Annotated in this window: 55 protein-coding genes, 1 tRNA gene and 2 pseudogenes (1 of these 58 cut by a window edge); 28 read left to right on the top strand and 30 right to left on the bottom strand. The window is 63.1% G+C overall.

Going from position 1 to position 54886, the window contains the following annotated elements; translation table 11 throughout:
- Positions 1 to 104 carry the 3' end of an FdtA/QdtA family cupin domain-containing protein gene (locus GKC28_RS10470; RefSeq protein WP_174146845.1) on the top strand. Its footprint begins 307 nt before the window's first position, so the window shows 104 of its 411 coding nt (coding positions 308-411); the start codon falls outside the window, past its left edge; its stop codon occupies positions 102 to 104.
- A 7-nt stretch (positions 105 to 111) separates the two neighbouring features.
- Here the strand turns inward: GKC28_RS10470 and GKC28_RS10465 are convergent, their stop codons facing one another.
- The 7 genes from GKC28_RS10465 to GKC28_RS10435 all read right to left on the bottom strand — a co-directional run bounded on the left by GKC28_RS10465 (position 112) and on the right by GKC28_RS10435 (position 5906).
- Complete coding sequence (locus GKC28_RS10465; protein ID WP_174146844.1) at positions 112 to 1065, bottom strand: glycosyltransferase family A protein; 954 nt, start codon at positions 1063 to 1065, stop codon at positions 112 to 114.
- A 29-nt stretch (positions 1066 to 1094) separates the two neighbouring features.
- Complete coding sequence (locus GKC28_RS10460; RefSeq protein WP_174146843.1) at positions 1095 to 2192, bottom strand: DegT/DnrJ/EryC1/StrS aminotransferase family protein; 1098 nt, start codon at positions 2190 to 2192, stop codon at positions 1095 to 1097.
- 32 nt (positions 2193 to 2224) lie between these two features.
- A complete protein-coding gene (locus GKC28_RS10455) occupies positions 2225 to 3172 on the bottom strand; it encodes a GNAT family N-acetyltransferase (protein WP_174146842.1) in 948 nt (315 codons plus the stop codon).
- Entirely contained in the window at positions 3169 to 4098 is a 930-nt protein-coding gene (locus GKC28_RS10450; RefSeq protein ID WP_174146841.1) for a hypothetical protein, read from the bottom strand. The genes GKC28_RS10455 and GKC28_RS10450 overlap by 4 nt, the downstream gene beginning before the upstream one ends.
- Positions 4095 to 4760, bottom strand: a complete 666-nt coding sequence (locus GKC28_RS10445) for an acetyltransferase (protein ID WP_254604202.1) — start codon at positions 4758 to 4760, stop codon at positions 4095 to 4097. Before GKC28_RS10445 ends, GKC28_RS10450 begins: the two co-directional genes overlap by 4 nt.
- A gap of 146 nt (positions 4761 to 4906) precedes the next feature.
- Positions 4907 to 5200, bottom strand: coding sequence for an AzlD domain-containing protein (locus GKC28_RS10440; protein WP_174146839.1), 294 nt, complete (start codon positions 5198 to 5200; stop codon positions 4907 to 4909).
- Complete coding sequence (locus GKC28_RS10435) at positions 5193 to 5906, bottom strand: AzlC family ABC transporter permease (RefSeq protein WP_174146838.1); 714 nt, start codon at positions 5904 to 5906, stop codon at positions 5193 to 5195. Before GKC28_RS10435 ends, GKC28_RS10440 begins: the two co-directional genes overlap by 8 nt.
- 105 nt (positions 5907 to 6011) lie before the next feature.
- Here GKC28_RS10435 and GKC28_RS10430 point away from each other — a divergent pair, with 105 nt between their 5' ends.
- Positions 6012 to 6566 carry a helix-turn-helix domain-containing protein gene (locus tag GKC28_RS10430; protein ID WP_254604201.1) on the top strand — a complete coding sequence of 185 codons (555 nt, stop codon included), beginning with the start codon at positions 6012 to 6014 and terminating at the stop codon, positions 6564 to 6566.
- Between the two features lie 9 nt (positions 6567 to 6575).
- On the opposite strand, the gene GKC28_RS10425 is transcribed toward GKC28_RS10430, so the two are convergent.
- A complete protein-coding gene (locus GKC28_RS10425; protein ID WP_174146837.1) occupies positions 6576 to 7229 on the bottom strand; it encodes an RluA family pseudouridine synthase in 654 nt (217 codons plus the stop codon).
- Between the two features lie 137 nt (positions 7230 to 7366).
- On the opposite strand from GKC28_RS10425, the gene truB reads away from it, so the two are divergent.
- Entirely contained in the window at positions 7367 to 8293 is a 927-nt protein-coding gene (gene truB, locus GKC28_RS10420; protein ID WP_174146836.1) for a tRNA pseudouridine(55) synthase TruB, read from the top strand.
- 48 nt (positions 8294 to 8341) lie between these two features.
- Here truB and GKC28_RS10415 read toward each other — a convergent pair whose 3' ends face one another.
- Both GKC28_RS10415 and GKC28_RS26715 read right to left on the bottom strand, forming a co-directional pair.
- A complete protein-coding gene (locus GKC28_RS10415; protein ID WP_368041110.1) occupies positions 8342 to 9025 on the bottom strand; it encodes a hypothetical protein in 684 nt (227 codons plus the stop codon).
- 24 nt (positions 9026 to 9049) lie between these two features.
- Positions 9050 to 9631 carry a hypothetical protein gene (locus tag GKC28_RS26715; RefSeq protein WP_174146835.1) on the bottom strand — a complete coding sequence of 194 codons (582 nt, stop codon included), beginning with the start codon at positions 9629 to 9631 and terminating at the stop codon, positions 9050 to 9052.
- Between the two features lie 125 nt (positions 9632 to 9756).
- Here GKC28_RS26715 and GKC28_RS10405 point away from each other — a divergent pair, with 125 nt between their 5' ends.
- From GKC28_RS10405 to rpsO, 3 genes are all read left to right on the top strand, one after another.
- Positions 9757 to 10278: a DUF1643 domain-containing protein gene (locus tag GKC28_RS10405; RefSeq protein WP_174146834.1), complete on the top strand. Its 522-nt coding sequence runs from the start codon at positions 9757 to 9759 to the stop codon at positions 10276 to 10278.
- A gap of 113 nt (positions 10279 to 10391) precedes the next feature.
- Complete coding sequence (locus GKC28_RS10400; RefSeq protein ID WP_254604200.1) at positions 10392 to 11354, top strand: calcium-binding protein; 963 nt, start codon at positions 10392 to 10394, stop codon at positions 11352 to 11354.
- A gap of 164 nt (positions 11355 to 11518) precedes the next feature.
- Positions 11519 to 11788 (top strand): 30S ribosomal protein S15, encoded by a 270-nt coding sequence (rpsO, locus tag GKC28_RS10395; protein ID WP_019295116.1) that lies wholly within the window; start codon positions 11519 to 11521, stop codon positions 11786 to 11788.
- A 263-nt stretch (positions 11789 to 12051) separates the two neighbouring features.
- Here the strand turns inward: rpsO and GKC28_RS10390 are convergent, their stop codons facing one another.
- Entirely contained in the window at positions 12052 to 14388 is a 2337-nt protein-coding gene (locus GKC28_RS10390) for an aldehyde dehydrogenase family protein (protein ID WP_174146832.1), read from the bottom strand.
- A gap of 11 nt (positions 14389 to 14399) precedes the next feature.
- A complete protein-coding gene (gene deoC, locus GKC28_RS10385; RefSeq protein ID WP_174146831.1) occupies positions 14400 to 15389 on the bottom strand; it encodes a deoxyribose-phosphate aldolase in 990 nt (329 codons plus the stop codon).
- Positions 15390 to 15634: 245 nt separating this feature from the next.
- Here deoC and mutL point away from each other — a divergent pair, with 245 nt between their 5' ends.
- The 5 genes and pseudogenes from mutL (at position 15635) to GKC28_RS10360 (ending at position 21268) form a co-directional block, all read left to right on the top strand.
- On the top strand, positions 15635 to 17581 hold the full coding sequence (mutL, locus tag GKC28_RS10380; RefSeq protein ID WP_174146830.1) for a DNA mismatch repair endonuclease MutL: 1947 nt from the start codon (positions 15635 to 15637) through the stop codon (positions 17579 to 17581).
- A gap of 31 nt (positions 17582 to 17612) precedes the next feature.
- Positions 17613 to 18995: a DNA recombination protein RmuC gene (rmuC, locus tag GKC28_RS10375; RefSeq protein WP_174146829.1), complete on the top strand. Its 1383-nt coding sequence runs from the start codon at positions 17613 to 17615 to the stop codon at positions 18993 to 18995.
- Positions 18996 to 20300 (top strand): adenylate/guanylate cyclase domain-containing protein, encoded by a 1305-nt coding sequence (locus GKC28_RS10370; protein ID WP_174146828.1) that lies wholly within the window; start codon positions 18996 to 18998, stop codon positions 20298 to 20300.
- A 133-nt stretch (positions 20301 to 20433) separates the two neighbouring features.
- A pseudogene (gene tnpA, locus GKC28_RS10365) lies at positions 20434 to 20849 on the top strand (IS200/IS605 family transposase).
- Between the two features lie 95 nt (positions 20850 to 20944).
- Positions 20945 to 21268, top strand: a complete 324-nt coding sequence (locus GKC28_RS10360; protein ID WP_174146827.1) for a DUF3775 domain-containing protein — start codon at positions 20945 to 20947, stop codon at positions 21266 to 21268.
- 70 nt (positions 21269 to 21338) lie between these two features.
- Here the strand turns inward: GKC28_RS10360 and GKC28_RS10355 are convergent, their stop codons facing one another.
- The 5 genes from GKC28_RS10355 to GKC28_RS10335 are packed head-to-tail and all read right to left on the bottom strand — an operon-like array spanning position 21339 to position 25091.
- On the bottom strand, positions 21339 to 22481 hold the full coding sequence (locus GKC28_RS10355) for a saccharopine dehydrogenase family protein (protein WP_174146826.1): 1143 nt from the start codon (positions 22479 to 22481) through the stop codon (positions 21339 to 21341).
- Positions 22478 to 22744: a SemiSWEET family sugar transporter gene (locus tag GKC28_RS10350; RefSeq protein WP_174146825.1), complete on the bottom strand. Its 267-nt coding sequence runs from the start codon at positions 22742 to 22744 to the stop codon at positions 22478 to 22480. The genes GKC28_RS10355 and GKC28_RS10350 overlap by 4 nt, the downstream gene beginning before the upstream one ends.
- Positions 22741 to 23793, bottom strand: a complete 1053-nt coding sequence (locus tag GKC28_RS10345; protein WP_174146824.1) for a saccharopine dehydrogenase — start codon at positions 23791 to 23793, stop codon at positions 22741 to 22743. The genes GKC28_RS10350 and GKC28_RS10345 overlap by 4 nt, the downstream gene beginning before the upstream one ends.
- Positions 23794 to 23804: 11 nt before the next feature.
- Positions 23805 to 24419 carry a glutathione S-transferase family protein gene (locus GKC28_RS10340; RefSeq protein ID WP_174146823.1) on the bottom strand — a complete coding sequence of 205 codons (615 nt, stop codon included), beginning with the start codon at positions 24417 to 24419 and terminating at the stop codon, positions 23805 to 23807.
- 21 nt (positions 24420 to 24440) lie between these two features.
- Positions 24441 to 25091 carry a histidine phosphatase family protein gene (locus GKC28_RS10335; RefSeq protein WP_174146822.1) on the bottom strand — a complete coding sequence of 217 codons (651 nt, stop codon included), beginning with the start codon at positions 25089 to 25091 and terminating at the stop codon, positions 24441 to 24443.
- A 143-nt stretch (positions 25092 to 25234) separates the two neighbouring features.
- On the opposite strand from GKC28_RS10335, the pseudogene GKC28_RS10330 reads away from it, so the two are divergent.
- Positions 25235 to 26433: pseudogene (locus GKC28_RS10330) on the top strand (hydantoinase/carbamoylase family amidase).
- Between the two features lie 73 nt (positions 26434 to 26506).
- Here GKC28_RS10330 and GKC28_RS10325 read toward each other — a convergent pair.
- The 4 genes from GKC28_RS10325 to GKC28_RS10310 all read right to left on the bottom strand — a co-directional run bounded on the left by GKC28_RS10325 (position 26507) and on the right by GKC28_RS10310 (position 29844).
- Positions 26507 to 26734: a WGR domain-containing protein gene (locus tag GKC28_RS10325; RefSeq protein WP_174146821.1), complete on the bottom strand. Its 228-nt coding sequence runs from the start codon at positions 26732 to 26734 to the stop codon at positions 26507 to 26509.
- 41 nt (positions 26735 to 26775) lie between these two features.
- Entirely contained in the window at positions 26776 to 27174 is a 399-nt protein-coding gene (locus GKC28_RS10320; protein WP_174146820.1) for an MAPEG family protein, read from the bottom strand.
- A 67-nt stretch (positions 27175 to 27241) separates the two neighbouring features.
- Positions 27242 to 27946 carry a response regulator transcription factor gene (locus GKC28_RS10315; protein ID WP_174146819.1) on the bottom strand — a complete coding sequence of 235 codons (705 nt, stop codon included), beginning with the start codon at positions 27944 to 27946 and terminating at the stop codon, positions 27242 to 27244.
- Positions 27943 to 29844 carry a PAS-domain containing protein gene (locus GKC28_RS10310; RefSeq protein WP_174146818.1) on the bottom strand — a complete coding sequence of 634 codons (1902 nt, stop codon included), beginning with the start codon at positions 29842 to 29844 and terminating at the stop codon, positions 27943 to 27945. Before GKC28_RS10310 ends, GKC28_RS10315 begins: the two co-directional genes overlap by 4 nt.
- Positions 29845 to 30301: 457 nt before the next feature.
- Between GKC28_RS10310 and GKC28_RS10305 the strand changes: the two genes are divergently transcribed.
- Positions 30302 to 32266, top strand: coding sequence for an AMP-binding protein (locus GKC28_RS10305; RefSeq protein WP_174146937.1), 1965 nt, complete (start codon positions 30302 to 30304; stop codon positions 32264 to 32266).
- A 53-nt stretch (positions 32267 to 32319) separates the two neighbouring features.
- Here the strand turns inward: GKC28_RS10305 and GKC28_RS10300 are convergent, their stop codons facing one another.
- Positions 32320 to 32505: a hypothetical protein gene (locus GKC28_RS10300; RefSeq protein ID WP_174146817.1), complete on the bottom strand. Its 186-nt coding sequence runs from the start codon at positions 32503 to 32505 to the stop codon at positions 32320 to 32322.
- An 88-nt stretch (positions 32506 to 32593) separates the two neighbouring features.
- Between GKC28_RS10300 and GKC28_RS10295 the strand changes: the two genes are divergently transcribed.
- Together GKC28_RS10295 and GKC28_RS10290 are read left to right on the top strand one after the other, a co-directional pair.
- Positions 32594 to 33412: an ABC transporter ATP-binding protein gene (locus GKC28_RS10295; protein WP_174146816.1), complete on the top strand. Its 819-nt coding sequence runs from the start codon at positions 32594 to 32596 to the stop codon at positions 33410 to 33412.
- A gap of 102 nt (positions 33413 to 33514) precedes the next feature.
- Positions 33515 to 34501 (top strand): branched-chain amino acid ABC transporter permease, encoded by a 987-nt coding sequence (locus tag GKC28_RS10290; protein ID WP_174146815.1) that lies wholly within the window; start codon positions 33515 to 33517, stop codon positions 34499 to 34501.
- Positions 34502 to 34528: 27 nt separating this feature from the next.
- Here GKC28_RS10290 and GKC28_RS10285 read toward each other — a convergent pair whose 3' ends face one another.
- Positions 34529 to 34861 (bottom strand): SHOCT domain-containing protein, encoded by a 333-nt coding sequence (locus GKC28_RS10285; RefSeq protein WP_174146814.1) that lies wholly within the window; start codon positions 34859 to 34861, stop codon positions 34529 to 34531.
- A 102-nt stretch (positions 34862 to 34963) separates the two neighbouring features.
- Between GKC28_RS10285 and GKC28_RS10280 the strand changes: the two genes are divergently transcribed.
- From GKC28_RS10280 to GKC28_RS10255, 6 genes are all read left to right on the top strand, one after another.
- Complete coding sequence (locus GKC28_RS10280) at positions 34964 to 35227, top strand: hypothetical protein (RefSeq protein WP_174146813.1); 264 nt, start codon at positions 34964 to 34966, stop codon at positions 35225 to 35227.
- Between the two features lie 74 nt (positions 35228 to 35301).
- Entirely contained in the window at positions 35302 to 36378 is a 1077-nt protein-coding gene (locus tag GKC28_RS10275; RefSeq protein WP_174146812.1) for a branched-chain amino acid ABC transporter permease, read from the top strand.
- 94 nt (positions 36379 to 36472) lie between these two features.
- On the top strand, positions 36473 to 37756 hold the full coding sequence (locus GKC28_RS10270) for an ABC transporter substrate-binding protein (protein ID WP_174146811.1): 1284 nt from the start codon (positions 36473 to 36475) through the stop codon (positions 37754 to 37756).
- A gap of 118 nt (positions 37757 to 37874) precedes the next feature.
- On the top strand, positions 37875 to 38723 hold the full coding sequence (locus GKC28_RS10265; protein WP_174146810.1) for an ABC transporter ATP-binding protein: 849 nt from the start codon (positions 37875 to 37877) through the stop codon (positions 38721 to 38723).
- Positions 38724 to 38740: 17 nt separating this feature from the next.
- The gene (locus GKC28_RS10260; RefSeq protein WP_174146809.1) at positions 38741 to 39958 is read left to right on the top strand and encodes a phenylacetate--CoA ligase family protein; all 1218 of its coding nucleotides are present in this window, start codon (positions 38741 to 38743) and stop codon (positions 39956 to 39958) included.
- Between the two features lie 160 nt (positions 39959 to 40118).
- Positions 40119 to 41798 carry an iron ABC transporter permease gene (locus tag GKC28_RS10255; protein WP_174146808.1) on the top strand — a complete coding sequence of 560 codons (1680 nt, stop codon included), beginning with the start codon at positions 40119 to 40121 and terminating at the stop codon, positions 41796 to 41798.
- A gap of 21 nt (positions 41799 to 41819) precedes the next feature.
- Here the strand turns inward: GKC28_RS10255 and GKC28_RS10250 are convergent, their stop codons facing one another.
- From GKC28_RS10250 to GKC28_RS10235, 4 genes are all read right to left on the bottom strand, one after another.
- Positions 41820 to 42680 (bottom strand): GTP-binding protein, encoded by an 861-nt coding sequence (locus tag GKC28_RS10250; protein WP_174146807.1) that lies wholly within the window; start codon positions 42678 to 42680, stop codon positions 41820 to 41822.
- Positions 42681 to 42906: 226 nt separating this feature from the next.
- Entirely contained in the window at positions 42907 to 43923 is a 1017-nt protein-coding gene (locus GKC28_RS10245) for a Fe(3+) ABC transporter substrate-binding protein (RefSeq protein WP_174146806.1), read from the bottom strand.
- A gap of 361 nt (positions 43924 to 44284) precedes the next feature.
- Positions 44285 to 44410 (bottom strand): type B 50S ribosomal protein L36, encoded by a 126-nt coding sequence (gene ykgO, locus GKC28_RS10240; RefSeq protein ID WP_005648635.1) that lies wholly within the window; start codon positions 44408 to 44410, stop codon positions 44285 to 44287.
- A gap of 79 nt (positions 44411 to 44489) precedes the next feature.
- A tRNA-Val gene (locus GKC28_RS10235) sits at positions 44490 to 44564 on the bottom strand.
- A 163-nt stretch (positions 44565 to 44727) separates the two neighbouring features.
- Between GKC28_RS10235 and GKC28_RS10230 the strand changes: the two genes are divergently transcribed.
- A complete protein-coding gene (locus tag GKC28_RS10230; protein WP_174146805.1) occupies positions 44728 to 45588 on the top strand; it encodes an N-formylglutamate amidohydrolase in 861 nt (286 codons plus the stop codon).
- Between the two features lie 15 nt (positions 45589 to 45603).
- Here the strand turns inward: GKC28_RS10230 and GKC28_RS10225 are convergent, their stop codons facing one another.
- On the bottom strand, positions 45604 to 46857 hold the full coding sequence (locus GKC28_RS10225; RefSeq protein ID WP_174146804.1) for a DNA polymerase IV: 1254 nt from the start codon (positions 46855 to 46857) through the stop codon (positions 45604 to 45606).
- Positions 46858 to 46946: 89 nt separating this feature from the next.
- Here GKC28_RS10225 and GKC28_RS10220 point away from each other — a divergent pair, with 89 nt between their 5' ends.
- The gene (locus GKC28_RS10220; protein WP_174146803.1) at positions 46947 to 47369 is read left to right on the top strand and encodes an NUDIX hydrolase; all 423 of its coding nucleotides are present in this window, start codon (positions 46947 to 46949) and stop codon (positions 47367 to 47369) included.
- Positions 47370 to 47763: 394 nt separating this feature from the next.
- Here GKC28_RS10220 and pyrF read toward each other — a convergent pair whose 3' ends face one another.
- Positions 47764 to 48480 carry an orotidine-5'-phosphate decarboxylase gene (gene pyrF / locus GKC28_RS10215; protein WP_174146802.1) on the bottom strand — a complete coding sequence of 239 codons (717 nt, stop codon included), beginning with the start codon at positions 48478 to 48480 and terminating at the stop codon, positions 47764 to 47766.
- Between the two features lie 339 nt (positions 48481 to 48819).
- Here pyrF and clpB point away from each other — a divergent pair, with 339 nt between their 5' ends.
- Entirely contained in the window at positions 48820 to 51438 is a 2619-nt protein-coding gene (gene clpB / locus GKC28_RS10210; protein ID WP_174146801.1) for an ATP-dependent chaperone ClpB, read from the top strand.
- 143 nt (positions 51439 to 51581) lie between these two features.
- A complete protein-coding gene (locus GKC28_RS10205) occupies positions 51582 to 52223 on the top strand; it encodes a TVP38/TMEM64 family protein (protein ID WP_174146800.1) in 642 nt (213 codons plus the stop codon).
- Between the two features lie 33 nt (positions 52224 to 52256).
- On the opposite strand, the gene GKC28_RS10200 is transcribed toward GKC28_RS10205, so the two are convergent.
- On the bottom strand, positions 52257 to 52826 hold the full coding sequence (locus tag GKC28_RS10200; RefSeq protein WP_174146799.1) for a hypothetical protein: 570 nt from the start codon (positions 52824 to 52826) through the stop codon (positions 52257 to 52259).
- Between the two features lie 196 nt (positions 52827 to 53022).
- Here GKC28_RS10200 and msrP point away from each other — a divergent pair, with 196 nt between their 5' ends.
- From msrP to GKC28_RS10185, 3 genes are read left to right on the top strand one after another with little or no spacing between them, the layout of a single operon-like run.
- Positions 53023 to 53928 carry a protein-methionine-sulfoxide reductase catalytic subunit MsrP gene (gene msrP, locus GKC28_RS10195; RefSeq protein WP_174146798.1) on the top strand — a complete coding sequence of 302 codons (906 nt, stop codon included), beginning with the start codon at positions 53023 to 53025 and terminating at the stop codon, positions 53926 to 53928.
- Between the two features lie 13 nt (positions 53929 to 53941).
- Positions 53942 to 54565: a protein-methionine-sulfoxide reductase heme-binding subunit MsrQ gene (msrQ, locus tag GKC28_RS10190; protein ID WP_174146797.1), complete on the top strand. Its 624-nt coding sequence runs from the start codon at positions 53942 to 53944 to the stop codon at positions 54563 to 54565.
- A 58-nt stretch (positions 54566 to 54623) separates the two neighbouring features.
- On the top strand, positions 54624 to 54854 hold the full coding sequence (locus GKC28_RS10185) for a hypothetical protein (protein ID WP_217434038.1): 231 nt from the start codon (positions 54624 to 54626) through the stop codon (positions 54852 to 54854).
- The last annotated feature ends 32 nt before the right edge of the window (positions 54855 to 54886 follow it).

Raw genomic sequence — 54886 nt, 5'->3', positions numbered from 1 at the left:
TTTCGTCCGGGTCCGTTTGCATGGTGATGGCCTCGGACACCTACAAGGAAAGCGATTACATTCGCGACCGCGGAGAGTTCCTGCAGGCTGTAGGCGCAGCCTGAAACTGCGTTACAGCCCGATCAGCCTTCTGACGGCTGCCTTGGCCCGACGCCGCTTGTATTTCCATGTTTTGCGGTGGTCAGAAATGATGCCATCAAGCAGCGGGCTGTAATTCTGCGCGGTCTGGATCACTTGATAATTGCCGGTTTTCAGTGATTGCCCGACAAAATGGTAGATCCATTTGCGCGCAAGATCAGGTAGAGGCCGGTCCGGGAAATAACGGGCATGCCAGTCCGTCACGGTCTTGATCTGATTCCAGGTATTCAGATGAATATTCGAGCTGTGCTTGCGGTATGCCATACCGGGTTCGTGAACCAGGCTGAACTTTAGCTCTGGATGGGCAACCATGTACTTTAGCATTTTGGTCCGCAGAATGAGATCGTCCCCAGAAATATCGGGGTCCATACCGCCCACGGCGCGGACCATTTTGGTCTGAACAACTGCGCCTTGCATATAGATCGTGCCCAGCTGCTCGTATTCGATTTCCAACAGCTCACTGGCAGACGCGAAGCTTTTGCTGAACAGCGGTGACGCGAAATGCTCGGTGACTGTGCGGCCCGCTCCATCAATTTCCTTGTTGCAGGTATTGGCAACAAGCACTGTGCCGGGAGCCTCCTGAATGATTTTCATTTTGCCCGATATGCAGCCGGGAAGCAGAATGTCATCCAGCGAAAATAGTGAAAGATAGCTGCCGGTCGCCGCTTGGATGGCGCGGTTGACATTCAGCGGAATGTTCCCGGTGTTTTCCTGCTCGATCAGTTTGTACGGGAATGGCGAGTTTTCCAGCGCAGCCTTGAGCTCTGCCACGTTGCCATCAGTTGATCCGTCATCAATGATAACTATTTCAATGTACGGGTAGTCCTGAGAAAAAATGGACTCTAGCGATGTCCTGCAATACCGGCTGTGATTGTACGTCGTGCAGACGATCGAGCAAACCGGCCCTTTTGTGTCGGCATGTGTCATGAGTGCTGTATGCGATTTCTTTTTGGATTTCAGGTTGCACGCCGCAGGGCGTCAATGACTTGGCTGGCTTGCTGCTCAGTCAGATGCGGGCCCATAGGCAGGCTCAGAACCTCCTTTGCCAGTTGTTCGGCAACAGGAAAATCGCCTTCGGAATAGCTTAGGGCCGCATAGGCGCCCTGCAGGTGCGGCGGCAGCGGGTAGTGAATCAGGCTCTGTACACCCTTAGCGGTCAAACGGGTGGCCAAAGCATCGCGCTCCTTGCTGCGCACCACGAACAGGTGCCAGACCGGGTCCGCCCATTGCGGCACCTCCGGCAGCACAAGATCCAGCCCTTGCAGCCCTTCCAGATACCGGCGGGCAATAGTGCGGCGGCGCTCGTTCCAACCTGCCAGGTGACGAAGCTTGACACGCAGCACCGCTGCCTGAACCGGGTCCAGACGGCTGTTCGTGCCTGCAACTTCGTGCATGTACTTCTTTTCCGACCCGTAGTTGGACAGGAGGCGCACCCGTTTCGCCAGATCGGGGTTCCTGGTGGTAACCGCGCCGCCATCCCCAAGAGCGCCAAGGTTCTTGCCCGGGTAGAAACTCCAGCAGGTCAGATCGCCGAAACCTCCGATCACCTCGCTGCGGTATCCTGCGCCATGTGCTTGGGCAGCGTCTTCGATAATGAAGATACCGTTTTCACGGGCCAGCTGCAGCAGCGGGTTCAGATCTGCGGGCTGCCCATACAGGTGGACTGGAATAATCGCCCGCGTTTTGCTGGTCATGACCTTCATGCAACTTTCGGCCGAGATCGTGTGGAGTGCAATTTCCGGTTCGACCGGCACAATTGTTGCACCAACCTGTGAGACCGCAAGCCAGGTGGCGATGTAGGTATTGCTGGGGACAATGACTTCGTCGCCGGCTCCAATGCCCAAGGCGCGCAGCGAAAGAACAAGCGCGTCCAGTCCATTGCCGACACCAATGGCATGGGTAACATTGCAGAACTTGGCGAAGTCGTCTTCAAAGGCTTCAACTTCCGGCCCCTGGATATACCAGCCGCTGTCCATGACTCTGGCGACGGCTTTGTCGATCTCCGGCTTCAGCTCGCGGTACGCCGCACCCACGTCCAGAAATGGAATGGTCATTGGCTGCTCCTAAAATTTCTGTTGCGGACGGCTCATTCCACGTCCCATTCATATTGTTCAAAGACCACGCTGCGGGCACCGAACATTTCTTTCTGCCGGGACAGGCCGCTGTTCAGCTCCCTGCCGTCGCCGGTGGTGGAAATTCCGAAGCTGAACCAGCGGTGTCCGCCATAACCGGACTGCGCAAGATGCCCGATGATCAGGTCCAGCGCGCCATTCTGCCTCCCGTCATCTGTTGCCGCCATGTACTGCGCGTGCAGAACCGGCCCGCAAGAAAAGGTAACTATCCCGCCCTGAAGACCCTCGGAATCGCCCGCGGTCCAAAGCTGGATGTTTTCAGGAAACCGGTCTTTCAGAAGCTTGAGTTCCTCCAGACTGTGCGTAGGCCGGGCCTGATGCGCATCGTGCAGGCGTGCTGTCAGAATGTCCCAGAACCCTGCAATGTCGTCGCTCTGGGATACCTGCAGCCCGAACTTTCCGGCGCGGGTTATGCCTTGACGCTTCGACTTGGAGAAAGACGGAGCGTGACCGACCGCAATGGCTGAAGCCAAATCGCTGCGCACCAGCCGGGCACCCGCTTGAAACAGCGCATACAGGTCTTCTTCGGCCGGATAGCGGTGAAAGATGTGCGGAACCGGCTTATAGCGCAGCCGGGCTATCCCATCGCCGCGCAGGAACTCCCCAAGCGCAGAAACGGTTTCGCACATCGCGCTTGCGGACATGGATTGTCCCGTGATCAGGCCGCCATAAGTCAGGCCCCCGTGCGACTGCAGTTCTGTTCCCTTCAGATTCGCGGGCAGCAACGCTGCAATTTTGCCGCCAGCCTCCACAATCAGCGAACGGTCCTGAAAACGGTCAGAATGATACTCCATGAACCGGCGGTCATGCAGGAAAGTTCCGTTCTTGGACGTGGCAACAAATGCATTCCATGCTGCTGCGTCTTCCGGAGCATAGTGCCGGACTGTCAACGTCACGCTCATGGGGCCTGCCATCGTGCCAGTCCAAGTCCTGTCCTGCCCATGTCATTGCCATTGTATAAGAGGAACCGGTTTCCGTCCGCAGTTTCGATATGCGCCGGGTAGCAAGTCATTTCGCTGTCCCATTCGCCTGCTTGGCCGCGGGGCAATTCGCAGTCGGTTGTCCGCGTGAAATTCACACCGTCCGGGGACGTGAAGCGGAAGCTCTCGTATTGCTTAGACAGGGTGTCCGAGGTGGCCCGCAGCTCCCAGCTGCCATCAGGCAACTGGTTGGCGCGGGGCCGCCCGATCCTGTATTCCGAGGCGTTGGGCGCAATGATCGGCAAGGCTTCCGCGTTATCGAACCGCAACCCGTCGGGGCTTGTCAGAGTCCAGCAATCGTACTGCGGGAACTTGCGCCCATCAATTTCCTGCCAGCCGCGGCCGCGTGAGATCCACGCGCGGTAAGAACCGTCCGGGAGCCTGGCAATCGAATGTAATGCGCCGATGAATGTGCCTTCCGGGCAGCGGTCAATCACCGGTGTCGGCTGTAGGCGTTCAAAACTGTCGCCGCGGTCGCGGCTGACCGCGACACCGGTAAAGGCAAGGAACTTGGCCTTTTCAACCAGCTGGAAGCCCACATAATACAAGCGCAGCTCATCCTTGGAAACTTCCAGCACGTCGCCAAGGATGACTCCGTTGTCGTCAAACATCCCTGGTGCACCGAGGTCCAGCACTGGTGCGGCTGAGACTTCCAAAACCTTCTTTGGATCACGGGCGTCGACGTCAATCCAGCCGATCCGGCTGATCCCGCTGCCGTCACGCATGCCGCCGAATACTCTGATGGTCCCGGTGTCCCGCTGCCAGGGGCATGGGGTCATGAACGAGTTCTGTGCCCAGTCCTGTTCGCCGTTCGGGCAAAAGATCGGGCCTTCCTTTTTCCAGGTCATTCTTGTGGCTTTACCTTGAAATAACGGTAGGCGCTGACGCGCGAGGCTTCGGCAGGGTGCCCGTTCAAGATCTGTCCAGGTTGCTCGAAGGATTTGTTCACAACAGCTGCCATGCCGACAAAGCTGTCGGCGCCGACTGTCACATTGTCTGCGAAACAGGCATTCACGCCGACAAAGCTGCGTGCGCCGATGTTGCAATAGCCGGAGACAACCACATGCGATGACAGGAAGCAAAAATCATTGATCACCGTCTGGTGGCCGACATGGTTTCCGGCCCACAAAACGCAGCCATCACCGATCCGGACGCCGTGCTGAACCACATTGTTTTCGAATATAAAGACATTTTCACCCAGCGCGGCCGTCCGCCAGACCATCGCCTTGGGGCTGACGAAGTTTGCAAGCGCGTAGCCCTTATTCTTTGTCACGCCGATCAAGCGTTCGCGCACCCGGTTCAGTTGGGTCGAAGTGATCGCAACATGGGCTTCGGTTTCGGCCGGGTCGAAATGCTGCTCTGCCTCTTCCAGTGCTACAACCGGCAGGCCGAACTTTTCGTTGGCTTTCAGGTAGGTTTTTTCAACAGCGAAACCGGCGACCTCATAAGGGCTGTCAACCGTGAAATATTCATATGCGATATCGGCAAATTCGCCGTCACCGACGATCAATAGGTTTTTCGCCATCAGGCAGCCTCATTTCTTCTGGGCAAGATGCAAACTATCCAAGTCAGTCAGCCGCTCTTATAGCCACCGTGGGATAAAGAAGCGAGCAGTAAACCGGAACTGGCTCCTTCCTGCCGATGCCGCTGGACGCTTCAAAATCCTGCCCTGAGCAAGCAGATCGCGGCTATGCCGGCTATCATTGTCAAAGGCAGGCTGCGGGTGAGCAGCGCCACTAACAATGCGGCTGAGCCTGCGATCCATTCCTGCGGTCCGCCCTGCATCATCAGATAGGTCACCAGCGACAGGATCAGGCAGCCCGGCAGTGCCTGCAGCCCGCGCGCCCAGTGGCCATGGTCCGGCAGCCGCCGGCCCAGCAGATAGCCCGAAAGGCGCACCGCAAACGTGGCGGCGGCAAGGCCGAGGATCAGGGTCCAGGTCTCAGTCACTGCCCAGCACTCCGGCAATGGCAGCACCGGCCGCGCCGCCCAGGATCAGCGTCCAAGTGGGATCCAGCGGCGTCAGCAGGCCCGCTAGGAGCACGGTGGCGATGGACCCGCCCCACGGCAGAAGCATGGCCCTGCCGCTCCACAGGCAACGTAGGATGGCGATAAAGGCAGCGGTGAAGGCAAAATCCATGCCCAGGGCCTTGGGCTCCGGCACTGCCGTGGCGAAGCTGGCCCCCGCCACAGTGGCCAGCACCCAGACCGCGACCAGCCCCAATCCGCCGCCCACCAGATACCAGTAGCCCGCGCGATGGCCGCGGGCGCGCATGGCGTGCATCAGCGCCCAGTTCTCATCCGTGGCCAGATGCACCCCCAGCAGCACCTGCCACCAGGGCCGTCCGGAAAGCTCATCCCGCAGCGAGGCGGTGATCAGCAAGAGCCGCAGGTTCAGCGCAAGGCCCGCCAGCAGGGCGGCGCCTGCTCCTGCACCCGTCACCAGCCGCTCGACGGCGATGAACTGCGAGGAGCCGGCAAAGATGATGGTGCCCATCACTCCGGTCTGCAGCCCGTCCATCTGCGCCTGCGCGGCAAGCAGGCCAAAGGCAAGTCCGTAGACTGCGACGCCCACCGCCAGCGGCAGGATGCCCCGCAACCCGTCCATCAGCTGGCTGCGGGCGCCGGGGAAGGCGGTCATCTGCTGAACGGCCATTGCTAGGCTCCTCTGGTAACAGGTGCGATATTCATCTATATCGAACGTTAGTCTTTCATACCGAACGAACGGGATGTTCGTCAAGTCGAACGATTGGGTGAAATATTGAACAATTCCGCGCCTCACCAGATGATTGCCGCCGCCATCCAGCGCGAGCGCAGCCGCGCCGGGATGTCGCTCTCTGCCCTCGCGGCCAAAGCGGGAATTGCCAAGTCAACCCTGTCCCAGCTGGAGGCAGGCAATGGAAACCCCAGTGTAGAGACGCTTTGGGCCTTGGCGGCGGCGTTGGATATCCCGCTGAGCCTGCTGTTTGAAACCGAGGCGCCGGCCACCAGGCTGATCCGCGCAGGCGAGGGCGAGGTGCTGGCGTCGGAGCAGTCCGATTTCGCCGCCGTCCTGCTGTCGCGCAGCCCGCCAAACGTGCGCCGGGATATCTACCGGGTGGTGATGCAGCCCGGAGAGATCCGCCGCGCCCAGCCGCATCCGCGCGGCACGATGGAGCATATGCTGATCTGTTCCGGCCAGATGCGCGCCGGGCCGGAGGGGCAGGAAGAACAGCTGTGGCCGGGTGACTACTACACCTTTCCGGGAGATCATCCGCATACCTACGAGGCGAAGCGGGCAGACACGATGTTCCTGATGGTGATGGAGGCGCCCTGACCGGCGCCCTTAGAAATCGGGCTTCACCCGGAACTTCAGCGACTCGCCGCTGTCGGGGTGCTTGATCCGCAACTCCTCGGAATGCAGCATCAGCCGCGGGTGCTCCAATGCCGCGCCGCTTGCATAAAGCGGGTCGCCCAGGATCGGGTGGCCTAGTGACAGCATATGCACCCGCAATTGGTGCGAACGCCCTGTCTTGGGGGTCAGCCGCACCCTTGTGGCATCGTCCTCATACTTCATCACCCGCCAGTCGGTGACGGCGGGTTTGCCGGTCTCATGGCAGACCATCTGTTTCGGGCGGTTCGGCCAGTCGACGATCAGCGGCAGGTCCACGGTGCCGCTCCTCGGTTCCAGCCGGCCCGCGACACGCGCGACATATGCTTTCTTGGCGGTGCGCTTTTCAAACTGCATCGACAGGTGGCGCTGCGCATGCGGAGAGAGGCCGAATACCATCACGCCGGAGGTGTCGCGGTCGAGCCGGTGCACCAGCAGCGCCTCGGGGAATGCTGCCTGGATGCGGCTGATCAGGCAATCGGCCAAATGCTCCCCGCGCCCCGGCACCGACAACAGGCCTGCAGGCTTGTTCACGGCCAGCAGTTCGGCGTCGTGGTGCAGGATCTCCAGCGGGTCCTGCGGCGGGGTGTATTCACTTGATACGGCCATGGGCGCTTGCCTACTGCGGGATCAGGGCAAGGGCAAGCGGCGCCGCGCGGCTTTCCCGCAGGCGGCGCCTTTGTTAAATTGACACTGTCCCGGCGATCCGGTAACCGGCGCGCCTCGCTGACACATGGGGACGATGCATGGCACGCAAACGCAAAGGGCGCGATATTTCCGGCTGGCTGGTGGTGGACAAGCCCGCGGGGCTGACCTCGACGGCGGTTGTGAACAAGGTGCGCTGGGCGCTGGAGGCCAAGAAGGCCGGCCATGCAGGCACCCTGGACCCGGAAGCAACCGGCGTTCTGGCAGTGGCGCTGGGCGAGGCGACCAAGACCGTTCCCTATATCACCGACGCCTTAAAGGCCTATACCTTCACCGTGCGGCTGGGGCAGGCGACCAACACTGATGATGCCGAGGGTGAGCTGATTGCCGAAAGCGCCGAACGCCCCACCGATGAACAGATCAAGGATGCACTGCTGCCCTTCCTGGGAGAGATCATGCAGGTGCCGCCCAAGTTCTCCGCCGTGAAGATCGACGGCCAGCGCGCCTACAAGCTCGCCCGCGATGGCCAGGATGTGGAGATCGAAGCCCGCCCGCTGTGGGTCGAGGAGCTGATCATGGTGGACCGCCCCGACGCGGACCACGTGGTGCTGGAGATGACCTGCGGCAAGGGCGGCTATGTGCGTTCCATCGCCCGCGACCTGGGCGCGGCACTGGGCTGCCATGGGCATGTCAAGGAACTGCGCCGGATTTGGTCCGGTCCCTTTGATGCGGCTGAAGACGGGATTTCGCTGGAAGAGATCGACCGCCTGGCGCGCACGCCGAAGCTGGACGCCTACCTGCGCCCGCTGGAGGAAGGGCTGGCCGATCTGCCCGAGGTCAAGTGTACGCCCGAAGGGGCGGTCCGGCTGCGCAATGGCAACCCGGGTATGGTGTTGCCCAATGATGAGGTTGAATACGGCGATGAGGCCTGGGCCTCGCTCGACGGCCAGGCGGTGGCGGTTGGCGTCTATAAATCGGGCACCCTACATCCCAGCCGGGTCTTCAGCCAGGACACAAGCGCCGGTTAACAAGGCGTAACTTTTTGGGTCAGCGCTGCGAGAGCGTTGCGGCCCTGGCTAGGCTGGTCCGGCTGTTCCGTTTTCCCCGAACACAGAATAATACTCTTGTGCGGTCAGAATGACAGCTGCCTGCCTTCCTTCCTCGGCGTTGATCGTATTTCCCGCCGTGTCCCTCCAGCGGTCTTCATCCGTAGAATAGTCGTCGTGGAAGGCAATGCTTACCCCTGACTGGTCGCCTGGCAATGCCGCTCCAGCGATTCCGTCCATGGCGATCAGGGTGCTGTCCTGGTCCGCGTCGTAGGCAACGCTCAGCCCGGCAATGGCATCTTCGAAGCTGTAACTGGGAACGGATCCGAAGCCGGCAACAACCGGGAAGTCGATTCGCAATTGATCTTCTGCCGGATCGAAATCGGTGATTTCCGCTGCCGGGGTTCCTGCCGCGTAGACGTTTGCATAGGCGTGGAAGCTGTCCGCCCCCTCTCCGCCGCTGGCCGTGGTGCCGGGGCCGGTCCACAGGTGATCATCCCCGGCGCCGCCGTCCAGGATATCGCCGTCGTCGCCAATCTGGGTCAGATCGCCCGGGTAGTGATTGTAGGAGCCGTCATAATAGACCGCGCCACTGCCGCTGAAGAGCGAATCGTCGCCTTCGCCGCCGGAGAGTGTGTCTGCCCCGCCTTCGCCAAAGATCACGTCGTCGCCTGCAGTGCCACTCAGCCTGTCGCCGCCCGATGTGCCGCGGATCGCATCCAGGGTGAACGGCGCGGTTCAGCCGGGGCCTTCAAAGCGCACCGTGCGGTCAACGTCGCCATCCCTGGTCAGAAAATCCACTTGCAGAGTTTCACCTTCACCCAGGGAAACGCCCGGCAGGGTCAGGATCGTTTGGTTGTTGAGGGTGTCGATGAAGCGCAGGCCGATGCCGTCTTCGGCCTCGATCAGCTCGACGTAACCGGAGTGATAGGGCGTCAGGGCCAGCCGGTCGGCGCCCAGTTCGAAATCCGCGATCAGCGTTTGACGGCTGCCCTCATCGTCCAGGACAAAGCGGTCTGCCCCCGCGCCGCCCCGGGCGGTATTGTCCGCACCCAGATGTAATTCATCATCGCTGCTGCCGCCGGCCAGCAGATCCAGGTCGCCGGCATTGCCCGTCAGCGTGTCGTTTCCATCCCCGCCGTCCAGCATGTCATCTGTTCCGGCGGTGCCGGACAGTTGGAGGGATTGGGGTTGCGGGTCAGGTTCAACCGGAGTGTCCGGTTCCGCCGGTCCGGCGGTTTCTTCGCCGGAATTTTCTGCTCCGTCAAAGCCAACTGCTATGGCGGAGCCTGCAAGTGCGAGGAAGATAAGAAGTTCCATAATTACCTGTTATTCAATCAATTTCCCGGCTTGCACCCAATGCGGCAGTTGCAATCCTTGCAATACGCTTATAGGTGCGTGAAATCCTCTTGGAACGCAAGCAGCAGCGATTTAGAGAGGCGCACATGATCACCCGCAGCCACACCAAGGGCGACGCGCCCTCGACCGCCGTCTATTCCGATTGCGAAACCTACCGGTACAGCCTGACCCGGACCTGGGAGCCGGCCGGGCGGCGGGTGATGTTTGTGATGCTGAACCCCTCCACCGCAACCGAGGTGCAGAACGATCCGACCATCGAGCGCTGCGAGCGCCGTGCCCGCGCCCTGGGGTTTGGCGGGTTCCGGGCCACCAACATTTTTGCTTGCCGGGTCACCGACCCGCGGGAAATGCGCAGGCTGCAGGCACCGGAAGGGCCGGACAACATGGCGGCCATTCTGGAAGGCATTGAGTGGGCCGATGTGGTGATTTGTGCCTGGGGCACACATGGCGAGCACCGTAGCCAAGGCGCGCGCGTGGAAAAGGCGCTTCGGTCGACAGGGAAGCCGCTGCATCATCTTGGCCTCAGTAAAGCCGGCCACCCCAAGCACCCCTTGTACATTCCCTACCGCCAGCAGCCGGAACTGTGGCCGGACAGCGCAGGCCACTGACCTGCATTAACCGGCGTTCCTGTTTTGTTTGCAATTTTCGGCGCACTGTGAAAGTGTGCTTGCGTATGAGTGAATCCTCCAGGGGTTGAGTTGTAATGTTATGGCTGGCGAGCATGTTGGGACTGGTGGCAATGGGCGGTGCGGTCCTGGTCAATGTCGACAGCGCAGATGATGAAGACACTGCAGCCGCCGAGGGGGATGGCCTGGACGGCGGTTATATCGAGCCTGGCAGTGAGGAACCCGCTGACGGTGAAACCATAACAGGCACCGAGGACGGTGATGTGCTGGCAGGCAGCAATGCGTCAGACAGCATCAGCGGCGGCGGCGGCGGCGACCAGATCGGAGGCTACGGCGGCGATGACTGGCTGGACGGCGGTGAAGGCGCCGATGTTCTGCATGGCAATGGCGGTGACGACAGCCTGTTTGGCGGCGGCGGAGACGACCTGTTGCAGGGTGACGCAGGCGCCGATGTACTGGAAGGCGGTGACGGGGCGGACAGCCTGTACGGTCACTTCGGAACGGACAGCCTGGTTGGCGGTGTCGGCGATGATGTGCTGCACGGCGGCCAGGACGGCGACTGGCTGGAGGGAGGTGAAGGCGCGGATTCGCTGCACGGCAACGATGGCGATGACAGCCTGACCGGCGGTTCTGGCCAGGATGCACTGTTTGGCGGAACGGGCGATGATGTGGTGTCCGGCGCCGGAGATGGTGCGGAGCAGGATTTCGTGAACGGCGGCGACGGCGGCGATACGCTGATCGCCGGGGCCGCGGATGTCCTGACCGGCGGCGCGGGCGCGGACCAGTTTACCGCAGGCATCTGGACCGGCACGTCGGAAGCTGTCCAGCTGGTGGATTACGATGCTGATGAGGATCAGCTGGTGCTGGTCTGGGATTTTGCCGGCGGTGAGGAGCCATCTGTGGAAGTGCAGCAGAATCCGGATGCCCAGGATGAGCAGCTGATCCTGGTTGATGGCGAGCCGGCCCTGCGGGTGTCCGGCGCCGACGGGCTGACTGCAGCGGATCTGGTGCTGATGGACACCGCCGCGGCGGCAGCGGCAGGAATGCTGCCGCAATAGGGCCGGCAGCCCCGGCAGGGGAACCTCACATATCCTTTGCCTTTGGGCCGGAATCATCTTATACGCCCGCATCTGCCGCGACTCCGCGGCAGACAGCTCCATGGGCCTGTGCTGGACGACATCCCGGCCTGCGCCATCCACTCTAACCTATGAAGGAGACCCCGATGTCGATCACTGCGGAAGAAAAAGCGCGCCTGATGAAAGAATTCGCAACCAAAGAGGGCGACACCGGCTCCCCGGAAGTCCAGGTTGCAATCCTGACCTCGCGCATCAACACCCTGACTGAGCACTTCAAAACCCACAAGAAGGACAACCACGGCCGCCGTGGCCTCCTGAAAATGGTTGCTCAGCGCCGCAAGCTGCTGGACTACACCAAAGGCAAGGATGAGGCCCGTTACCAGGACCTGATCAAACGCCTGGGCATCCGCCGCTAATCCGCGCTTATCCGGATTTTCTGCGCCCGTTCCGAAAGGAGCGGGCGTTTTCTTTTCTTCCAGTGGCATCGAGCCGCGAAGTGCTCCCGCGCCCGCTGGCTCCCCGGCTTAGCCGGGCAGCCTTTGGCCTTGGGCGTGGCCCGTGCTGCGCACGGGCGGTTGCTGCTAGAAGCAATCCGAGCCTTGGCAGGCGGGCGGCTGCTCCAAAGATCAAACGCCGCCCCAGAAGGAGCGGCGTTTGATCTGTTTGGGAAGTGGCTGGGTTATTCGCCGTAGGGCACCCAGATGTTCTTCACCTCAGTGGCCTCCTGCAGGAAGCGCTTGGTCTGGTCCTGTGTCCAGTCCGCCGCTGTGCCGTTGTTGACCCAGGTGCGCTTCAGGTTGCCTGCGGAAGCCGCCTCGATCGCTGCCGACAGATCAGAGGAGGAGAAGCTCCAGACAGCGTCCACGTTGAGGTGCGAGGCCAGCGGTTTCGCCAGTTCTGCATGGCTGCCGGTCAGGATGTTGACCACGCCAGCGGGCACGTCCGATGTTTCCAGCACCTGATAAAAATCGGTTGCCGCCAGCGGGAAGGGCTCGGAGGCCGCCAGCACCACCCGGTTGCCCATGGCTATCGCGGGTGCCATCGCCGAGACCAGGCCCAGCAGCGGCGCCTCATCGGCGCAGAGCGCGCCGATCACGCCAACCGGCTCTTTCATTGCCAGCGCCACGCCGCGGACCGGAACGCCATGCACCTGGCCGTCGTATTTGTCGGCCCAGGCGGCGGCGGAGAACAGGCGCTGGATCGAAGCCTCGACTTCTGCTGCACCACCATTTTTCCCGGTCATCGCGTCAATGCGGGCTGCAAACTCATCCGCACGGGCTGAGAGATTCTCGCCGATGTAATAAAGGATCTGCGCCCGCAGGTGGCCGGTGGTTTTGGACCACTTGCCAGCACCCGCCGCAGCCTCCACCGCGTTGCGGACATCCTTGCGGTTGGCGAGGCCGACATGGCCCAGAAGCGCGCCGGACTTGCCATAGACGGCCTGGCTGTAGCCGCCATCCGGGCGTGCCTGCTTGCCGCCAACGTAGAGCTTGGCGGTGCGGTCCAGCGGGTCGACCGGGGCGCCATTGCCGGCAAACGCCTCAACCTTGGCCAATTGCTTGGCCTTGGATTTCGGACGGGTATAGGCGGCAAGCCCCTCCCAGCCGCCTTCGCGCCCGAAGCCGCTTTCGCGCACACCGCCGAACCCGGCGGCGGCGTCGAACATATTGGTGCCGTTGACCCAGACCACGCCCGCGGCCAGTTGCGGCGCCATGTCGAGCGCCAGGTTCACGTTTTCGGTCCAGACGGTCGCTGCCAACCCGTAACGGGTGTTGTTGGCCAGCTCCACGGCTTCCGCCGGGGTGCGGAAGGTGCAGGAGACCAGTACCGGGCCAAAAATCTCCTCCTGCATCAGCGGATCGGAGGGCGCGAGACCCTCGATCAGCGTCGGCGGGTAGAAGCAGCCGCCCTTGGGCATCTCGACCTTGGCCTGGTGCATGGTGCCCGCGCGGTTGGCGGCAACTAGGCTCTCAATGGTGTCGAGCTGCACCGGGTCGACGATGGCGCCGATGTCGATGCATTTGTCGAGCGGGTTGCCGACGCGTAAGGAGTCCATGCGGGTGCGCAGCTTGGCGTGGAAACGTTCGGCGACGCCTTCCTGCACCAAGAGGCGCGAGCCCGCGCAGCAGACCTGGCCCTGGTTGAACCAGATCGCATCGACCAGCCCTTCGACCGCGCTGTCGAGGTCGGCATCGTCAAAGACGATGTAGGGCGACTTTCCGCCGAGCTCCAGCGTCAGCGCCTTGCCGGAGCCTGCGGTGGCCTCGCGGATGCAGCGGCCGACGGCGGTGGAGCCGGTGAAGGCAATTTTGTCCACATCCGCCGCGGTGATCATCTCGCCCACGGCGCCGTCGCCGGTGACGATATTGACCACGCCCTTGGGCAGGCCCGCCTGGCGGCAGATGTCGGCAAACATCAACGCAGTGAGCGAGGTGTATTCCGCCGGTTTCAGCACCACGGTGTTGCCCATGGCGATGGCCGGGGCGATCTTCCACGCCAGCATCAGCAGCGGGAAGTTCCACGGGATGATCTGGCCGCAGACGCCCAGTGCCTCGGCATCCGGCAGCTCGCTCTCCATCAGCTGGGCCATGCCTGCGTGATAGTAGAAATGCCGCTGCGCCAGGGGGATGTCTATGTCGCGGCTTTCGCGGATCGGTTTCCCGTTGTCCAGCGTCTCCAGCACCGCAAACAGGCGGGCGTGCTTCTGCAGCAGCCGCGCGATGGCGTAGAGGTACTTGGCACGGCCTGCGCCGCCCAGACCGGCCCAGCCGCCCTGGGCCTTTCGGGCGGCTTCAACCGCCGCATCCACATCCGCTTGGGTGGCCTGGGTCAGGGTGGCCAGCACCTCGCCGCTGGCCGGGTTCTTACTGTCGAAGCCTTCGCCAGCAGCAGTGAATTCACCGTTGATGAAATGGCCGAAGCGGCTGCCCTGATCAACCAGCCAGGCCAGTGCCTCGGCGGCGCTTTCGGGGGCGGGGCCGTATTCCATGGTGTCGAAAATCTCTTTGATGGTCATGTGTTCAGCCCTCAGCCCATGGAGTGGCGGTAGCCGGCGGAGTATGCCCGGGTGACATGATGTTCCAGCTGGCGCTCGATATCACCCAGCAGCGACGAGGCGCCAAAGCGGAACAGGTCCGGCTGCAGCCAGCGGTCGCCCAGCTCGTCCTTCATCAGCGCCAGGTACACCAGCGCGTCCTTGGCCTTGGAAATACCGCCCGCAGGCTTGTAGCCGACGCGGTAGCCGGTCCGGTCGTAGTAATCGCGGATCGCCCGGATCATCACCAGCGACACCGGCAGGGTGGCGTTGACGCTTTCCTTGCCGGTGGAGGTCTTGATGAAGTCGGCGCCGGCCATCATGCACACCAGCGAGGCGCGCGCCACGTTGCGCAGGGAGCCCAGCTCGCCGGTGGCCAGGATCGCCTTCACATGGGCGTCACCGCAGGCCTGACGGAAGGCTTTCATCTCGTCATAAAGCGCCTGCCAGTTGCCCTGCAGCACATGACGGCGGGTGATCACGATGTCGATCTCCTCGGCACCGTCCTTGACGCTTTCCTCAATCTCCGCCACCCGCAGGTGAAACGGCGACAGGCCGGCCGGAAAACCGGTGGAGACCGCGGCAACCGGAATGCCGGTGCGTTCCAGCGCCTTGACCGCAGTCGGGATCATGTCGTGGTAGACGCAGACCGCGCCGGTGGTGAGGCCCTCCATCCCCAGCCTGCGCAGGAGGCCGGCGCTGACCGGCTGGCGCGCCTTGGAACACAGCCGCCGCACCCGGCCCTCGGTGTCGTCACCGGACAGGGTGGTCAGGTCGATGAGGCTGATCGCCTTCAGCAGCCAGGCGGCCTGATGGTCTTTCTTGACACTGCGGCGGCCCGGCAGGGTGGCACAGCGGCGTTCGATGGCCGACGTGTTGGCCTGCACGGCTGCGACCCAGTCCAGGTCCAGCTCCATGCCCGGGTTGCGCGGCTCTGCCAGCTGCGGCAGCTGCGCGCTTCGTTCGGCGGTTTGGCTATCCATTGGAAATCCTCGGAAGAGTTCCGTGCGAAAATCGCACGGGTGCGGCATATTGGCAAGCGAGCGCCCCCGCAGACGGGCATGTTTTTTGACTGAATGGACAAAAAACTCAAGAGGAAGGGCCTGAACCCGCGCGGAATTCTGCTGGGATAAGGATTTGCTCAGTTGCCTTCCTGTTTAACGCTACTACTGCGGTACGGCTGCGCATTCCGGTGGCAGAATCGCCCATACATGCTAAATTTAGCGGTATGAGCAGTAAAGAACCCCATATCGGCGAATTTAACGCCCTAACCAGTCGGCCAATCATCCGCCAGCTGGACGACAGCGCCATCAACAGGATCGCCGCGGGTGAGGTGGTGGAGCGTCCCGCCTCTGCGGTCAAGGAACTGGTGGAAAACGCCATTGATGCCGGCGCCAAACGGATCACGGTGGAGATTGCCGATGGCGGCAAGACGCTGATTAGGGTGACGGATGATGGCTGCGGCATGACTCCGGAGGACCTGCCGCTGGCGCTGAGCCGCCATGCGACTTCCAAGATCGACGGCTCGGACCTCTTGAACATCCACACCTTCGGGTTCCGGGGCGAGGCGCTGCCAAGCTTGGGCGCTGTCGGGCGGCTGACGATCACGAGCCGCATGCCGGGCCATGAGGCGGCGCAGATCCGCGTCTCGGGCGGCAAGCTGGAGCCGGTGAAGCCGGCCGCTTTGCGGGCGGGCACCATTGTCGAGCTGCGCGATCTGTTTTTCGCAACCCCTGCACGGCTCAAATTCATGCGCACCGACAGGGCTGAGGCGCAGGCAATCGGGGACACGGTGAAGCGCCTGGCGATGGCCGAGCCCTCAGTCGGCTTCACCCTGCGCGATGTCTCGGGCGGCGGCGAGGGGCGGGTGACCTTCCGCGCCGATCCCTTGTCAGGCGATTTGTTCGATGCGCTGCACGGGCGGCTGGCCTCGGTGCTGGGGCGGGAGTTTGCCGAAAACGCGCTGAAGATCGACGCCACCCACGAGGGTATCCGGCTTTATGGCTATGCGGCGCTGCCGACCTATTCGCGCGGTGCCGCGGTGACGCAGTTCCTTTTCGTGAACACGCGGCCGGTGAAGGACAAGATGCTGACCGGCGCGCTGCGCGCGGCCTATTTCGATTTTCTCAGCCGCGACCGGCACCCGGCGGCGGCGCTGTTCATCGACTGCGACCCGCAACTTGTGGACGTGAACGTGCATCCGGCGAAATCCGAAGTGCGGTTCCGTGATCCGGGATTTGCCCGCGGGCTGATCGTTTCCTCTCTGCGCCATGCGCTGGCAGAGGCCGGCCACCGCGCCTCAACCACTGTGGCCGGCGCCATGCTGGGGGCAATGAAGGCGGAGCAGCCCGCCGCCGCCGGCGCACCGCGGATCTACCAGATGGACCGGCCCTCTTATGGCGCGCGGACTGCGTCCTATGCAGCACAGCAGCCGGAAGACTATACACCCGCCCCCGCTTATCAGCCGTCGGCGTCTCCCGGCTTTGCCGAATTGGCCGGCGCCTACAGCGGCCGGGTGACCGAAGCCCCCGAGGCGCCGGTGGCCGCGGGTCGGCCCGCGGAGGCGTCCGATGGGTCCGGCCCCGGGGCCGAAGCCCTGCCGCTGGGTGCAGCACGCGGCCAGGTGCATGAAAACTACATTATCGCCCAGACCGCTGACGGGATGGTGATTGTCGACCAGCACGCCGCGCATGAACGGCTGGTCTATGAGAAGCTGAAACGCCAGATGTCCGAAAACGGGGTCGCGGCGCAGGCGCTGCTGATCCCGGAAATCGTTGAGCTTAGCGACAACGACTGCGCCTGCCTGCTGGGGGTTGCGGATGAGCTGGCGAAATTCGGCCTCGGCATCGAGGCGTTCGGCGGCAATGCCATTGCGGTGCGGGAAACCCCGGCGATCCTGGGCGAGGTCAACGCCGAGGCGATGATCAAGGACATCCTGGATGAGCTGTCGGATCAGGGTGAAAGCCAGCTGGTGCAGGCGCGGGTCGAAGCGATCCTGAGCCGGGTGGCCTGCCACGGTTCGATCCGCTCCGGCCGCCGGATGCGGGGGGAGGAGATGAATGCGCTTCTGCGGGAGATGGAGGCAACCCCCCATTCCGGTCAGTGCAACCATGGCCGCCCCACCTATGTGGAATTGAAACTGGCAGATATCGAGCGCCTGTTCGGGCGCACATGAAAAAGAACCCCCGGTAAAGGGAGGACGAACAGTGACACTGGAACAGGCCCACTGGGCAATCTACGTGCTGGCCGGGTTGGCCGCGCTTCTGGCGCTGGCGGGGCTTCGGCTGCGCAGCACGGCGCGGTTGCTGGAGCAGGTGAACGCGGATCAGAGCAGCCAAATTGCCGGGCTGAAGGCCGAAGCGGCCCGGCTGCCGGAGCTGACGGATGAACTGGCCACTCTGCGCCGGGTGCATGAGAACGAGCGCACAGCGCGCTATCAGGCAGAGGCCCAGGTGCAGGCGCTGAAAGCCGAGCACGCAGCGCGGCTGGAAGAGCTGAAGCACATGAACCAGCAGATGGAGCACAAGTTCGCCTCGCTGGCTTCGGGCGTGCTGAAGCAGAACTCCGAAAGTTTTCTGAGCCTGGTCAGCGAGCGGTTTCAGGCCCACAGCAAGACGGCGGATGCGGATTTGGCCAAGCGCCATGCGGCGATCGAGAGCCTGGTGAAGCCGCTGGACCAGAAGCTTGGCCAGTTCGGCGAGCGGATCAAGGAGATCGAGCAGGCCCGCAACGAGGCTTATGGTGCCATCCAGACTCAGGTGAAGCATCTGGCCGAGGGCCAGGCGGCGCTGGGCGGCGAGACCCGCAAGCTGGTGCAGGCCCTGCGGGCGCCCAAAACCCGCGGCCGCTGGGGCGAGATGCAGCTGCGCCAGGTGTTCGAGATGGCCGGCATGGCCGAGCATGTGGATTACGAGCTGGAGAAAAGTGTCGGTACCGATGAAGGGCTGCGCCGGCCGGACGCAGTGGTGCGCATTCCCGGCGGCAAGAGCATTGTGGTGGATGCGAAGACGCCGCTGGAGGCCTATCTGGACGCGCTGGAGGCGGAGACGCCGGATCAGCAGCAGGCGGCACTGGCCCGCCATGCAAACCATGTGAAGACCCATGTGCGGCAGCTGGCTTCCAAGTCCTATCAAAGCACGCTGGGCGAGACGCCGGATTTCGTGGTGATGTTCATCCCCGGCGAGACCTTTGTGTCCGCCGCGGCAGAAGCGGACCCGGGATTGATCGAATATGCCTTTGAAAACAAAGTTCTGATCGCCACGCCGACCACGCTGATGGCCCTGGTCAAGTCGATTGCCTATGGCTGGCAGCAGGAGAAGATGGCGGAAAACGCGGTTGAAGTTCAGAAGACCGCCAAGGAGCTTTATGACCGGCTGGCGACTTTCTCCAAGAACCTGGCCTCGGTCGGCCGGTCGCTGTCTTCCTCGGTCAACAACTACAACAAGGCGGTGGGTTCTCTGGAAGCCCGGGTGCTGCCCTCGGCCCGCCGGTTCGAGGCGATGGGCGTAGTCGCCAACGGGGCTGAACTGGAGGATCCCGGCCAGGTGGAGGTCGAGCCGCGCCAGGTGGCGCTTCTGGCGGATGAGTAAATGAGGCTGCCGCTGGCTCCGATTGTGCCGAGGCCCGAGGAGCCGGTCCTGCTGCGTTCCGCGGAGGTCGAAGCGGAACGCATCGTTGCGCTTTTGCGGATTGCTGTGTCGCTGGGTCTGATGCTGGCGATGGTGCTGGCAGTTGAGTCCGTGCGGGTGATTGAAGAGCCGCATTTACGGCGTCAGGTCGGACTGGCAGCGGCGACCATGCTGTCTTATCTGGCAGTTGGCGGGGTAATCTACTGGGCAATTGGAAGACAGCTGTTCAAGCCCTGGATGATCTGGCTGGCGGTTTTCGCGGATTGCGCCTTCTTGCTGCTGAACACATTCCTGTCGTTGGTGAATACAGGAGTGCCCGGCGGAGCGGTCTTTGCCATGCCTGCCGTGTGGATGGCCCCTGTCGTGCTGGCCTTCGGCGTTCTCAGGCTGAACCCACTGCGGCTTGCCGTGATGCTGGTGCTGATCGCAGCTGGATTGGCCTGGATGATCCTGTGGCAGCCACCTGAAGCTGCGCCGGATCTGGTTGGGCGGATCAGACTGACCCTGGACTCGCCGCCGAATTTCATGCGTTTGGTGATGCTGTGCTTGGCTGGCGGAGTATTGGTGGTGGCTGCCGTGCGGATGCGTGCGCTTTTGCACCGCTCTATTGAGGAGGCCCGGCAAAAGGCAAACCTGACCCGCTATCTGCCTGCACAGCTGGCAGGCCGCCTGGCAGGCGGCGGGCTGGAGGCGCTGCAAGAAGGCCGCCAGCAGACTATGGCGATCCTGTTTATCGATATCCGCGGTTTCACCAGCTGGTGCGAGGGCCGGGAGCCGCAGGAGGTGAGCCGCCTGATCACGGAATTCAGGGCGCGGGTGGAAGCTGTTGCGGCCCGGACCGGCGGTTTGATCGACAAGTATATCGGTGATGCGGCGATGATCCTGTTCGAAGGCGAACGCGCTGCGGCCCGGGCGCTGGAGTGCGCTGAAGGGCTGGTGACGCAATTGAATGACTGGCGGCAGTCCCGGGAACAGGCCGGGGACACCGGTTTGGGTGCTGGGGTCGGGGTGCACTGGGGCGAGGTGTTCTCGGGGGTGACCGGCACACAAGACCGGCTTGAATATTCCGTTTTTGGTGACACGGTGAACACTGCGGCGCGGCTGGAGCAGCTGACCAAGGCGCAGGGCATGCAGGTGATTGTTTCAGCGGACTTGCTGGAAGCAGCCGGGGCGGAGCCCGCGCGCGATGGCTGGATTGCGCTGCCGGCGGAGGTGTTGCGCGGGCGCAGCAAGGGACTCGCGCTTTTCGGCAAGGCGAAAGTTTAGTATCCACTCACTGGAGCAAACCCTCCGGCTTCCAGCCGGATCCGCTTGAGCGTGAAAGAATCCTGTTATGACTTTATCCTCCGGAAAATGAGCCGCAGCCGGGTCGAAGGCTCATTTTCCGGAGGGCAAGTGCATGCAATATGATACCGGCAAACACTGCGTTTTCTACCACCGCCACCATATCGTATGGCCGACCAAATACCGCTACAAAGTGCTGCGCGGGGCATTGCGCCTGCGGGTGCGCGGCATCTGCCGCCAGGTCTGCGCCGAGAACGGGGTCGCCATCTTGCGCGGGGTGCTGTCGAGCGACCATGTGCATATGTTCGTGTCGGTACCGCCGAAACTCGCCATCTCCGATCAGGTGCGCAAGATGAAGGGCCGTTCGTCTTACCGGGTGCAACGGGAATTCCCCGCGATCCGCAGGCGCTACTGGGGCTGCCGGTTCTGGGCCGCGGGTATTTTTCAACCACCAACGGCGCCATCACCGAAGACATCGTACTTCAGTACCTGGAAAATCACTTTGCCGATCCTACCGGCGCCAGGCGGTAGTCGTTCAGTGGCGGCTCCATTTGCCCCAGATCAAAGACTTAGGCGTTTTGCCTGCGGTTTGATATGCTGAGGCAGCGAACAGAAGGAATGGAGCAATGCTGGAGATCTCAGTCCGCAAGGTGGCACAGGTGGCGATGATGGCCCGGGAGCTGAACCGGGCTGAGGGCGAGCTGCGCGCTTTCATCGACCGGATGAGCGAGGACCAGCAAGCGGAACTGGTTGGCATCATGTGGGTCGGCCGCGGCAGTTTCGAAGCGGAAGAACTGGCTGAGGCGATCTATACCGCCCGCCAGGAAGCAACCACCCCGACCGCTGACTACCTGCTGGGCACGCCGCATCTGGCCGACAACCTGGAGGCCGGGCTGGAGGCGCTGGGTATCGACGTCAATGATGTCGAGGAGGATGTGATCGGGCGCTGATACTGCCGTTCAGGTTCGCCAGGCGAAAGGGCGCCGCGATCCGGCGCCCTTTGTTGTTTTCAATCCGCGGTCAGGATTTGCTGTCGACGATCTCCAGATGCTGGGCCAGCTTGCCGATCTCAGCCATCCACTTTTCGACCAAGGCAGGGTCGCTGGGCGCGGCGTGGACCCCGGCGGCGATTTTGCCGTTCATTGCGGCCTCTATGGTAAAGGACACCGGGTAGGACACCAGGCGTGCCATTGCGGTGCCGCGCTCGTCGCCCCAGGCGTCCATCACATAGGTCTTGTGCCAGACCTCGGCGCCATCTTTTTCGGCTTTCAGGCCAACACACAGAACCACCCGGTCAGGCTCACCCTCGTCATAGGCGTTTTCGGTCCAGAACTGGTCCGACATCTCTTTGAGGCGGGCGTCGCCTTCTGGGCCGGAAAGGGTTTCGACCTCTTTGAATACATCCGACCAGGCATCGGCCCAGCCGTTGAGGCGCAGGGTGCCGCGGACGAATTCCTTGACCTTCCAGTCTTCGCCGAATTCGTACTGGGCCATGAAGGGGACCGAGTCGCGGTTCGGGTATACCTCGAAGCTTTCCGGCGCGGGCAGCGGTGCCTCGTAGGAGGAGATCGCGTCCCAGGGGCGGGCGACGTCAAGTTCCTTGAAGTCGCGGATTGATTTCGACGGCGAGCGCAGCGCCTTCAGCACGCCCAGGGGCGACCAGCTGAACTTGTAGCGGAACGGGTTCGGCGTTTTGGGGATGCCGCCGCAATAGGAGATGAAGCTGATTTCGTTTGCCGGATCAAAAGCATCGGAAGCCTTGTAGTCCGCAACCAGCGCATGCGCCATCAGGTGGTCGATACCCGGGTCCAGCCCCACCTCGTTGATCAGGCAGACGCCGGCATCCTTGGCCTTCTGGTCCAATGCGCGCATTTCCGGCGCGATGTAGGAGGAGGAAACGAAATGCGCGCCGTGCTCGATGGCCAGCTCTGCCAGCGGCACATGCCAGTCGCCGGGCAGCATGGAGACGATGACGTCCTTGGGGCTCAGCATCTGGCCCAGGTTGGCGATGCTGAAGGCGTGGATGTTGGTGGTCAGATCGCCCACGGCCTCGCGTGCCTTGGCCGTGGTCCGGTTCCAGACCGCCACGTCATGGCCCGCTTCCAGCAGGCGGCGCAGGCCGGGGATTGCCGACAGGCCGGTGCCGCACCAGTGAATAGTCATATGTCAGTCCCTTTCTTGAATTTCAGGATTGCCCCGATGATCGCCAGAACGATGACGATGGAGCAGGCATTGGCAAGGATGATGGGCGCATCGCCCATAAGCAGCCCATAGATCAGCCACAGGCTGACGGTTCCGAGAAACATCAGGTTTGCAGGCAGCGACAGCCCTGCCGTGTCGCGCGTGGCCCAGGCCTTCCAGGCTTGGGGGAGCCAGCAGATGGTGCCGAGGATGGCCGCCAGAAACCCGATGGAAGTTGCGGTCATTCCGGCAGGTGCTCCAGGAAGGTGGCCTTGGCCCGGCTCCAGACGCCACTGTCCAGATCGGTCAGGGCCAGAAGCGAGGGCAGCAGTTGCGCCGCGTAATCCTCGGAGCTTTCCACCGGCAGCATCGACGGCAGGTTGTCGATCGCCATCACGTCCAGCACCGGGTTTTCGGCGACGCGCAGAGCGGGGGCCTCCCAGGTTGTTGCACGGTCATAGACCGGCACTGGGTTGTAGTCGCTGTCCGGGTCGCAGGCGACATCGCCGATGGCGGTCAGCTTGCGGTCCGCGGCCAATGCTTCACGCGGGACAAAAACCGGTGTGCCCGGGCGTGCGAAGATGCAGTTCAGGAACAGGTCATGGGCCAGGATTTCCTGGAACGGGCCGCCGCTTGCGGTCTCGGCCATGTCCCATTTGGTGACGGCGACGCCCATTGCCTCGCATAGATCAGCCGCACCGGTACCGACGCGGCCAAGCGCGCCGATCACGATAGCGGTCGGGCGGTCCATGTTCAGCGCGTCAAGTTCTGCGCCCAGATCTGATAGCAGCGCGTCCTTGCCGGGATAGACGCCAACCGGCCCGCACAGCTCGCCGCGCTGCTGGGCCGCCCAGGACTTCAGCGTCACTGCGGCGCCGGCATAGCCTGCCCAGTAGCCAAAGGCGGCGACCCGGCGGCCGGATTCATCGACCAGATACTCCAAATCATAAAGCGTGCCGCCGCCGGCCTTGAACCGCTCCAGCAAAGCCTTGCCGGAGTGCTGGCCCTTGAAGGCATGGCCGAACATGATGTGGCGGTGCGGCAGCGGAGTGCCGTCCTCGGGCAGCTCCTTGAGGCCGAAGATGATCGCGTCCGCGGGTGCTTGCGGCCAGGAGTTCTCCGGCGCAATCTCGCAGCCTGCATCAATGTAGCCCTGCAGCGGGATCGCCCGCACCGAGCTTTCCTCTACCGTGACTTTGATGCCGCCTGCCAGCAGTGACTTGGCGCCTTCGGGGGTCAGGCCGGCCCGGTCTTCATTGGGGCGCTGTTCGGCCCGTACCCACAGATGCGTCATAGTCATGTCCTTCAAAGCATTCCCTTGGCATAGACCGCGCGTACGGATGCGCGCTGTTCCATTGCCGTCATGAAGTTCTGGATTTTTGAGAAGTCCGCCACGTTCACCCCGTCACCTTCCAGCCACGTGCAAACCACGTAAAGGTAGCAATCGGCGAGACTGACCGTATCCCCCAATACAAAAGGCCCGCGCAGGCCAAACTGGCTGATGTATTCGCAGGAGGCCGCCATGGTCTGGGGCACCATCTTCTGCATGTCCTTCCAGCTGGTCCGCTCCTTGGCCCAGCGGGCGCCGCGAAGTTTGTGAGCATGGTTCACATGCATGGTGGAGGCGAGATAGAACATTACCTCGCGCATCCGGGCCAGCACCACAGGGTCTTGCGGGCGCAAAGACGCTTCGGGCGCCATGTCGGCGATGTATTCCAGCAGCGCGCCGGTCTCGGTCAGGATGCCGCCCTCAACCGCCAGTGCCGGCACACGGCCCTTGGGGTTGATCTGGGCATAGGCCGCGCCGGTCTGTTCCTTGGCGGCAAAGTCGATTTTCACTGCCTCATATTCGATCCCGGCTTCTTCGAGCGCGATGGCGATAGCCACCGAAATGGTATTGGGGGCATAGTAAAGCTGCATGTCTTCCCTCCCGTGCGTGTCTCAGAGATGTGTTTGGGCAAAATGCCGGTCCGGCGCTTCCAGATGCGGCACCGCGTTGAACAAAACCGGGCTCCAGTGGCCGCCGATCGGGAACAGACGGTGCATCGAGGTATTCATCACCGCCAGTGCAATCCGGGCCATCCCCGCGGTGTCCAGCCCCATTGCCTGCCGCAGCGCCATTGAGATCAGCCCGCCGGAGGTCACCACCAATGCCGGGCCTTCGCCTGCGGCGATTTCCTCCAGCGCCTGCCGGGTGCGGGTTTCGAATTGCGACCAGCTCTCGTAAGGCTCGGCAATGTCGCCGGCCGCCCAGGCGGCAAAGACCTTTGGCAGATGATCGACAAACCCCTCACGCTCTTCCGGGATGGGAAGGCCGTGTTGGTCGCGCATTGCCTCGGCGAGGGTGAAATATTCCATCTCGTTCAGCCGCGCGTCCTGCACCGGATTCGCAAAGCCCATCGAGGCCGCGGTCTCGATATGCCGGGTCAGCGTGCCGCAATAGACGCGCGGATGATGGCTGCCGCTGGCCCGCAGGTGGTCACCCAGCCAGGCCGCCTGCTGGTGGCCCAGATCGCTGAGCCGGTCATAGCTGGCCTCGTCCCGGGCCTGGGTGTTGGCCTGGCCGTGGCGGATCAGCGTGATGTGGGACATGGGCGGGCGGCTCCGTTGTTACCGGGGGAGTCTTAGGGGAGCTTGCAGGCAGAGGAAAGGGCGGCTTGAAGGTGCTCTTGTTAAATTCATTGTGGGCGGGGCAGACATGGCGCAGTGTGCGACTGCCGGATTGGAGACCTGCCATGCCCCTCGACTCTCAGCGATTCCTTGATGACCTGCACAAGCTGCGCAGTTTTGGCGCGTCAGGTGTGGGCAAGGGGGTGGTGCGGCAGGCCTACTCGGATGCCGACATCGCCGCGCGCAAGTGGCTGGCAAAACGGATGGAAGAAGCCGGTTTAGAGCCGCATTTCGATCCGCTCGGCAACCTGTTCGGGCTGGCGGCCGGGAAGAGCCTGCTGGTGGGGTCGCACAGCGACAGCCAGCCCGAAGGCGGCTGGCTGGACGGGGCGCTGGGCGTGGTGGCCGGGTTGGAGGTTGCCCGCGCCGTGAAGGAGGAGGCCGGGCCGCCCATTTCATGCGTGAGTTTCCAGGATGAGGAGGGGCGGTTCGGAGTGCTGACCGGCTCGGATGTTTGGACCGGCAAGTTGACCCTGGCTGAGGCGGACGGGTTCGCCGACAACACTGGCAATAACCTTGCGGACATGCGGGCGCGGATGGCGGATCTGGCCGGGGAGTTCCTGCCGCACAGCCGGTTCAGCGGATTTCTGGAGATGCATATCGAGCAAGGGCCCTATCTGGAGGAAACCGGGCTAGGGATCGGTGTGGTTACGGACGTCGTCGGCATCCGGGACATGCGGATCACCTTTGAGGGCCGTCAGAACCATGCAGGCACCACGCCGATGCATAGCGCCGGGACGCGTTCCAGGCGCTGTCAGCCTTCAATGCGGCTCTAAACAGCCGGTTTGCCAATGTGGTGACACCCGCCACAGTCTGGACCATCGGCCATGTGGCGTTGCATCCCAATGCGTCCTCCGTGGTGCCAGGGCGGGTGGAGTTTTCCATGCAATGGCGGGATGCGGATGCCGGTCGGCTGGCGCGGATGGAAGCCACCATCAAGGGCACCGCGCAGGAAATAGCTGCCAGCCACAGCGTGAGAGTGAAGCTTGGTCCGGTGATGGGCATAGAACCGGCGGCGATGGATGCACGGATCCAGGCGGAATTGAGCAAGGCAGCGGAGGCGCTGGCTCCGGGGAAATGGCAGAAGATGCCCTCCGGCGCGCTGCATGACGCGGCCAATCTGGCAACGGTGATGCCTGCAGGGATGCTGTTTGTCCCGTCCATTGGCGGCATCAGCCATGCCTATGACGAAGACACCGAAGAAGCGGATCTGGTGCTGGGGCTGCAGGTGCTGAACCGCGCTGCCCGGGCCCTGGCCGGGTGAACTCCCGCCTGTTCCCGGACCTCCTGCCGGAGGGCCGTCCCAGTTGGGCCGGGCGCCGCTGGCGCGGCGCGAGTCAGGCCCGGCCGTAGCCGCGCTTGATCATCCGGTTCCGGTGCCTGTCGGCGGCCAGCGAGGCCTCGCGCAGGTTGCCGTAGATATTGATCACGCGTTGCCCGTTGCCGCCGGCCACGCCCCATTCCCGCAGCACGGAGACTTCGGAGAACAGGTTCATCGCCAGCTCAATGCGGTAGAACCGCGACGGGCGCGAGGGGGCTTGGCGGTAGAGCAGACAGGTGGCCATGCAGCGACTCTATGCCAAGTGATTCGCCCGGGCAAGAAACTCTATGCTGCGCCGAGGAGGGAGAGGCCCAGCAGCACCGAAGACAGTGCAGCCACCGCAAAGGCCAGCGTGCGCAGAACCGGGATGCCGATGGCGTAGATGATGTAATGTGCCGACATGCCGAAGAAGAAGGTGAGGCCCAGGGTGCCGGGCTGATCCTCTGACGGCAGCACCAGCATCGCCAGGATGGAAAGCGGCGCGAAGGCGGCAAACAGTTCCACCCCGACGATATGCGCCCGGTGCGCGCGCTGTGCCCACAGCGATTGCGGCAGGTCGCCGGGGCCGGGATTGGCCATTGCCCCCATCAGCCCGCGGACCATGACCCGGTCAAGAATGTAGGGCAGCCAGGCCAGCGCCAGCCAAAGCCCGGAAAGGGCGGTAAAATACTGCAGTTGCGTCATCTTTCGCTCCTCTTGGTTTGCAAGAATGAGCGTAGCGCGGGACGGGCTGTTTTCTACCTGAAGGGGGTCAGGCCCAGTCCACATCGCCCAGAAAGATGTAGCCGGCGCCGTAAATCGTCTTGATCAGCCGCGGGTTCTTGGGGTCTTCGCGCAACTTGGTGCGCAGGCGGGAAATGCGCACATCCATCGCCCGGTCAAAGCTGTCACCGGCCGCGCCGCCCAGCATCTCCTGCATCTGGGCGCGGGAGATCAGCCGCTTGGGGCTGTCGAGGAACAGCCGCAGCACCTCGCCTTCGGCATGGGAGAACGGTGTCTCGGTGCCCTCGGCATCCTCCAGAACATAACGGTCGAAATGAGCAGTCCAGCCGGCGAAGTGTGCGGTGTTGCTGGCGGGGGCCGCCGTTCGCGGGCCGGCGCGCAGCCGGGCGCGGACCCGGGCCACCACCTCCGCCGGGTCGAAGGGCTTGGTGATGTAATCATCGGCGCCCAGTTCCAGCCCGGTCACCCGGTCCTGCACCTGCGCCCGGCCGGAGATGATGATGACGGCCGCGCCCTGTTCCAGCGCCAGCCGGTGCACCAGTGCCAGACCGTCGGTGTCGGGCAGCGACAGATCCACCAGGCAGACGTCTGGCGTCACCCGGTTCAGGGCTGCCTCGAATTCCCGCGCGCGAGCAAAGCTTTGGGTGCGAAAGCCCGCGTCCTCCAGCGTGTCGGTCAGGATCTGCCGGATTTCCGGCTCGTCATCCAGGATGGTGACCAGGGGCGATGTCATACGGCGGGCTCCGGTTGGATCAGCTCAGACAGCTGGTGGATGGTGAAAGGTTTGCGCAAAACCGGGCCGCATTTCAATGCCTTGCGGAACAAGGGATCGCTCACCGGCAAGGAGGTCATCAGGATGCAGGGCAGGCCGGACCCGTCCAGCCGCGAAGCAAGGTCAACACCGGTTGCGCTGCCCTCCAGCATGATGTCCGACAGTACCAGCGCAATGTCCGGCAGGTCAGCGGTCAGCGCGCAGGCCTCATCCACGCTAGCGGCTTCGATCACGGAATAGCCAAGATCGATCAGCATGTCGCGGAAGGCGGCGCGCAGTTCCTCGCTGTCCTCGACCAGCAGCGCCATGCCGCCGCCGGCATCCGGGGCCGGGCGGTAGGGAAGGCGCAGGGTGATCGCGGCGCCGGAAATGCCGTTGCCGATCCGCATGTCGCCGCCGGCGAGTTTTGCCATGTCATAGACCATTGGAAGACCAAGGCCGGAGCCTTCGCTGCCCTTGGTGGTGAAGAACGGGTTCAGTGCCTTTTCCAGCGCTTCCGGTGAAAAGCCGGGCCCGGTGTCGGTGACGGTGATTTCGACCCAGGTCTGTCCGACCGCATGGGCGCTGACGGTGATCTGGCCGGCGGTGCCGCAGGCATCGCGCGCGTTCAGGATCAGGTTCAGGAGCGCGTCCTGCAGCTTGCCCGCGTCCAGCAGCAGTGCCTGATCCGGCAGGTTGTCGAGAATGCTGAGCCCCAGCCCTTGCGGCAGAGAAGGCGACGCCAGCACTTTCAGCTCATCGAGCAGCGCGTGCATGTCCGTCGCCTGCGGCCGGAGGGTGCGCTGGCTGGTCATCTCGGCAATCCGGTTCAGCAGCCGCCCGCCGCGCCGCGCTGCAGACAAGGTGCCTTGCACCAGATCGCCGGCCTCGCCACCCAGTCCCATTTTCTCCAGCTTGCCCTGCATGCCCAGAATGATGGTCAGAAGGTTGGAGAAATCATGCGCCAGGCCGCTGGTCATCTGCGCGGCCATCTCGCGGCGCCGCGCCTGCTGCAGCGCCACCCGGGCCTGGGTCTCCTCGGTCACATCCATTGACAAGATATAGACGCCGCCCTGCTGATCCGGAGTGAAGGCGACCCTGATGCGGCGGCTTCCGTGGCTTTCGGTGAACTCGAAAACCGGGCTGCCGCCCTTGTAAGCCGCCAGCAAGTGCGGCTCGATCCGCTCAAACGCGGCCTCCCCCAGGGCGTCCGAAATGTGCATTCCCAGGATATCCGACGGGCGGCCCGGGAACACCGCGCTGAGGCGGCGGTTGGTATAGGTGTAGTACCCGTCCGCATCCACATGGGCGATATGGGCAGGCATCATCTCCGTTGTCAGGCGGGTGCGGCCCTCGATTTCCGTCAGCTGGCGCTTGGTTTCTTCCAGTGCGGTGTTCGCGGATTCCAGCTGCCGGTTGGCGGCGGACAGTTCCTCGGTATGGGCAATCAGCTTCTCTGACAACTCCTCTGACCGGGACCGCAGCAGCTGCTCCGCGCGCTTGGCTCGGGTGATGTCGGTATAGACAGTGACCCAGCCGCCCTGCGGCAGCGGTGAGCCTTCAATCGAGATCATCTGCCCGTTGGGCCGCTCGCGCTCCAAATAATGCGGCACGAAATCCAGCGCCTGCTCAACCCGGCTCTGCACGATCTCCTCGACATCGCTTTCCGGCGCGTACTCCCCTGCCTCGGCAAGGAAGCGGATAGTATCGGCAAAGGAGGCGCCGGGCTGCACCAGATGATCCGGCAGGCTGAACATCTCCTGGAAGCGCCGGTTGCAGACCGACAGCCGCAGGTCGTTGTCATAGATCGACAGCGCCTGGGCGATCAGATTCAGCCCGGCGGTGGTCATGGCGGCGTGCTGTTTGCTTGTCCGGTTCATGGTTCTCCCCGGCTCATGGCTAGCACCGGCGCGGGTAGGGGGCAAACTGCCATTCGGCCGCGGGGGACCTTGTTGCCGTTGCGTCAAGGGGATGGTCGCCCTCTGGTTGCCGGTGGCTGAATGCGAGCCCGAGGGCATCAAGAAGTTACCGCACCGGGCGTTTCAGAAATTGACCGCTGATAATTGATTCGAAACACCATCCCTTCGTTCGATTCCCGCGCGAATGCGTGCGGTTGGTTAATCCGCAGCGTGAGGTTTGCCTTGCGCGGAGTGTAGCCGGTCAGCGTAACAGTCTTTAAAACAAGGGGAATTGAGCTGTTACAATTCGTAAGATTTGGGAAAACATCAGGAAAAAGTTGACGGGCTACTCTGCCGCTGTCCCTAATCGGGGCCAGAGCCGCGGGCAGCGGCCAGTCCGGCAGCAACGCCGGAAAGGGAGGAGAGAAAGTTGGCTCAGATGCAGACGGGCGCCCAGGGTATGCAATCCCTGCCGGCGCTGCTTCAACGCAATGCGGCGCAATTCGCAAACGCGCCGGCCTACCGGGAAAAGGAATTCGGCATCTGGCAATGCTGGACCTGGTCCGAGACGGCAAAGGAAATCGAGGCGCTGGCGCTGGGTCTCATCAACCTTGGCGTGAAGGAAGGCGACTTTGTCGCCATCATCGGACGCAACCGTCCCTATCTCTACTGGTCGATGGTTGCCGCTCAGGCGGTGGGCGCTGTGCCGGTGCCGCTCTATCAGGACGCGGTCGCCGAGGAGATGGCCTATGTGCTGGGTCACTGCGGCGCGCGCTTCGTGATCGTTGGAGATCAGGAGCAGGCCGACAAGGTGATCGAGATCCAGGATCAGCTGCATCAGTTCGAGCATATGATCTACCTCGATCCGCGCGGCATGCGGAAATACGACCACACCCAGCTGCACCAGTTCAGCCACATCCAGGATCAGGGCCGGGCGGCTCATGATGAGCTGATTGGCGAGTTGAACAAGCGCCAGGCTAAGCTGGACTACGACAGCACCTGCGTGATGCTTTACACCTCCGGCACCACCGGCAAGCCCAAGGGTGTGGTGCTGTCGAACCGCAACGTGATACAAAGCGCCAAGAACTCTGCCGAGTTCGACCATCTGACCCAGGGCGAGAACATCCTGTCCTACCTGCCGATGGCCTGGGTGGGCGACTTCATCTTCTCGATCGGCCAGGCCTACTGGTGCGGTTTCTGTGTGAACTGCCCTGAAAGCCAGGACACCATGATGACCGACCTGCGCGAGATCGGGCCGACCTATTTCTTCGCCCCGCCGCGGGTGTTCGAAGGCCAGCTGACCAACGTGATGATCCGGATGGAGGACGCAGGCGCTCTGAAGCGCAAGATGTTCCACCACTTCCTGGCCCATGCCAAGAAGGTCGGCGGCAACATTCTGGACGGCAAGCCGGTGGGCCTGATGGATAGGCTGAAATACACGCTGGGCAATGTGCTGGTCTACGGCCCGCTCAAGGACACGCTGGGCTATGGCCGCATCCGTGTCGGTTATACCGCGGGGGAGGCGATCGGGCCGGAGATCTTCGATTTCTACCGCAGCTTGGGCATCAACCTGAAGCAGCTGTACGGCCAGACCGAGGCCACCGTGTTCATCACCGTGCAGCCGGATGGGGAAGTGCGTGCCGATACCGTTGGCGTGCCGGCGCCGGAGGTCGAGATCAAGATCGACGACAACGGCGAGATCCACTACCGCTCGCCCGGCACCTTTGTTGAATACTTCAACAATCCGGAGTCCACCGCCTCAACCAAAGACGCAGAGGGCTGGGTTGCCACCGGCGATGCGGGTTTCTTCGAAGAAGGCTCCGGCCATCTGCGGATCATCGACCGCGCCAAGGACGTGGGCAAGATGGCCGATGGCAGCATGTTTGCGCCCAAGTATGTTGAAAACAAGCTGAAATTCTACCCGGACATCCTGGAGGCAGTGCTGTTCGGCAATGGCCGCGACCGCTGCGTCGCCTTCATCAACATCGACCTGACGGCGGTGGGCAATTGGGCGGAACGCAACAATATCGCCTATGCCTCCTATCAGGAGCTGGCCGGCCATCCGAAGGTTCTGGAAACCATCCGGTCGCATGTGTCTGCGGTGAACAAGTCCGTGGCCGAGGACCCGATGCTGTCGGGCTGCCAGGTGCATCGCTTTGTGGTGCTGCATAAGGAGCTGGATGCCGATGACGGCGAAATGACCCGTACCCGCAAGGTGCGCCGCCGCATCGTCGAGGAGAAATTCGACGATATCATCACTGCGCTCTACGACGGCTCGGAAAAGGTCTCGACCGTCACCGAAGTGACCTATGAGGACGGCCGCAAGGGGTCAATCAAGGCGACGCTGACCATCGTCGATGCCGAAGTGAAACCGGCAGCGGTTCACAAGGTGGCCGCGGAATGATGCACGTTTCACCGGATAACGTCCCGCCCCGTGCCAGGCAGGCCGGAGCCTTGTCAGATCAGGTCGGGGTTGAGGCCGGGATTGTAGGCCGTGTTGACCACCTGCTGAATCTTGAAGGGGGAGCTGAACCCGTGAGTCTGCTCAATGATGGAGGCCAGGCTTTCGGATTGGCTGAGGCCCATCTGCTTGCATTCAAGTGCCATCTTCAAAAGGCAGGAATGCTCAAGTTCGCCGAACATAACGTCGATCTCCTTGCTGCTCGTTTTGAACAAGTATCGCATGGAAATCTTAAAATTTCTATGCGGCAGAAATATGGAGGCCGTTGTTATGCTTGACAATTCCGAGAGCTACGTCACCGAGGACGGCCGCACCATCGGCGGTGTGGTGATGGAGATGAAGAACATCACCCTGCGGTTCGGCGGTGTGGTGGCGATCCAGGATATCTCCTTCGACATCCGCGAGGGCGAGATCCGCGCGATCATCGGCCCGAACGGCGCCGGCAAGTCCTCGATGCTGAACGTGATCTCCGGCTTCTACGTGCCGCAGGAAGGCGAGGTGCTGTTCCACGGCAAGAAGCGCCCGCCGATGCGTCCCTATGAGGTCGCGCGCCAGGGCATCGCCCGCACCTTCCAGAACATCGCGCTGTTCGAAGGCATGAGCGTGCTGGACAACGTCATGACCGGGCGGCTCAACTATATGAAAACAGGATTGTTTTCGCAGGCGTTGTGGAAGGGCAAGGCAGAGGCCGAAGAGACCGAGAACCGCGAGGTTGTGGAGCGGATCATCGACTTCCTGGAGATCCAGCACATCCGCAAAACTCCGGTGGCAAGGCTGCCCTATGGCCTGAAGAAACGGGTCGAGCTGGCGCGTGCGCTGGCGGCGGAGCCGAAGCTGCTGCTGCTGGACGAACCGATGGCCGGCATGAACGTCGAGGAGAAGGAGGACATGTCCCGCTTCATCCTGGATGTGAACGACGAGTTCGGCACCACCATCGCCCTGATCGAGCACGACATGGGTGTGGTGATGGACCTCAGCGACCGGGTCGTGGTGATGGATTACGGCAAAAAAATCGGTGACGGCACCCCGAATGAGGTGCGCAATAACCAGGATGTGATCGACGCCTATCTGGGGGTCAGCCATGACTGAGTTGCACCGCAGCAACACCCGCCGCCGGCAGGGTGACACCCGTACACCCCCTGTGCACCCCCTATGCACCGCCGCAGCGCAGAATTCCGAGGAGAGCCTCTAATGCCCGAACAACTCGTCTTTGCGATGGAAGTGACGCTGAACGGCCTGATGGCCGGCGTTCTGTATGCGCTGGTCGCGCTGGGGTTCGTCCTGATCTACAAGGCCTCCGGTATCTTCAACTATGCCCAAGGTGTTCTGGCGCTGTTTGCGGCGATGACGCTGGTGGGGATCATGCAGGGGCAGGTGCCGTTCTCCCATCTGATCAACGCGGTCTTTGGTGGCCATATCACCCATTTCGGCTGGAATGTTCCGGGCGCCGTGGCGATTGCGCTGACCGTCGGCGTGATGGTGCTGCTGGCCTGGCTGGTTCAGGTCCTTGTGATGAAGCACCTGGTGGGGCAGGAGCCGATCATCCTGTTCATGGCGACAATCGGTCTGGCCTACTTCCTGGAAGGCGTTGCCGACCTGATGTGGGGCTCCGAGATCAAGACGCTGGACGTGGGCCTGCCGCAGGGCATCAACCTGTGGATCGACGAAACCACCTTCAACATTTTCGGCTACGGCTTCTTTATCGACAATCTGGATATCGTGGCGACGGTGATTGCGGCGCTGCTGGTGGCGGGTCTGGTGGCCTTCAGCCAGTACACCAAGCAGGGCCGGGCGATGCGCGCGGTGGCGGATGACCACCAGGCGGCGCTGTCGGTCGGCATCTCGCTGAACTTCATCTGGGTTCTGGTGTGGTCGGTTGCCGGTTTCGTGGCGCTGGTCGCGGGCATCGTCTGGGGCACCAAGTCCGGCGTGCAGTTCTCGCTGTCGCTGATCGCGCTGAAGGCGCTGCCGGTGCTGATGCTGGGCGGCTTCACCTCGATCCCCGGCGCCATTGTCGGCGGGCTGATCATCGGCGTGGGTGAAAAACTGTTCGAATTCGCGGTCGGCCCGCTGGTGGGCGGCGCAACCGAGAACTGGTTTGCCTATGTGCTGGCGCTGCTGTTCCTGGTGTTCCGCCCGCAGGGGCTGTTCGGGGAGAAGATCATTGAACGGGTCTGAGGCTCATATGATCTGCTCCCGGCACACTCAGCCCTCGAGCCGGCGGAAGGCGGCGACAACGATGGCGGCGCAGACCGTGGCAACCAGGGTGAAGGCAATGGTGATGTTGCCGATCAGCTGCCCGGCCACAAAGGTCAGCAGCCCGGCCATCAGCAGCCCGATCAGCACCGTTCCCCACGGTCCGGGTGCTGCGCCGGAGACCCGCCGCCGCGGCTGCTCAAACTCGAAGGGCGGCAGGACGGTTGCGTCTTCCACGGTTTCCAGCAGCCGGCCCTTGGCCCTGGCAAATTCGGCTTCGGATATGTCGCCCTTCTTCCGCGCGGCCTCCAGCCGCCGGATTTCCTCGAAAATCACGGTCATTTGTTCCACTCACTCTACCCAAGCGCAGGGTGGCACAAAGAAGTGGGCAAAATATGTCCAAGCGCGGAAATCTGACAAAGTGGTTAACGCCGGGGGTGGGGCATGACCAAGCTGATCGCCGTCATCAACGTCATTGCCTGGGCCGGGTTCTGGGCCTTTGGCTACCTGGCGCTGTCGGCGGAAAGCTACAGCGAGACCCAGGTGGTGACCGCGGCGCTCTTGGCCTCAGCCGGGCTGATCACCGGCATCATCGCCTATCTGCGGCTGGTGCGCGGCAGCGAGCGCAGCGGCTATGCCAAACCGTCGAAGCGGATGACGCGCGAACAGCGCGACGCGGCACAGGCCCGGTGGGGGCAGATCGAATGAGCGCCACCGCAATCAACAACAGTATCCGCGCAGGCAGCACCGCCAACGCGCAACAGAAAGGGAGCATCTGAGACATGTTCTACCGTGAAGCCGGGGATTTCAAAGTCTCCTATGCCGATGACAGCCAGACGTTTCCGATCAAGTTTGACCGCTACCGCTATTACGTGGTGTTGGCGGTTGCGTTCGGCCTCATCCCCTTCCTGATCAATGATTACTGGGCCAATGCGATCCTGCTGCCGTTCCTGATCTATTCAATCGCGGCGATCGGGCTGAACATCCTGGTCGGCTACTGCGGGCAGGTCAGCCTTGGCACCGGCGGGTTCATGGCTGTGGGCGCCTATGCCTGCTACAAGCTGATGACCGCCTTCCCGGAGGTCAGCATGTTCATCCATGTGATCCTGGCGGGCGGCATCACCGCGGGTGTCTGCGTTTTGTTCGGCCTGCCGTCCCTGCGCATCAAGGGGTTCTACCTGGCGGTGGCGACGCTGGCGGCGCAGTTCTTCCTGGTGTGGCTGTTCAACCGCGTGCCGTGGTTCTACAACTATTCCGCCTCCGGCCAGATCAACGCGCCTGAGCGTGATACGTTTGGCATCATCATCACCGGCCCCAATGCGCCGGCCTGGGCCACCTATTTGTTCTGCCTGATCTTCCTGACCGTCTGCGCGCTGATTGCCCGCAACCTTACCCGCGGCACGGTGGGGCGGACCTGGATGGCGATCCGCGACATGGATATTGCGGCCGAGATCATCGGGGTGAACCCGCTGAAGGCGAAGTTGACGGCCTTTGCGGTCTCCGGCTTCTTCATCGGCATCTCCGGCGCGCTGTTCTTTGCGGTCTATCTGGGCGCGGTCGAAGTCGGCGAGGCCTTCGGCATCCAGAAGTCGTTCCTGGTGCTGTTCATGGTGATCCTGGGCGGGCTGGGCTCGATCTTCGGCTCCTTTGCCGGTGCGGCTTTCCTGGTTCTGCTGCCGGTGATCCTCAAGGTGGTCGGCGTCGATCTTCTGAACTGGCCCACGGATATTGTGGCGCATTTCCAGCTGGTGATCGTGGGGGCGCTGATCATCGTCTTCCTGATCGCGGAACCGCACGGCATGGCGCAGCTGTGGCGCGTCGCCAAGGAGAAACTGAGACTGTGGCCCTTCCCGCACTAAGGCGGGGGCGGCCTGAGAGCTGGCGGGGAGAAAAGCAAGACCACCCCCGTTTGAAGACAACCATCGGATAAGACCAAAGGGAGGATTTAAGCCGATGAAAAAGACACTGACCACTCTGGCGCTCGGCGCCGCGATGGCAGCCGGGCCGGCAATGGCGGACCTGGTGTTCCCGGACCTCAGCTACCGCACCGGGCCTTATGCGGCGGGCGGCATCCCGTTCTCGGACGGCTACAACGACTATTTCACCCTGCTGAACGAGCGCGACGGCGGCATCGGCGGCGTCAAGGCCAAGGTGGTCGAATGCGAGACCGGCTACAACACCGAGAAGGGTGTGGAATGCTATGAATCGACCAAGGGCCAGGGCGCGCTGATCTATCAGCCGCTGTCCACCGGCATCACCTATCAGCTGATCCCCAAGGTGACCGCGGACAACATCCCGCTGCACACCATGGGCTATGGCCGCACCTCGGCCGCGAACGGCGAAGTGTTCAGCCATGTGTTCAACTACCCGGCCAACTACTGGAACGGCGCCTCGGGCGTGGTGAACTACCTGCTGGAATCCAATGGCGGCGACATCAGCGGCAAGAAGATTGCGCTGATTTATCACAACTCCGCCTATGGCAAGGAGCCGATCCGGACCCTGGAAGAGCTCTCCAAGAAGCACGGCTTTGAGCTGATTGCTCTGCCGGTCGACCATCCCGGCCAGGAGCAGAAGTCGCAGTGGCTGCAGATCCGCCGTGACCGTCCCGACAACGTCGTGATGTGGGGCTGGGGCGTGATGAACCAGGTGGCGATCCAGGAAGCCGCCAACATCCGCTTCCCGATGGAAAACTTCATCGGCGTGTGGTGGTCCGGTGCCGAGCATGACGTGATGCCGGCAGGCGACAAGGCCGACGGCTACAAGGCGGTGACCTTCCACAACGTGGGCCGAGATTTCCCGGTGTTTGACGATATCCAGAAATATGTCGTCGATGCGGGCAAGGCCGCGGGAGCCGGCGACCAGGTCGGCAACGTGCTCTATAACCGCGGCATGTACGCGGCGATGCTGGCAGCCGAGGCCGCCAAAACCGCGCAGGAAATCCACGGAACCGCTGACATCACCGCGGCGATGATGCGCGACGGCATGGAAGCGCTGGTGATCGACGAGGCGAAGATGGAAGCGCTGGGGATGCCGAACTTCGGCCCGACCTTCAACGTCTCCTGCGAGAATCACGGCGGCCCCGGCCTTGTGGGCGTGACCCAGTGGGATGCGGAGAGCAAGACCTGGTCCCTGATTTCGGACTTCAAACCGTCTGATACCGAAGTGATCGGCAAGCTGATCGAAGAGGACTCCGCCGCCTACGCGGCTGAGAACGGCATCGAGCCCCGCTGCAACTAAGGGCTCCCTTCCGGCCCTGCCGTGGCGGGGCCGGAAACAACCGGTGCGGCGGGGGCCGCCGCGCCACGCAAACAGGGTCCCGGGGCAAGATCCGGGACAGGTATGAGGACACGCTTTGATGCTGGATGCAGCGAACACCGCCGCCGATACTTCCGATGTGCAGGCCGAAACCCTGCTGGAGGTCAACAATATCGAGGTGATCTACAATCACGTGATCCTCGTTCTGAAAGGTGTGAGCCTGAATGTGCCTAAGGGCGGCATCACCGCGCTTTTGGGCGGCAACGGAGCCGGCAAGACCACGACGCTTAAGGCGATCTCGAACCTGCTGCATTCCGAACGCGGCGAAGTGACCAAGGGATCGATCAAGTACCGCGGCGAGCACGTGCATGAGCAGGACCCGGCGGAGCTGGTGAAGAAGGGCGTCATTCAGGTGATGGAAGGCCGCCACTGCTTTGAGCACCTGACGGTGGAGGAAAACCTGCTGACCGGCGCCTATACCCGCCGCGACGGTGGTGCGGACATCCAGAAAGACCTGGAAATGGTCTATCACTATTTCCCGCGCCTGAAGGAGCGCCGCAAGAGCCAGGCGGGCTATACCTCGGGCGGCGAGCAGCAGATGGTGGCGATGGGCCGCGCGCTGATGTCCCGGCCGGAGACGATCCTGCTGGACGAGCCGTCGATGGGGCTGGCGCCGCAGCTGGTGGAACAGATTTTCGAGATCGTAAAGTCGATCAACGAGCAGGAGGGCGTGACCTTCCTGCTGGCCGAGCAGAACACCAACGTGGCCCTGCGCTATGCCCATTACGGCTACATCCTGGAATCCGGAAGGGTGGTGATGGACGGGCCTGCAGCGGACCTGCGGGAGAACCCGGACGTGAAAGAGTTCTATCTCGGTATGTCGGATGAAGGGCGCAAGAGCTTCCGCGACGTGCGGTCCTACCGCCGCCGCAAGAGGTGGCTGAGCTGATGCGGGATGGTGATGTGATGAGCTATTTTGACACGCTTGAAACCCGCAGCGCAGACGAACGCGTCGCAGACCTGGCCAAGGCGCTGCCGGAGCAGATTGCCCGCGCCAAGAGTGCAGCCGGATATGCCGGGCTGCTGGACGGGGTGGACCCTGCAGCGGTGAATTCGGCTGAGGCGCTGGCGGCACTGCCGGTGCTGCGCAAATCCGAACTGAGCCGCGCCCAGGCGGCAAACCCGCCCTTTGGCGGCTTCACCGTGAAGCCTGCGACCGGCTTTGCCCATATCTTCCAGAGCCCCGGCCCGATCTACGAGCCGGGCGGGGTGGATGGCGACTGGTGGCGCATGGGGCGGTTCCTGCATGCTGCCGGGATCGGCCAGGGCGATGTGGTGCAGAATTGCTTCGGCTATCATCTGACGCCTGCCGGCATGATCTTTGAAAACGGTGCGCGGGCGGTCGGCGCCGCGGTGCTGCCGGCCGGCACCGGCCAGACCGAGCTGCAGGTGACCGCCGCGCATGATGTGGGCGCCACCGCCTACGCCGGTACGCCGGATTACCTGAAGGTGATCCTGGACAAGGCCGATGCGATGGGCGTGGAGCTGATGTTCTCCAAGGCGGCGGTGGGCGGCGGGGCGCTGTTTCCCAGCATGCGTCAGGAATATGCCGACCGCGGAATAACCTGCCTGCAGTGCTACGCCACCGCCGATTTGGGTAATATTGCCTATGAAAGCCCGGCGATGGAGGGGATGATCGTTGACGAGCATGTCATCGTTGAAATCGTCACCCCCGGCACCGGCAACCCGGTGGCGCCGGGCGAGGTGGGCGAAGTTGTGGTGACCACGCTGAACCCGGATTACCCGCTGATCCGCTTTGCCACTGGCGATTTGTCGGCGGTGATGCCGGGGGTCTCCCCCTGCGGACGTACCAACATGCGGATCAAGGGCTGGATGGGCCGGGCCGATCAGACCACCAAGATCAAGGGCATGTTCGTGCGCCCCGAGCAGGTGGCGGCGCTGGTTGAGAAGCATGACGAGATCGTCAAGGCGCGGGTCATCGCCAGCCGCGATGGCGAGATGGACGCGATGACCGTGCAGATCGAGGCAGAAGGCGGCGACGAGGCAGCCTTTGCCCGCTCGGTGATCGAGGTGCTGAAGCTAAAGGGCAAGGTCGAAGTGGTGGCACCGGATGCGCTGCCCAAGGATGGGCTGGTGATCGAGGATCAGCGCACTTACGACTGAGCCGCCTGATTTGCAGACAAGTGCGGGCGCCGGATGCGGGGCGCCCGTTTTCTGTTTTGAGGCGCCGAAGAGCAGGACCGCGCTTTCCGGCTGGAATTTCTGACTGGAATAGTCGAAATAGAGTGCCGAGAGACTTCCGCCGGACCCAAGACCGCCGCAAATGACAGCTGCCAATGAACCCATAGAATTCGCGCCGCACGGGCGCCGCCGCGGCGGCAAGACCGGCGGCGGGCTCTTTGCCGTTCTGGCCTGGGCGGTGGCGCTGTCCTGCCTGCTGCCGATGGTGGCCGTGGCACTGGCAGCAGCGTTTGGCGGCACCGAGACCATCAGGCATCTGGCCGGGACCGTGCTGCCGGGCTATTCGCTGACAACGCTGGCGCTGGTGGCGCTGGTGGCGCTTGGCACCTTTGCGATCGGCACGGGCGCGGCGTGGCTGGTGACGATGACCCGTTTTCCCGGCGCCCGGCTGCTGGAAATCGCGCTGGTCCTGCCGCTGGCCTTTCCGGCCTATGTGCTGGCTTATGCCTACACCCACATCCTGGATCATCCCGGCATCGTGCAATCCGCCTTGCGCGAGGTGACCGGCTGGGGGCCGCGGGATTACTGGTTCCCGGAGATCCGCTCCACCGGCGGGGCGGCGGCGATGCTGGTGCTGGTGCTTTACCCCTATGTCTACCTGCTGGCGCGGGCGGCCTTCATGCAGCAGAGCGCAGGCGCCTTTCTAGCGGCGCGCGCGCTTGGCAAGAACTCCTGGCAGGCGTTCTGGCTGGTCAGCCTGCCGATGGCGCGGCCGGCCATTGCCTCTGGCGTTTTGCTGGCCGTGATGGAGACCATCGCGGATTTTGGCACGGTCAGCTATTTCGGAGTGCAGACCTTTGCCACCGGCATCTACACCAGCTGGTTCTCGCTGGGCGACCGCGGCGGCGCGGCGCAGCTGGCGCTGTGCCTTTTGGGCTTTGCGCTGACGCTGGCCGTGGTGGAGCGGGCGACGCGCGGGCGGGCGAAATACCACCACGCGGGCAAGCATCACAACCAGATGCCGCCGGCCGAGTTGGGCGGGGTCAAGGCGGCGGTGGCTGTGTTCTTCTGCGCGGTGCCGGTGGTGCTGGGCTTTGCACTGCCGGTGGCGGTGCTTTTTGCGATGAGCTTTGATTCCGAACAGAACCTGTTCAGCCGCCGCTACATCGATTTCACCACCAATTCAATCACCCTGGCAACGGCTGCGGCTGTGCTGACGGTGGCGGCTGCGGTGTGCCTTGGGTTTTATCAGCGTCTGCGGCCCGGCCGGGTGTCGGCGGCTGCGGCCTATTTCGCGCGGCTGGGCTATGCGGTGCCGGGCGGGGTGATCGCGGTGGGGCTGATCGTGCCCTTTGCCGCCTTTGACAATGCGCTGGATGCCTGGATGCGGGAGAGTTTCGGATTCCGCACCGGCCTCTTGGTGACAGGCTCGATCTGGCTGCTGGTTGCGGCGTATGGCGTGCGGTTCATGGCGGCAGCTCTTGGCGCATACGAGGGCGGCCAGGCCAGCATGCATTCGAACATGGACGCCGCGGCGCGGTCGCTGGGGCAGGGGCCGATGGGAATGCTGCGGCGTGTGCATCTGCCGATCCTGACACCCAGCCTGCTGACGGCGCTGCTGATCGTTTTTGTCGACGTGATGAAGGAGCTGCCCGCGACGCTGATCATGCGGCCCTTCAATTTCGACACACTGGCAGTGCAGGCGCACCGGCTGGCCGCAGACGAGCGGCTGGAGGGGGCCGCGGTGCCGTCGCTGGTGATCATGGCGGTGGGGCTTCTGCCGGTGATCCTGATCTGCCGCCAGGTGGGGCAGCGGCGCTAAAGAGCAGCGGTTTGGGGCGGCTTATGCCGCCCACCAGGCCTCAATCTCGTCGCGGGAAATCCGGTCTGCCGGTCCCAGGCCGACCAGGACGGTTTCCTCCGCCGCGCAGCGTTTGGCTTCGACATGGCGGCCGACAACATGCAGCTCATAGGCGCCGCCTGTGGTCAGCACAAAGCCCTTCATCCGGTAAAGCCCCGTGGGCCGCGCCGCCAGCTTGTCCCCCAGCGCGCGGCGGTCCAGAACAGTGCTGCTGCGGTGCTGCCATGTGGTGTAGGCGGGATGCGCCGCCACCGCTCGGCCCTTGGGCAGCGGCACCACGTCAAACAGCAGTTCCGCCACCGGCGAGCCGTTCAGCACCGTGGGAGTGCGGGCGCCGGCCTTGTCCAGAAGCGCCGAGAGCTCTGCAGTCAGATCATTGCATTTGGTGGCGATCACCAGGTCGGCGGCGCGGATCTGCTGTTCCGCCTGCGGGGCCAGCAGCGGGTCATTCAGCAGACTCTCCGCGTTTTCCGCATCCACCAGGGAGACGATGCCGCCGTAGCTGAGGCCGGATTCATTCAGGACGGAATTGGCGATGGCCACCGGGTCGGAAATGCCGCTGGCCTCGATCACCAGGTGGTCCGGACGCTCGGGACGGTTCAGAACATCGCGCAGGGCAAGCGCGAGATCATCGCCCATGGTGCAGCAGACGCAGCCGTTGGTCAGGGCGATCTTGCCGCCATCCGCGTCCTGAATCAGGGCGTCATCAATATTGACTGCGCCAAAGTCGTTGACGATCACGGCCAGTTTCAGCCCGTGATCCTCGGCCAGCAGCCGGTTGATCAGAGTGGTCTTGCCAGCGCCCAGGTAACCGCTGATGATTGTGACCGGCAGCCTGGTCATGCGCTTTGCCCCTTCCGGGTGCAGCATTCGCTTAACCGCATGTTTCCTCCGAAAATGAAACTTAATAATCCGCGCAGCTATAAGCGCGGCGGGGCGCAGGGTCTAGCGAAAGCTGGTGACTGGGCCTGAGGCCGGACTGAGCGGCGGAGTCCGGCGGAAGAGTGCCGCCAAAAGAAATGGCGCGGAGTGCTCCGCGCCATCGGATATTCCTTTGGCTTAAGAGGGGTTACTTCCAGCCGACGTCGTTGAAGATCTTCTGGGCTTCCGGCAGGTTCTTGGCAACTTCCGACAGGTTCACGTCATCCGGCTTGAAGTGTCCGAGCGCCGCGATCGACGGGGCAAGGCCGACACCGGAGACTGCCGGGTATTCGTCATTGCCGGCCGAGAAATACGCCTGGGCGGAATCGCTGGCGAGGTACTCCAGGAACTTGATCGCGTTCTCCTTGTTCGGAGCGTGCACGGCCACGCCGCCGCCCGACAGGTTCATATGCGCTCCTTCGGTGTTCTGAGAGGGGAACAGCCAGCCGATCTGGTCGCGGTTTTCCGAGACACCCTTGACCTCCTTGCGGATCGAGCGGGCGAAGTAATAGCTGTTGGCAACAGCGATACCGCATTCACCGGAAACCAGGCCGCGAATCTGATCAGTGTCGCCGCCCTGCGGGTCGCGCGCCATGTTGGCGACCACGCCTTCGGCCCATTCACGCGCCTTTTCGGCGCCGTGGTGGGTGACAAGGGAGGCCAGCAGGGTCTGGTTGTAGGTGTTCTTGGACGAGCGGATGCAAACCTGGCCCTTGTAGGCGGGATCTGCCAGATCCAGGTAGGTTTGCGGCGGATTGGCCACCCCGTCCTTGTCATAGAAGATGATGCGTGCGCGCTGGCTGAAACCGAACCACTGGTTGTCCTCATCCTGCAGGTAGGCCGGGACGCGGGTTTCCAGCACGTCGCTGTCGATGCTTTGCAGGACACCGGCCTCCTTGGCGCGAGTCAGGCGGGAGGTGTCGACGGTGATCAGGATGTCAGCTGGGGAGTTTTCGCCCTCGGCGTTCATCCGGGCGATGAGCTCATCGGCGTTGCCTTCGATGCGGTTGATGGTGATGCCGGTGGCCTTTTCGAAGTCAGAATAAAGCTGCTCATCGGTATCGTAATGGCGCGAGGAGTAGATGTTCAGCTCGCCCTCGGCAGCAGCAGTGGTTGCAATGGCTGCGGTCAGCGCGCCGGCCAGTACGGTTGTGGCTTTCAGCATTGGATGTCCCGTTCTTGGTTAGATCAGATTTCCGACTGAAAGAGTCGATTAAAGCATCTGGCAGCAGATGCAATAAATTTCCGACTGAAACAGTCAGAAAGTCGCAGCTTGCTGCTGGCTGGCCAGGCCGGGCGGGCGCCTCCCGCCCGTCGCTGGATCTTTGGACAGATCCGCTCCCGTTGAGCATGGCACGCGCGGGGCGCGGTGCCATGCCAAAGGCCGTCAGGTCTCGTCCGGGCGCAGCCCGGAGAAACCGCGGGCGCGGGAGCCCCGACTTTGCAACGCCAGTCCAGGCAGACCCCCAAACGCAAAAAAAACCGCATCGGATGATGCGGTTTTCTGCATGTCGCTGCGGCGGATCTTAGCCCTGGCGCGCTTTGAACTTGCGCTGGGTCTTGTTGATCACGTACACGCGGCCTTTACGGCGCACAACCCGGCAATCGCGGTGCCGGTTCTTCAGCGAACGGAGCGAGTTCTTGACCTTCATGGTCTCTCTCCTTGTCTGCGGCGCGAACCAGCGCCTGGGTTAGCGGGTGCTTGGGCCGAAGCCGAAGCAGTGAATTGAATGGTGGGCGATACAAGGATCGAACTTGTGACCCCTTCGATGTCAACGAAGTGCTCTACCGCTGAGCTAATCGCCCACTCTGGCCTGCGCTGCGTTCCTGCCCCTTAGAAGTGAAAGGGGCGCGGGGTGCCGCGCCGGTGAGGGGGTCTATAAATAGAGTCGCCGGGGTGCGCAAGAGCTTTTGACCGCAGAAATTTCCGCGATATGCTGTTTCTTGCACAAGAAGCACCGGAGCAAGGATGCCTGATACAGCGTTTTCCGTGATTTCCCCGCAGAAACTGGCTTCGGCAGCGGTTTTTGCCTCTCCGCACAGCGGCGCGGACTATTCCGATTCCTTTCTGGGACAGTCGATTCTGGGGCGGCGGGAAATCCGCAGTTCAGAGGATGCCTTTGTTGATCAGCTGTTCCTGGCCGCGCCGGAGTTCGGGGCGCCGCTGCTGAAGGCCTTGAAACCAAGGGCCTATCTGGATCTGAACCGTTCGCCCGATGAATTGGACCCGGCGGTGATCGAGGGGGTGCAGCGGCGCGGGCAGAACCCGCGGGTTGCCTCGGGCCTGGGGGTGATTCCGCGGGTGGTTGCGAATGGCCGGGCGATCTACAGCGGCAAGCTGCCGCTGGCAGAAGCGGAGCGGCGGATCAAGGCCTGCTGGCATCCCTACCATCAGGCGCTGAAGGGCCTGTTGGATCAGGCGCACGCGCAATTCGGGCAGGCGATTCTGGTGGATTGCCATTCGATGCCGCATGAAGCGGTGGAGGCGATGGCGCCGCGAGGCGCGGGCAAGCCGGAAATTGTTCTGGGTGACCGCTTCGGGGCGGCTGCGGATGGCGCCATTGTGGACCGGATCGAGGCGGCCTTTGCCGCGGCGGGGCTGAGGGTCGCGCGCAACGCGCCCTTTGCCGGCGCCTATATTGCCCAGACCTACGGCAGGCCGTCGCGGCGCCAGCATGCGGTGCAGATCGAGATCGACCGGGCGCTTTACATGGATGAGGCCAGTATCCGGCCCAATGCAAATTTCGATGCGCTGCAGCAACTGCTGCGCCAGGTGGTGGCGGAAATCGCTGCAATCGGCCGGGAGGAACTGCCGCTGGCTGCGGAATAGCCAGCCGCCATGTATTCAGCGCAGGGCGCGGCCTTTCAGAATCGCGCTGTCGCCGAATCTCTTGCGGATGGCATCCGTGGCGCGTTCGGCCTCTGCCCGCTTGCCCGCATTAGGGTCCAGCAGGTCGCCGGTTTCATCAGCATGCGATTCGGGAACCAGGTCTGAAATCCCGCAGCCCAAGAGCCGGTAGGGGCCTTCGTCGCCCACCTGATCCAGCAGGCTGCGGGCGGTGCGGTAGATGCGGTCGGCAATCTGGGTCGGGCTGCGGAGTGTGACGCGGCGGGTCAGCGCGGAATGGTTGGCGCGCTTCAGCTTGAGCGTCACCACCCGGCCCGCCAGTTCCCTTGCCTTGGCCCGGTCCGACACTTTCTCAGCCAGCCTCCACAGGTGGCCGTCGAGCACCTCAAGGCAGGCGGTATCCTGAAAGAAGGTAGTTTCGTTGGAGATCGACTTGATCGGTTCATGTGCCGAGACCCGGCGCCGATCCTGGCCGCGGGCCAGGTGCCAGAGCCGGTCGCCCATGGAGCCGAAGCGGCTGTGCAAGGCCTCGCGGTCCCAGCGCAGCAGGTCGGAAAATGTACGGATGCCGGCCTTGTCCAGACTCTCCTGTGCAGCCGGGCCGATGCCCCAGATCAGACGCACCGGTTTTTCGCGCAGGAAATCGCTGGTCTCTGCCTTGCCGATCACCGAAAAGCCGCGCGGCTTGTCGAGATCAGAGGCGACCTTGGCCAGGAACTTATTGTGGGAAAGGCCGATGGAACCGGTGACGCCCAGCTCATCCTTCATGCGCTTGACCAGCCGTGCCAGCATTACCGCGGGCGGCGCGCCGTGCAGCTTTTCGGTGCCGGAGAGATCCATGAACGCCTCGTCCAGCGACAGCGGCTCCACGTCGGGGGTCAGCTCATTCATCATCTTGCGGATTTCGCGGCTGACCTCGACGTAGACATTCATCCGCGGCTTGATGACCACTGCGTCGGGGCAGAGTTTGAGCGCCTGAAACATCGGCATGGCGGAGCGCACGCCGCGGATGCGGGCGACATAGCAGGCGGTGGAGACCACGCCGCGCTTGCCGCCGCCGATGATCACCGCTTTGGTCGCCAGTTCAGGATTGTCGCGTTTTTCGACGCTGGCATAAAAGGCATCGCAGTCCATGTGCGCGATGCTCAGGGAAAACAGCTCTGCATGCGCCTTGATCCGCGGGCTGCCGCAATGGGGGCAGCGCCGGGCGGGGGGGATCTGGCTGAGGCAGTCTCGGCAGAGGGTGTGCATGGGTACGGCGGGCTGTGGTCGTGGATGGGCAAATCTAACTTGCGCCGGAGGCCTTGTCTTTAGCGTGCCGGAGGACCAAGTGACAGATCATGACAACAGCAGGCGAAGATTTTGCCGGCGCAAAGCTGGCAGTGTTTCTGGGGCAGGATCTGCTGGTCATCCAGCGCGATGATAAGCCGGATATTCCCTATCCCGGCCATTGGGACCTGCCAGGCGGCGGGCGTGAGGCGGATGAAAGCCCGGCGGCCTGTGCGTTGCGTGAGACCTATGAAGAGGTCGGACTGGTCTTGGCCCCGGAGCTGCTGATCTGGTCCAGAGCCTACCAGCGGCCGCACGGGCGGGTCTGGTTTTTTGCCGCGCATCTGCCTGCTGCGACCGTCAGCGCGGTCCGGTTCGGAAACGAAGGGCAGGGCTGGGCGCTGATGGCGCCAGAGGCCTATTGCGCGCACCCGTTGGCAGTGCCCCACTTTGCAGACCGGCTACGGGAGTACCTTGCCGCGCGGCCAGTGTGACCGAGGGCTGAAAAGAAAGATCCCCCGCTGGTGGGCGGGGGGAAGGTGACGGGTCTCAGGAAGAAAAGCCCGTCTGGGGAGTGTCTCAAAATGAGAATCTCCCACATGGCGCTGTTTCGCAAAGTTTGCAGGGCCGCGGATTGGCTGCAGGTTTTGCGGGCGTGCTTTTTCAGTCACAGGACGATTTGGCGCAGAAATTGTCTCTGTGGCGGGTTTCGTCAGCGAAAAGAGCGGCTTGACGTTGCGTCACCGGCAGGCAGCGGTGCGGCGGACCGGGAAATGGTGCGCGTGCCGCACATTTTTCTTTCTGCCTAAATTTTGGGCAGAACCTGGCGTTCTGGCCGCCGGGCCCGCAGTTTTGCTGTGAGCCCCCTGTGCCGCCCGGGTCCGGGCTTTACGTGTTATTTCCGGCCAGCTCCGTCAGGATGGCTTCCGCTGCGGCGCGGGGGCTGTCTGCCTTCCAGATCGGGCGGCCCACCACGATATGGTCAGCGCCGTCCGCAATGGCGCTGGCCGGGGTGGCGACGCGCTTCTGGTCGCCGAGGTCCGCCCCGGCCGGGCGCACACCGGGAGTGACAATCAGCTTGCCCTCGGCCTCGGGCAGGGCGCGGATCAGTGCGGCCTCCTGCGGGCTGGCGATTACCCCGTCGGCGCCGGCTGCAAAGGCATTGCCTGCGCGCTCCAGCACCAGATCCTGCACCGCGCCATCCTTGATCAGCGCACCGTCCAGGTCCTGGCGGTCGAGCGAGGTGAGGATGGTGACGGCGAGGATCTTGAGGTCTTTGCCCGCGGCGCCTTCCTTGGCGGCGCGCACCACGTAAGGGTCGCCATGCACGGTGAGGAAGTCGAGGTCGAACTGCGCCAGGCCGCGCACCGCGTTTTCCACGGTGGCGCCGATGTCGAAGAGTTTCATGTCGAGGAAGATGCGCTTGCCGTGCTCCTGCTTGAGCTCATTGGCGAGCGCCAGCCCGCCGCCGGTGAGCATGCCAAGGCCGATCTTGTAGAAGGAGACCGCATCGCCCAGCTGTTCGGCCAGCTTGAGGCCTGCGAGCGCATCGGGGACATCCATTGCAACAATCAGGCGGTCGTCGGCGCGCGGGGCTTGGGTCATGGCGGTGTCCTCTGGTGGCGGGTTCGGCGTGAAACTGGCGTTTCATACGCAAGAGGCTGCGAATGGGCAAGGCAAGGGAGGTGCTCCCGCAACTGAAGCTGCCCATGACGGGACAGATTACAGTTTTGGGCCCTGCGCCGCGCTGGCGCGCGGCGCAGCTGCACCCGCGGTTACGGCTTGGGCGCAAAGTTGACGCAGGTCAGGGATTTGCTCACCTTTTCCGGCGAGTATGGGTTGAAGCGGCGGGATCGCTTCCCAAATTGAACCTTGAGGCCCGGACCGGGGCGTGCCGCAAAGCGGGCGCTGCCAAAGACAGGGCGCTTGAAAAAGGAGAGCAAGATGGACTTGAACAAGTTCACGGAGCGTGCACGGGGTTTTGTGCAGGCAGCGCAGACCATTGCGATGCGCGAGGGGCACCAGCGGCTGGTGCCGGAGCATATTCTGAAAGCGTTGATGGATGACGACCAGGGGCTGGCAAGCAACCTGATCTCCCGCGCGGGCGGCGCCCCGGCGCGTGTGGCCGAGGCCGTTGATGCGGCGGTTGCCAAGCAGCCCAAGGTGAGCGGCGACTCGGCACAGATTTATCTGGACGGGCAGACCGCCAAGGTGCTGGATGAGGCCGCTAAGATTGCTGAGAAGGCAGGCGACAGCTTTGTGCCGGTGGAGCGCCTCTTGATGGCGCTGTGCATGGTGAAATCCAAGGCGAAGGACGCCCTGGAAGCGGGCGAGGTGTCCGCCCAGAAGCTCAACGAGGCGATCAACGACATCCGCAAGGGGCGCACCGCCGACTCGGCCACGGCTGAGGAAGGCTATGACGCGCTGAAGAAATACGCCCGCGACCTGACCGAGGCAGCGCGCGAGGGCAAGATTGACCCGATCATCGGCCGCGACGAGGAAATCCGCCGCTCGATGCAGGTGCTGAGCCGCCGGACCAAGAACAACCCGGTGCTGATTGGTGAGCCGGGCGTCGGCAAGACCGCGATTGCCGAGGGCATGGCGCTGCGCATCGTCAACGGTGATGTGCCCGAATCTCTGCGCGACAAGAAGCTGCTGGCGCTCGATATGGGGGCGCTGATCGCTGGTGCGAAATACCGCGGCGAGTTCGAGGAGCGGCTGAAGGCGGTGCTGACGGAAGTCACGGAAGCTGCGGGTGAGATCATCCTGTTCATCGACGAGATGCACACGCTGGTGGGCGCGGGCAAGTCCGATGGCGCCATGGATGCGGCCAACCTGATCAAGCCGGCGCTGGCGCGCGGCGAGCTGCATTGCATCGGTGCCACCACGCTGGATGAGTACCGCAAGTATGTCGAGAAGGATGCGGCCCTGGCCCGCCGGTTCCAGCCCGTGATGATCACCGAGCCGACAGTGGAAGACACTGTCTCGATCCTGCGCGGCATCAAGGAGAAATATGAGCTGCACCACGGTGTGCGCATTGCCGATGCGGCGCTGGTTGCGGCGGCGACGCTGTCGAACCGCTATATCACCGACCGGTTCCTGCCGGACAAGGCGATCGACCTGATGGATGAGGCGGCCTCCCGCCTGCGGATGCAGGTGGATTCCAAACCGGAGGAGCTGGACGCGCTCGACCGGCAGATACTGCAGATGCAGATCGAGGAAGAGGCGCTGAAGCTGGAGGATGATGCCGCCTCCAAGGACCGGCTGGAGAAACTGCAAAAGGAGTTGGCCGAGCTGCAGGAGCAGTCCGCCCAGATGACCGCGCAGTGGCAGTCGGAGCGGGACAAGCTGGCCTCGGCCCGTGATCTGAAGGAGCAGCTGGACCGGGCCCGTGCCGAACTGGACATTGCCAAGCGGGAAGGCAACCTCGCCAAGGCGGGCGAGCTGTCTTACGGCGTGATTCCGGGGCTTGAGAAGCAGCTGGCGGATGCCGAGCAGAAGGAAGAGCAGGGGCTTATGGTCGAGGAGGCCGTGCGGCCCGAGCAGATCGCCGCTGTTGTCGAGCGCTGGACCGGCATTCCGACCTCCAAGATGCTGGAGGGCGAGCGCGAGAAGTTGTTGCGCATGGAAGACGAGCTGCACCGCCGGGTGATCGGCCAGAATGCCGCCGTAACTGCGGTTGCCAATTCGGTGCGCCGGGCGCGGGCGGGTCTGAATGACGAGAACCGGCCGCTGGGCTCCTTCCTGTTCCTCGGTCCGACCGGTGTGGGTAAGACGGAGCTGACCAAGGCGGTTGCCGGGTTCCTGTTCGACGACGAGCACGCGATGGTGCGCATCGACATGTCCGAGTACATGGAGAAGCACTCGGTCGCCCGGCTGATCGGCGCGCCTCCGGGCTATGTCGGGTATGACGAGGGCGGAGCGCTGACCGAGGCCGTGCGCCGCCGCCCCTATCAGGTGGTGCTGTTCGACGAGGTCGAGAAAGCGCATCCGGATGTGTTCAACGTTCTGCTGCAGGTGCTGGACGATGGTGTCCTGACCGACGGCCAGGGCCGCACCGTGGACTTCAAGCAGACGCTGATCGTGCTGACCTCCAACCTGGGGGCGCAGGCGCTGAGCCAGCTGCCGGAAGGGGCTGATGCCTCGGACGCGCGGCGTGATGTGATGGATGCGGTCCGGGCGCATTTCCGGCCCGAGTTCCTGAACCGGCTGGATGAGACCATCATCTTCGACCGTCTGGCCCGCGCTGACATGGACGGTATCGTCGAGATCCAGCTGGCCCGGCTGCTGAAGCGTTTGGCAGGCCGCAAGATCACGCTGGAACTGGACGAGGCGGCCAAGACCTGGCTGGCGGATGAGGGCTATGACCCGGTGTTCGGCGCCCGGCCGCTGAAGCGGGTGATCCAGCGCGCCTTGCAGAACCCGCTTGCCGAGGCGCTCTTGGGCGGGGAGATCAAGGACGGCGACACCGTCCCGGTCTCGGCCGGCAGCGACGGGCTGATCATCGGCGAGCGGCTGGGCACCAGCGGCAGGCCGCGGCCCGATGATGCCGTGGTGCATTAGACGGTCGTGCATTCAGCGCAGGATGTGACCCGGAAAGGCCCGTCCGTTGTGGCGGGCCTTTTCATGTCTGCCGGGGCGCGCATTTTGCGGCGGTGGCGGAAAGCATTAGACTGGCAGCTGTTCCTAGCAAGGGCGCCGGTCCCATGATCCGCATCAGGCGCAGAACGGCCTTTGCCGCATTTCTCCTCGTGCTGCTGTGCGGCGCGCTGGCGGCCTATGTGCTGGATGGGCAGGCGCGCCCGGTGGAGGACATGGTTGCCTGGCTGCGCAGCACTGGCGCCTGGGCGCCGCTGGCGGTGATCGTCCTGATGGTAGTGCATTCCTTTGTGCCGTTTCCGGCTGAAATCCTAGCGCTGTGCGCGGGGGCGGTTTTTGGCACACTTTTGGGGGCGGCGCTGATCTGGGCCGGGGCGATGCTGGGGGCGCTGGTGGCCTTTTGGCTGGCGCGCCGGCTGGGGCAGGAGACGGTCCGGGCCTGGCTGAGCGAAACGCAGGCGCGGCAGCTGGATGCCTGGACCGAGGAGCGGGGGGCGCTGGCGCTTCTGGCCGCGCGCCTGATCCCGGTGATCGCCTTTAATCTGATCAACTATGCCGCAGGGCTGACCCGGGTCAGCCTTTGGACCTTTGTGTGGACCACGGCGCTGGGCATCCTGCCGGTGACACTGCTGTCCACATGGTTCGGGGCGAAGATGCTGGATATGGACTGGCCGGTGCTGGCGGCGGTTTCGGCCGGGTTGCTGATTGTCCTGTTTGCCATGCACCGTCTGGCGCGGCCCTGGATCTGATACCGGGCCAAGCCGCGCGGAATTGTGTAAGGACTAGGTGCCCGCCGCCGCTTCCTTCGCCACCCGGCGCTCATACTTGCGGCGCAGGACCTTCAGGCGCGGTTCCCAGTCGTACCGGGGGTCCTCGGTGGTGGCCGACCAGTAAAGCTTGCCGCCATAGCGCCAGGGATCCAGCACAATGCCCTCATAGATGCCGTCGCCCTTGGCGGCGATCACCGCGGTCGAATGGTCAATGCGGAAATCGCTTTTCGGCTCGGCAATGGCGCGCAGCATGGTAAGCGTGCGGAAGTTCTCCTGATTGAGCCGCGCTTGCATGTCCTCAGCATAATGCACACAGACGCCGCGCGCCTTCACACCGCTGTTCACCAGTGTGTTGTGGATGATCGGCGAGGTGGTCACATCATACTGCTCTGCCAGCTTGGCAGAGTAGCTGTAGGCTATCTCCGCCGCGCGGCGCGCTTCTGCGGGGTCCACCTGCGGATCCATGGATTGCAGCGCAAGCGACAGTTCCTCGACATCGCTTCTGGTGGCAGTGGGGGCACTGGCGCAGCCTGCCAGAGCTGCGGCGGCCAGTATCATCAGCGGTGCAATTAGGGATTTCATTGTGATCTGCCCGGTCTGGTTTCCGTTTGCGGCCAGCATAAGGCTTTCGCCGCCGGGGTGAAGCGGGGAAATCGCGGCCGGTTGGCTGCAGGAGGGATACGTTACAGACCTCTCGCGCAGTCGTTACAGGATATGTTTTGGGTTTTGCGCCCGGGACCGTTACCTGAAGAGAGACCCGCAATATCAGGAGATGCAGATGGCGTGCCGCTGGACCAATGATCTGACCCTTGCTGACAGCACCCCGGAGGCGGCGTTCTGGAACCGGCGCCAAATCATGGCGGGTCTGGCTGGTGCCGGGCTGGCCGCAGCGCTGGGCAGCCCGGCGCGGGCAGAGGAAGGGCTTGAGCCCAACAGCTGGGAAGAGGTGACCAGCTACTGCAACTTCTACGAATTCGGCACCGGCAAGGGGGATCCGTCCAAATACGCGGACCGGATGACAACGAAGCCCTGGAGCGTGAAGATCGACGGGCTGGTGGACCGGCCGGGCGACTACTCCATTGAGCAGATCCTGGGGGCGATGACGCTGGAGGAGCGCATCTACCGCTTCCGCTGCGTTGAGGCCTGGTCGATGGTGGTGCCCTGGCAGGGGTTCGAGCTGGCCGACCTCTTGAACATGGCGGGGGTGCAGGACGGCGCCAAATATGTGGGTTTTGAAACCCTCTACCGCCCGTCGGAGATGCCCGGCACTGCCTATAAGGTGCTCGACTGGCCCTACCGTGAAGGTTTGCGCCTGGATGAGGCGATGCACCCGCTGACCATTATGGCCACCGGTATTTTCCGCAAACCCTTGCCCAACCAGAACGGCGCGCCGCTGCGGCTGGTGGTGCCGTGGAAATACGGTTTCAAATCGATCAAGTCGGTGGTGCGCATTACCCTGACGGATCAGGAGCCGCCGGCCAGCTGGAACATGGCCAACCCGCGCGAGTACGGTTTCTATAGTAATGTGAACCCGAATGTCTCGCATCCGCGCTGGAGCCAGGCCAGCGAGCGCCGCATCGGCGGCGGGCTGTTTGCGCGCCGCCAGCCGACGCTGATGTTCAATGGATACGAGGACGAGGTCGCCGTCCTGTACAAAGGTATGGACCTGGGCGAGAACTTTTGACCGGAACAGCGTGATGGATGTTGCAAACCGCCTTCTCCGCCGCCTGCCAGTCTGGGCCGTTTACCTGCTGGGGGCGCTTCCCGCGCCCTGGTTCTTCTGTCAGGGGCTTACCGGCGGTCTGGGGGTGGAGCCGATCAAGGCGCTGGAGCATGAATACGGCGAACTGGCCCTTCAGCTTATGATCCTCACACTGGCAGTCTCGCCGCTGCGCCGCCTGCTTGGGCTGAACCTGATGAAGTTCCGCAGGGCCATCGGGCTCTTGTGCTTCTTCTATGTGTTCTGCCACCTGCTGGTCTGGCTGGTGCTGGACGTGCAGGTCCTGGGGCAGATAATCACGGACATTGCCAAACGGCCTTATATCACCATCGGCATGGCGGCATTTGTCCTGATGCTGCCGCTGGCGCTCAGTTCGAATAACCTGTCCGTGCGGGCACTGGGCCGGACCTGGACGCGGCTGCACCGGCTGACCTATGCGGCGGCCCTTCTTGGGGCTGCGCACTTCGTCATGCTGGCAAAGGGGTTTCAGATCGAACCGCTGATCTACCTGGGGCTGGTTCTGCTGCTGCTGGCGTTCCGCTGGCCTGCTTTGAGGCGGCCCGGGCAGCTGCCCTCAACCGAAACGGCCAGCCGCAGCTAGCCCGTGGCATGGATTTTTTGGAGAGTCGCTTGCGGAGCCGGGGGGAGGCCCGGGCTTGATGGTGCCGATTCTGGGAATCTTGGGTCTTGGCCTTTCTTTGATTCCTGGCTTTGAGTCTGCGATTCCTGGCTTTGGGTCTGTGGATAAGGGGGCTGAGTCTGTGGGTAAGCGGTGCGGGGATCTGATTTGGGGGTTCTGGGTTGGAATTGCGGTGTTTGGTGTTGCGGCAGGCGGGTCAGTGTTTCTGACTTTGTTTTGCTGTAAGGTATTGATTTTGTTTGATTTGTGATTTTTCTTTGCGGATTTTGGCGTTTTTCTGAA

Origin of the sequence: Leisingera sp. ANG59, from assembly GCF_013317235.1 — a bacterium.
Lineage (GTDB): Bacteria > Pseudomonadota > Alphaproteobacteria > Rhodobacterales > Rhodobacteraceae > Leisingera.
This window is presented reverse-complemented; position numbering and strand designations above follow the sequence as displayed.

Bases quoted from the DNA above. Each gene is read 5' to 3' on its own strand.
- msrP (WP_174146798.1), top strand. From the start codon at position 53,023: ATGGCGTGCCGCTGGACCAATGATCTGACCCTTGCTGACAGCACCCCG.
- deoC (WP_174146831.1), bottom strand. From the start codon at position 15,389: ATGGATAGCCAAACCGCCGAACGAAGCGCGCAGCTGCCGCAGCTGGCA.
- GKC28_RS10460 (WP_174146843.1), bottom strand. From the start codon at position 2,192: ATGACCATTCCATTTCTGGACGTGGGTGCGGCGTACCGCGAGCTGAAG.
- GKC28_RS10205 (WP_174146800.1), top strand. From the start codon at position 51,582: ATGATCCGCATCAGGCGCAGAACGGCCTTTGCCGCATTTCTCCTCGTG.
- GKC28_RS10290 (WP_174146815.1), top strand. From the start codon at position 33,515: ATGCCCGAACAACTCGTCTTTGCGATGGAAGTGACGCTGAACGGCCTG.
- GKC28_RS10200 (WP_174146799.1), bottom strand. From the start codon at position 52,826: ATGAAATCCCTAATTGCACCGCTGATGATACTGGCCGCCGCAGCTCTG.
- GKC28_RS10260 (WP_174146809.1), top strand. From the start codon at position 38,741: ATGAGCTATTTTGACACGCTTGAAACCCGCAGCGCAGACGAACGCGTC.
- GKC28_RS10285 (WP_174146814.1), bottom strand. From the start codon at position 34,861: ATGACCGTGATTTTCGAGGAAATCCGGCGGCTGGAGGCCGCGCGGAAG.
- GKC28_RS10250 (WP_174146807.1), bottom strand. From the start codon at position 42,680: ATGACCAGGCTGCCGGTCACAATCATCAGCGGTTACCTGGGCGCTGGC.
- clpB (WP_174146801.1), top strand. From the start codon at position 48,820: ATGGACTTGAACAAGTTCACGGAGCGTGCACGGGGTTTTGTGCAGGCA.
- mutL (WP_174146830.1), top strand. From the start codon at position 15,635: ATGAGCAGTAAAGAACCCCATATCGGCGAATTTAACGCCCTAACCAGT.
- GKC28_RS10185 (WP_217434038.1), top strand. From the start codon at position 54,624: ATGGTGCCGATTCTGGGAATCTTGGGTCTTGGCCTTTCTTTGATTCCT.
- GKC28_RS10425 (WP_174146837.1), bottom strand. From the start codon at position 7,229: ATGGCCGTATCAAGTGAATACACCCCGCCGCAGGACCCGCTGGAGATC.
- GKC28_RS10405 (WP_174146834.1), top strand. From the start codon at position 9,757: ATGATCACCCGCAGCCACACCAAGGGCGACGCGCCCTCGACCGCCGTC.
- GKC28_RS10340 (WP_174146823.1), bottom strand. From the start codon at position 24,419: ATGCAGCTTTACTATGCCCCCAATACCATTTCGGTGGCTATCGCCATC.
- GKC28_RS10350 (WP_174146825.1), bottom strand. From the start codon at position 22,744: ATGACCGCAACTTCCATCGGGTTTCTGGCGGCCATCCTCGGCACCATC.
- GKC28_RS10275 (WP_174146812.1), top strand. From the start codon at position 35,302: ATGTTCTACCGTGAAGCCGGGGATTTCAAAGTCTCCTATGCCGATGAC.
- GKC28_RS10335 (WP_174146822.1), bottom strand. From the start codon at position 25,091: ATGTCCCACATCACGCTGATCCGCCACGGCCAGGCCAACACCCAGGCC.
- GKC28_RS10245 (WP_174146806.1), bottom strand. From the start codon at position 43,923: ATGCTGAAAGCCACAACCGTACTGGCCGGCGCGCTGACCGCAGCCATT.
- rpsO (WP_019295116.1), top strand. From the start codon at position 11,519: ATGTCGATCACTGCGGAAGAAAAAGCGCGCCTGATGAAAGAATTCGCA.
- truB (WP_174146836.1), top strand. From the start codon at position 7,367: ATGGCACGCAAACGCAAAGGGCGCGATATTTCCGGCTGGCTGGTGGTG.
- GKC28_RS10455 (WP_174146842.1), bottom strand. From the start codon at position 3,172: ATGAGCGTGACGTTGACAGTCCGGCACTATGCTCCGGAAGACGCAGCA.
- GKC28_RS10280 (WP_174146813.1), top strand. From the start codon at position 34,964: ATGACCAAGCTGATCGCCGTCATCAACGTCATTGCCTGGGCCGGGTTC.
- GKC28_RS10345 (WP_174146824.1), bottom strand. From the start codon at position 23,793: ATGACGCATCTGTGGGTACGGGCCGAACAGCGCCCCAATGAAGACCGG.
- GKC28_RS10325 (WP_174146821.1), bottom strand. From the start codon at position 26,734: ATGGCCACCTGTCTGCTCTACCGCCAAGCCCCCTCGCGCCCGTCGCGG.
- GKC28_RS10220 (WP_174146803.1), top strand. From the start codon at position 46,947: ATGACAACAGCAGGCGAAGATTTTGCCGGCGCAAAGCTGGCAGTGTTT.
- GKC28_RS10305 (WP_174146937.1), top strand. From the start codon at position 30,302: ATGCAGACGGGCGCCCAGGGTATGCAATCCCTGCCGGCGCTGCTTCAA.
- GKC28_RS10315 (WP_174146819.1), bottom strand. From the start codon at position 27,946: ATGACATCGCCCCTGGTCACCATCCTGGATGACGAGCCGGAAATCCGG.
- GKC28_RS10360 (WP_174146827.1), top strand. From the start codon at position 20,945: ATGCTGGAGATCTCAGTCCGCAAGGTGGCACAGGTGGCGATGATGGCC.
- pyrF (WP_174146802.1), bottom strand. From the start codon at position 48,480: ATGACCCAAGCCCCGCGCGCCGACGACCGCCTGATTGTTGCAATGGAT.
- GKC28_RS26715 (WP_174146835.1), bottom strand. From the start codon at position 9,631: ATGGAACTTCTTATCTTCCTCGCACTTGCAGGCTCCGCCATAGCAGTT.
- GKC28_RS10355 (WP_174146826.1), bottom strand. From the start codon at position 22,481: ATGACTATTCACTGGTGCGGCACCGGCCTGTCGGCAATCCCCGGCCTG.
- GKC28_RS10300 (WP_174146817.1), bottom strand. From the start codon at position 32,505: ATGTTCGGCGAACTTGAGCATTCCTGCCTTTTGAAGATGGCACTTGAA.
- GKC28_RS10295 (WP_174146816.1), top strand. From the start codon at position 32,594: ATGCTTGACAATTCCGAGAGCTACGTCACCGAGGACGGCCGCACCATC.
- GKC28_RS10255 (WP_174146808.1), top strand. From the start codon at position 40,119: ATGACAGCTGCCAATGAACCCATAGAATTCGCGCCGCACGGGCGCCGC.
- GKC28_RS10320 (WP_174146820.1), bottom strand. From the start codon at position 27,174: ATGACGCAACTGCAGTATTTTACCGCCCTTTCCGGGCTTTGGCTGGCG.
- msrQ (WP_174146797.1), top strand. From the start codon at position 53,942: ATGGATGTTGCAAACCGCCTTCTCCGCCGCCTGCCAGTCTGGGCCGTT.
- GKC28_RS10465 (WP_174146844.1), bottom strand. From the start codon at position 1,065: ATGACACATGCCGACACAAAAGGGCCGGTTTGCTCGATCGTCTGCACG.
- GKC28_RS10270 (WP_174146811.1), top strand. From the start codon at position 36,473: ATGAAAAAGACACTGACCACTCTGGCGCTCGGCGCCGCGATGGCAGCC.
- GKC28_RS10225 (WP_174146804.1), bottom strand. From the start codon at position 46,857: ATGCACACCCTCTGCCGAGACTGCCTCAGCCAGATCCCCCCCGCCCGG.
- GKC28_RS10390 (WP_174146832.1), bottom strand. From the start codon at position 14,388: ATGACCATCAAAGAGATTTTCGACACCATGGAATACGGCCCCGCCCCC.
- GKC28_RS10450 (WP_174146841.1), bottom strand. From the start codon at position 4,098: ATGACCTGGAAAAAGGAAGGCCCGATCTTTTGCCCGAACGGCGAACAG.
- ykgO (WP_005648635.1), bottom strand. From the start codon at position 44,410: ATGAAGGTCAAGAACTCGCTCCGTTCGCTGAAGAACCGGCACCGCGAT.
- GKC28_RS10310 (WP_174146818.1), bottom strand. From the start codon at position 29,844: ATGAACCGGACAAGCAAACAGCACGCCGCCATGACCACCGCCGGGCTG.
- GKC28_RS10370 (WP_174146828.1), top strand. From the start codon at position 18,996: ATGAGGCTGCCGCTGGCTCCGATTGTGCCGAGGCCCGAGGAGCCGGTC.
- GKC28_RS10265 (WP_174146810.1), top strand. From the start codon at position 37,875: ATGCTGGATGCAGCGAACACCGCCGCCGATACTTCCGATGTGCAGGCC.
- GKC28_RS10435 (WP_174146838.1), bottom strand. From the start codon at position 5,906: ATGGCCGTTCAGCAGATGACCGCCTTCCCCGGCGCCCGCAGCCAGCTG.
- GKC28_RS10230 (WP_174146805.1), top strand. From the start codon at position 44,728: ATGCCTGATACAGCGTTTTCCGTGATTTCCCCGCAGAAACTGGCTTCG.
- GKC28_RS10400 (WP_254604200.1), top strand. From the start codon at position 10,392: ATGTTGGGACTGGTGGCAATGGGCGGTGCGGTCCTGGTCAATGTCGAC.